37 protein-coding genes (1 of these 37 cut by a window edge) are annotated in these 57,671 nt (G+C 72.0%); 14 read left to right on the forward strand and 23 right to left on the reverse strand.

The genetic code is table 11. The annotated features are described in order from the left end of the window. On the reverse strand, positions 1–1,271 hold a 1,271-nt coding region (locus ACHBTE_RS12700), incomplete at its 3' end, for a hypothetical protein (RefSeq protein WP_394723829.1). Positions 1,272–1,986: 715 nt separating this feature from the next. Further along, complete coding sequence (locus ACHBTE_RS12705; RefSeq protein ID WP_394723831.1) at positions 1,987–2,793, reverse strand: aminoglycoside adenylyltransferase domain-containing protein; 807 nt, start codon at positions 2,791–2,793, stop codon at positions 1,987–1,989. A 337-nt stretch (positions 2,794–3,130) separates the two neighbouring features. Between ACHBTE_RS12705 and ACHBTE_RS12710 the strand changes: the two genes are divergently transcribed. Beyond that, on the forward strand, positions 3,131–3,643 hold the full coding sequence (locus ACHBTE_RS12710; protein WP_394723832.1) for a hypothetical protein: 513 nt from the start codon (positions 3,131–3,133) through the stop codon (positions 3,641–3,643). Positions 3,644–3,785: 142 nt separating this feature from the next. On the opposite strand, the gene ACHBTE_RS12715 is transcribed toward ACHBTE_RS12710, so the two are convergent. Then, positions 3,786–7,160: a pyruvate carboxylase gene (locus tag ACHBTE_RS12715; RefSeq protein WP_394723833.1), complete on the reverse strand. Its 3,375-nt coding sequence runs from the start codon at positions 7,158–7,160 to the stop codon at positions 3,786–3,788. A gap of 140 nt (positions 7,161–7,300) precedes the next feature. On the opposite strand from ACHBTE_RS12715, the gene ACHBTE_RS12720 reads away from it, so the two are divergent. Together ACHBTE_RS12720 and ACHBTE_RS12725 are read left to right on the forward strand one after the other, a co-directional pair. Beyond that, the gene (locus ACHBTE_RS12720; RefSeq protein WP_394723835.1) at positions 7,301–9,376 is read left to right on the forward strand and encodes a SpoIIE family protein phosphatase; all 2,076 of its coding nucleotides are present in this window, start codon (positions 7,301–7,303) and stop codon (positions 9,374–9,376) included. Between the two features lie 173 nt (positions 9,377–9,549). Next, positions 9,550–11,970 (forward strand): SpoIIE family protein phosphatase, encoded by a 2,421-nt coding sequence (locus tag ACHBTE_RS12725; RefSeq protein ID WP_394723837.1) that lies wholly within the window; start codon positions 9,550–9,552, stop codon positions 11,968–11,970. A 55-nt stretch (positions 11,971–12,025) separates the two neighbouring features. On the opposite strand, the gene ACHBTE_RS12730 is transcribed toward ACHBTE_RS12725, so the two are convergent. From ACHBTE_RS12730 to ACHBTE_RS12780, 11 genes are all read right to left on the reverse strand, one after another. Further along, positions 12,026–12,595 carry a flavin reductase family protein gene (locus ACHBTE_RS12730; protein ID WP_394723839.1) on the reverse strand — a complete coding sequence of 190 codons (570 nt, stop codon included), beginning with the start codon at positions 12,593–12,595 and terminating at the stop codon, positions 12,026–12,028. Between the two features lie 160 nt (positions 12,596–12,755). Continuing rightward, positions 12,756–14,267 (reverse strand): PqqD family protein, encoded by a 1,512-nt coding sequence (locus ACHBTE_RS12735; protein WP_394723840.1) that lies wholly within the window; start codon positions 14,265–14,267, stop codon positions 12,756–12,758. Further along, entirely contained in the window at positions 14,257–17,478 is a 3,222-nt protein-coding gene (locus tag ACHBTE_RS12740) for an amino acid adenylation domain-containing protein (RefSeq protein WP_394723843.1), read from the reverse strand. The genes ACHBTE_RS12735 and ACHBTE_RS12740 overlap by 11 nt, the downstream gene beginning before the upstream one ends. Before the next feature lie 55 nt (positions 17,479–17,533). Further along, complete coding sequence (locus ACHBTE_RS12745) at positions 17,534–18,781, reverse strand: MFS transporter (RefSeq protein ID WP_394723845.1); 1,248 nt, start codon at positions 18,779–18,781, stop codon at positions 17,534–17,536. Continuing rightward, a complete protein-coding gene (locus tag ACHBTE_RS12750) occupies positions 18,781–22,875 on the reverse strand; it encodes an amino acid adenylation domain-containing protein (protein WP_394723847.1) in 4,095 nt (1,364 codons plus the stop codon). The genes ACHBTE_RS12745 and ACHBTE_RS12750 overlap by 1 nt, the downstream gene beginning before the upstream one ends. Beyond that, on the reverse strand, positions 22,872–24,092 hold the full coding sequence (locus ACHBTE_RS12755; protein WP_394723849.1) for a MupA/Atu3671 family FMN-dependent luciferase-like monooxygenase: 1,221 nt from the start codon (positions 24,090–24,092) through the stop codon (positions 22,872–22,874). Before ACHBTE_RS12755 ends, ACHBTE_RS12750 begins: the two co-directional genes overlap by 4 nt. Beyond that, positions 24,089–28,720: a beta-ketoacyl synthase N-terminal-like domain-containing protein gene (locus ACHBTE_RS12760; protein WP_394723850.1), complete on the reverse strand. Its 4,632-nt coding sequence runs from the start codon at positions 28,718–28,720 to the stop codon at positions 24,089–24,091. The genes ACHBTE_RS12755 and ACHBTE_RS12760 overlap by 4 nt, the downstream gene beginning before the upstream one ends. Continuing rightward, the gene (locus ACHBTE_RS12765) at positions 28,717–31,176 is read right to left on the reverse strand and encodes an amino acid adenylation domain-containing protein (protein WP_394723851.1); all 2,460 of its coding nucleotides are present in this window, start codon (positions 31,174–31,176) and stop codon (positions 28,717–28,719) included. Before ACHBTE_RS12765 ends, ACHBTE_RS12760 begins: the two co-directional genes overlap by 4 nt. Beyond that, a complete protein-coding gene (locus ACHBTE_RS12770) occupies positions 31,173–38,318 on the reverse strand; it encodes an amino acid adenylation domain-containing protein (protein ID WP_394723852.1) in 7,146 nt (2,381 codons plus the stop codon). Before ACHBTE_RS12770 ends, ACHBTE_RS12765 begins: the two co-directional genes overlap by 4 nt. Continuing rightward, complete coding sequence (glyA, locus tag ACHBTE_RS12775; protein WP_394723853.1) at positions 38,315–39,658, reverse strand: serine hydroxymethyltransferase; 1,344 nt, start codon at positions 39,656–39,658, stop codon at positions 38,315–38,317. The genes ACHBTE_RS12770 and glyA overlap by 4 nt, the downstream gene beginning before the upstream one ends. 572 nt (positions 39,659–40,230) lie before the next feature. Further along, the gene (locus ACHBTE_RS12780; protein ID WP_394723854.1) at positions 40,231–41,235 is read right to left on the reverse strand and encodes an NAD-dependent epimerase/dehydratase family protein; all 1,005 of its coding nucleotides are present in this window, start codon (positions 41,233–41,235) and stop codon (positions 40,231–40,233) included. Between the two features lie 63 nt (positions 41,236–41,298). Here ACHBTE_RS12780 and ACHBTE_RS12785 point away from each other — a divergent pair, with 63 nt between their 5' ends. Beyond that, positions 41,299–41,499: an MbtH family protein gene (locus ACHBTE_RS12785; RefSeq protein WP_394723855.1), complete on the forward strand. Its 201-nt coding sequence runs from the start codon at positions 41,299–41,301 to the stop codon at positions 41,497–41,499. Positions 41,500–41,683: 184 nt separating this feature from the next. Here the strand turns inward: ACHBTE_RS12785 and ACHBTE_RS12790 are convergent, their stop codons facing one another. Both ACHBTE_RS12790 and ACHBTE_RS12795 read right to left on the reverse strand, forming a co-directional pair. Beyond that, on the reverse strand, positions 41,684–42,076 hold the full coding sequence (locus ACHBTE_RS12790) for a hypothetical protein (RefSeq protein ID WP_394723856.1): 393 nt from the start codon (positions 42,074–42,076) through the stop codon (positions 41,684–41,686). 67 nt (positions 42,077–42,143) lie between these two features. Beyond that, positions 42,144–43,124: a L,D-transpeptidase gene (locus ACHBTE_RS12795; protein WP_394723857.1), complete on the reverse strand. Its 981-nt coding sequence runs from the start codon at positions 43,122–43,124 to the stop codon at positions 42,144–42,146. A 140-nt stretch (positions 43,125–43,264) separates the two neighbouring features. On the opposite strand from ACHBTE_RS12795, the gene ACHBTE_RS12800 reads away from it, so the two are divergent. After that, positions 43,265–43,789 carry a SigE family RNA polymerase sigma factor gene (locus ACHBTE_RS12800; RefSeq protein WP_394723858.1) on the forward strand — a complete coding sequence of 175 codons (525 nt, stop codon included), beginning with the start codon at positions 43,265–43,267 and terminating at the stop codon, positions 43,787–43,789. Further along, a complete protein-coding gene (locus ACHBTE_RS12805; RefSeq protein ID WP_394723859.1) occupies positions 43,779–44,423 on the forward strand; it encodes a L,D-transpeptidase in 645 nt (214 codons plus the stop codon). The genes ACHBTE_RS12800 and ACHBTE_RS12805 overlap by 11 nt, the downstream gene beginning before the upstream one ends. Positions 44,424–44,447: 24 nt before the next feature. Here ACHBTE_RS12805 and ACHBTE_RS12810 read toward each other — a convergent pair whose 3' ends face one another. Continuing rightward, entirely contained in the window at positions 44,448–44,726 is a 279-nt protein-coding gene (locus ACHBTE_RS12810; protein ID WP_394723860.1) for a hypothetical protein, read from the reverse strand. Between the two features lie 385 nt (positions 44,727–45,111). Between ACHBTE_RS12810 and ACHBTE_RS12815 the strand changes: the two genes are divergently transcribed. The 3 genes from ACHBTE_RS12815 to ACHBTE_RS12825 all read left to right on the forward strand — a co-directional run bounded on the left by ACHBTE_RS12815 (position 45,112) and on the right by ACHBTE_RS12825 (position 47,961). After that, the gene (locus tag ACHBTE_RS12815) at positions 45,112–45,837 is read left to right on the forward strand and encodes a hypothetical protein (RefSeq protein WP_394723861.1); all 726 of its coding nucleotides are present in this window, start codon (positions 45,112–45,114) and stop codon (positions 45,835–45,837) included. A 100-nt stretch (positions 45,838–45,937) separates the two neighbouring features. Further along, positions 45,938–47,674 carry an FxSxx-COOH system tetratricopeptide repeat protein gene (gene fxsT, locus ACHBTE_RS12820; protein WP_394723862.1) on the forward strand — a complete coding sequence of 579 codons (1,737 nt, stop codon included), beginning with the start codon at positions 45,938–45,940 and terminating at the stop codon, positions 47,672–47,674. After that, a complete protein-coding gene (locus tag ACHBTE_RS12825; protein ID WP_394723940.1) occupies positions 47,608–47,961 on the forward strand; it encodes a tetratricopeptide repeat protein in 354 nt (117 codons plus the stop codon). The genes fxsT and ACHBTE_RS12825 overlap by 67 nt, the downstream gene beginning before the upstream one ends. Before the next feature lie 76 nt (positions 47,962–48,037). Here ACHBTE_RS12825 and ACHBTE_RS12830 read toward each other — a convergent pair whose 3' ends face one another. From ACHBTE_RS12830 to ACHBTE_RS12840, 3 genes are read right to left on the reverse strand one after another with little or no spacing between them, the layout of a single operon-like run. Continuing rightward, positions 48,038–48,730, reverse strand: a complete 693-nt coding sequence (locus ACHBTE_RS12830; RefSeq protein ID WP_394723863.1) for a TetR/AcrR family transcriptional regulator — start codon at positions 48,728–48,730, stop codon at positions 48,038–48,040. Positions 48,731–48,769: 39 nt separating this feature from the next. Further along, complete coding sequence (locus ACHBTE_RS12835; protein WP_394723864.1) at positions 48,770–49,396, reverse strand: HAD family hydrolase; 627 nt, start codon at positions 49,394–49,396, stop codon at positions 48,770–48,772. After that, a complete protein-coding gene (locus ACHBTE_RS12840) occupies positions 49,396–50,595 on the reverse strand; it encodes an acetyl-CoA C-acyltransferase (protein WP_394723865.1) in 1,200 nt (399 codons plus the stop codon). Before ACHBTE_RS12840 ends, ACHBTE_RS12835 begins: the two co-directional genes overlap by 1 nt. 299 nt (positions 50,596–50,894) lie before the next feature. Here ACHBTE_RS12840 and ACHBTE_RS12845 point away from each other — a divergent pair, with 299 nt between their 5' ends. The 5 genes from ACHBTE_RS12845 to ACHBTE_RS12865 all read left to right on the forward strand — a co-directional run bounded on the left by ACHBTE_RS12845 (position 50,895) and on the right by ACHBTE_RS12865 (position 54,465). After that, a complete protein-coding gene (locus ACHBTE_RS12845; protein WP_394723866.1) occupies positions 50,895–51,746 on the forward strand; it encodes an alpha/beta fold hydrolase in 852 nt (283 codons plus the stop codon). A gap of 95 nt (positions 51,747–51,841) precedes the next feature. After that, positions 51,842–52,663: a hypothetical protein gene (locus tag ACHBTE_RS12850; protein ID WP_394723867.1), complete on the forward strand. Its 822-nt coding sequence runs from the start codon at positions 51,842–51,844 to the stop codon at positions 52,661–52,663. A 161-nt stretch (positions 52,664–52,824) separates the two neighbouring features. Then, positions 52,825–52,995 carry a 50S ribosomal protein L32 gene (gene rpmF / locus ACHBTE_RS12855; protein WP_394723868.1) on the forward strand — a complete coding sequence of 57 codons (171 nt, stop codon included), beginning with the start codon at positions 52,825–52,827 and terminating at the stop codon, positions 52,993–52,995. Between the two features lie 8 nt (positions 52,996–53,003). Beyond that, entirely contained in the window at positions 53,004–54,194 is a 1,191-nt protein-coding gene (locus tag ACHBTE_RS12860) for a GTP-binding protein (protein WP_394723869.1), read from the forward strand. A gap of 16 nt (positions 54,195–54,210) precedes the next feature. After that, the gene (locus tag ACHBTE_RS12865; protein ID WP_394723870.1) at positions 54,211–54,465 is read left to right on the forward strand and encodes a hypothetical protein; all 255 of its coding nucleotides are present in this window, start codon (positions 54,211–54,213) and stop codon (positions 54,463–54,465) included. 529 nt (positions 54,466–54,994) lie between these two features. Here ACHBTE_RS12865 and ACHBTE_RS12870 read toward each other — a convergent pair. The 3 genes from ACHBTE_RS12870 to ACHBTE_RS12880 form a co-directional block, all read right to left on the reverse strand. Then, positions 54,995–55,810 carry an ABC transporter ATP-binding protein gene (locus ACHBTE_RS12870; RefSeq protein WP_394723871.1) on the reverse strand — a complete coding sequence of 272 codons (816 nt, stop codon included), beginning with the start codon at positions 55,808–55,810 and terminating at the stop codon, positions 54,995–54,997. Further along, the gene (locus tag ACHBTE_RS12875; protein WP_394723872.1) at positions 55,810–56,838 is read right to left on the reverse strand and encodes a FecCD family ABC transporter permease; all 1,029 of its coding nucleotides are present in this window, start codon (positions 56,836–56,838) and stop codon (positions 55,810–55,812) included. Before ACHBTE_RS12875 ends, ACHBTE_RS12870 begins: the two co-directional genes overlap by 1 nt. An 82-nt stretch (positions 56,839–56,920) precedes the next feature. Continuing rightward, positions 56,921–57,671, reverse strand: partial view of an ABC transporter substrate-binding protein gene (locus tag ACHBTE_RS12880; RefSeq protein ID WP_394723873.1) — the 3' portion only. It continues 251 nt past the right edge of the window; 751 of the gene's 1,002 nt are visible here — the last part of the coding sequence; its start codon lies beyond the right edge, outside the window; it ends in the stop codon at positions 56,921–56,923.

The raw sequence follows: 57,671 nt of genomic DNA on the forward strand, positions 1-57,671 counted from the left end.
CGGGTGACAGGGGCCGTGTCCCGGGTGACAGGGGCCGTGTCCCGGGTGACAGGGGCCGTGTCCCGGGTGACAGGGGCCGTGTCCCGGGTGACAGGGGCGGTGTCCCGGGTGACCGAGGCGGCGACCGGGGGGACTGGGGCGAGGGAGCGGACGGCGCCGTGCAGACGGGCGAAGACCTCGGGGGGCATGCTCTCGACCCGGTCCAGGATCGCCGCGGCCCGGGCGTCGGTGGCGCGCGCCTCGCGCTTCTCCTCGTCGGTCAGCAGCAGCGTGCGCAGGCTGAGGATCTCGTCGATCTCGGCCGCGTCGTGCAGGTCTCCGGGACTCTCCGGGGCCACCTGAGGGTGGTCGGGGAGGATGATCGGGGCGGACAGGAGGACGGCCGCGGTGCCGGGTGTGCCGCAGGCGTCGGCGCCGGGTGTGCCGCCGAGGACCGGGAAGGTGAACTCGTTGCGGCAGGCACGCGCCTGTGCGGCGAGCTCCGCGGGCGGGTCGATCAGCGAGACGAACTCCACGCCGTCACCGCCGATCACGGTGTGGGTGGCGATGAGGGCACCGCGCAGAGCCTCGTCACGCGTGGCGCCGGATTCCGGCGCGGCGCCCGTGTTCGCGGTGCGTACGCGGAGACGGACGAGGTCCGCGTCAAGCGGCTCGGCGGCGACGGTGATGTGCGCCGCCACCTCCTCGCGCCGCCGTTCCACGCGCCCGGCGTGTCCCGGCAGCGGCTCGACGTCCACACCGGCCGCCGCTCCCACCGGTTGGGTACGTTCGCTCCGCGGCAGGTCGGCCAGGGGGACGGTGACCTCGGCCTCGCGGGGCACCGCCTCGTCGAAGGTCAGGTGCACCGTGCCGTCGTCGGTGCGCAACGACTCGACGGCGCGGTGGCCGCCGCCCGGGCCGCTCGCCTCCATCACCTGTTTGCGCTGCATCTGGAGGTACCGAAGCCTCACCCGCACGCACGCGTCGGGGCGCCGGATCCGCAGCAGGCACTCGGTCTGCTGGTACCAGGAGTCGGCGGAGCCGGACAGACCCGGGACGACCGGACCGTCCGCTTCCACCCAGTCCCGGGGGAAGAGCACGCCGAACTGCCAGCGGACGCGGTTCTTGGCCGAGGACCGTCGGTAGGGGTAGAGCAGGTAACCCTCGTAGAGGACGGCGTCGGCCACGGCGCTCACCTGCTCCAGGACGCGCCCCAGTGGGCCCGGCGGCAGATCCGCGTCGCCCCTGGGGGCAGCGCAAGCCGTGCCGCCGTCAGCCAGTCCCTCGGACATCGCGCCTCCTCGCCGCCGTGTGCGCCGATTCCTTCCACCACGGTCACACCGCTCACTCCCCCTCGCCCCTCCGGCGCAGCCCCGCTGAGCCATTCGGGGGGCGGAGGGGACGACGGGTGCGGCCGGCGGGGGGCGGCGGCGTGTCCGGCAGGGCCGGAGTCCGGCGGGCGCCGCGGCCTGCGGTGCGAGGAACCGGGAATCGGAGGCGCCTTCGTGCCCGAGGCCATCGGGGCGCGGGGGACCGCGCGACGAGCGACATCCGACCGGCCCTCGCGCACCGATCTCGCGCCCTGAGACGCGGGCGCCCTGCGGTGCGGGCGAGCCGAGGGGTCGCGGGCGCCCTGCGGTGCGGGCGAGCCGAGGGGTCGCGGGTGCCCTCCCGCGTCGGCGGAACCCAAGGGCCAGGGGCGCCTTGTCGTAGGCGAGTCCGAAGGGATGGAGGGCGCCGCTGCCTGCGGTACGGCCCGTAGGGCGGCAGCCGAACCGCCTCACCGACAAGGCACCGGGAGCCGCGCGTCGGAAGCCGGACGACCCCGCGCTAGGGCCTGTCGTCAAATTCCCGTCGTCCGCCCGCAGGGCGGGCCGCGCGGCGTCAGGTGCGTGCTCTCGGCGTGCCGGGCGCGGACCCTCGTACTGGTTGTACGTGGGTCTGCGACCGGTGCGGCGAGAGTGCGTGCATGGCGTCGCACGGCAGGCGGGAATTTGACGACAGGGCCTAGCCCCCAAGTTCCGCGGCGGCGGTCTCCTCGACGCGTTCGGCCGCCCAGGTCAAGAAGGCCCGCACGGCTGCGGCGGGCAGCGCGGCCGATTCGGTTCGTGAGGGGCGTTCGTAGCTGCGCAGTGCCGCTTCGACGAGTGGTCGGAACCGTTCCTCGGACGCCGCGACCGATTGCGCCGCCCGGCGTTTGGCCGCCCAGCCGCCCGTACGGCAGAAGTGCACGGAGCGGCAGCCGTTGAGGACCCGGTTGTCCGCGAGATGCCCTTCGCCGGCGCTGTGTTCACGGACCGAGGCGCGCAGCGCGGTGAGCAGGTCGGTGCGGGCGGGCTCGGCGATCACCTCCCGTGCCGGCCTGCCGTACAGCACACGTCCCGCCCGATGGGCGACGGAACGGTCGATGACGTACCAGAACGCCGGGGACTCGGCCGGGTCGAGGCTGACCTTGCCGGGCAGCGACGGACCGGTGTTGAGGTCCAGCAGGTACCCGGCCTCGCCGGACGGCCGGGCCGTGAAGCCCGCGTCGTAGACCACCAGTTCCAGCCCCGCCGCGGGGCAGGGCAGTGCGGGGTGAGCGAGGGCGGTGGCCAGGTCGGGCAGTGCCCGGCCGGGGAGTTGCCCGTCCACGACGACCGTGACGTCGGTGTCGCTGCGCCCGTGCCGGTAGTCGCCGAGGGCGACGGAGCCGACGGCGATGACGCTCACCAGGTGTGCTCCGCACACGGAGTGCGTGCGGTGGACGAGTTCCTGGAGGTAGGGGCGGAGTTCGGCCGGCAGGGAGAGCGGGTCCGCGGGAGTCCGGGTCATACCGACAGTGTGGATCCCGTCCGCCCGGAGGCCGGAAATCGCCGAATGCCCGAGAACATCCGCACGGGACACCGTGCCGTCGATCCCGGCGCATGCCGGATCACGCCAATGTCGGCATACGGCACTTCGCGGGCGGCGGGCGCTCGGGCAGCCGCGCGGAGCGCGAGCTTCCGCCCTGTGCCGTGCACGGATGCACCCTGAGCAGCGACTTCACATGGCTGCCACAGCGTCGCCACAATTGGCACACATTCGGCCGAACCGTGGCCCGGCCCCGCCCCGTGGGGCAGACGCCGTACCTGCCGCCTGCCTAGCCTCCCGGGCCATGCGATCACCACGTATGAGACGCCTGGGTCTCTCCACCGTCCTCGGTCTCCTGCTCGCCGTGTTCGGTCTGGCCCCCAGCGCGAGCGCGGCCGATCCCGCACCGGCCGCCCTGACGTTCTCCACCGACGCCGCCACCACGACGCCCGGCGGCACGGTGAAACTCTCGATGACGATCACGAACAACAGGACCTACGACGTCCTGTTCATCTACCAGACGATCGAGCCCACCTGGCTCACCACCCAGCGCCCCGACCTGAAGTACAGCTTCACCGGCTGCACCCTCGCCACGGCCGCCGACAGCACCCCCTGCGCCGGCACCGGGCCCAACAACCTCGGCCCGAACTACGGCGCCACCATCCCGCCCGGACAGAGCCGGACCGTCACGCTGACCCTCCAGGTCGCCGCCGACTCGGGCTGCAACGGCAACATCGGCTTCTACTCGTACTTCTACGCCGAGTTCAACGACGCGACGAACACCAGCGGCGGCCCGGTCTTCACACCGCAGACCCGGGTGCTCTGCGCCTGATCCGCACGGCGCCGCTGCAACTGGCGCTCCATCAGGAAGCGCTTGACACACCCTGCTTGACGCACCGTCAGGACACGGAACACCCCGCGCAGGTCTCTGTCTGCGCGGGGCGTTCGCGTTCAGCCGTGCCGGAGCCGGCGGCTCAGGCGAGTTCGACGAGCAGATCTCCGCCCTCGACCTGCTGGATGGGGTTGATGGCGAGACGGGCCACCTTGCCGGACTTGGCGGCGGTGATCGACGCCTCCATCTTCATCGCCTCGATGGTGGCGACCGTGGCCCCCGCCGCGACCTCGTCGCCCTCGGCGACCGTGAGCGTCACCACGCCCGCGAACGGCGCGGCGACATGGCCGGGGTTCGCCCGGTCGGCCTTCTCGGTGACCGGGACGTCCGAGGCGGCTGCGCGGTCGCGGACCTGGATCGGGCGCAACTGGCCGTTCAGGGACGACATCACGGTGCGCATACCGCGCTCGTCCGCGTCGCCGACGGCCTGCAACTCGATCAGCAGCCGCACCCCGCGTTCCAGGTCGACGCCGTACTCCTTGCCCGGGCGCAGCCCGTAGAAGAAGTCCTTGCTGTCCAGCACGCTGGTGTCGCCGTAGGTGTCGCGGTGCGTCTCGAACTCGCGGGTCGGGCCCGGGAACAGCAGCCGGTTGAGCGTCGCGCGCCGGTCCTTGGCGAGGCCCTCGCGGTCCTCGCCGCCCAGTTCCCGCACCGGCTTGGCCTCGGCGCGGCCCTGGAGCGCCTTGCTGCGGAACGGCTCCGGCCAGCCCCCGGGCGGGGTGCCCAGCTCGCCGCGCAGGAAGCCGATGACGGAGTCGGGGATGTCGAACCGGTCCGGGTCCGCCTCGAAGTCGGCGGGGGACACGCCGGCGCCCACCAGGTGCAGCGCGAGGTCGCCGACCACCTTCGACGAGGGGGTGACCTTCACCAGTCGGCCGAGCATCCGGTCGGCGGCTGCGTACATCGCCTCGATGTCCTCGAAGCGGTCCCCCAGGCCCAGGGCGACGGCCTGGGTCCGCAGGTTGGAGAGCTGGCCACCGGGGATCTCGTGGTGGTAGACGCGGCCGGTCGGCGAGGCCAGACCCGCCTCGAAGGGGGCGTAGACCTTGCGGACGCTCTCCCAGTACGGCTCCAGGTCGCCGACGGCCTGGAGGTCGAGGCCGGTCGGCCGGTCGGAGTGGTCCGTCGCGGCCACGATCGCCGACAGCGACGGCTGCGAGGTCGTCCCGGCCATGGACGCGACCGCCCCGTCCACCGCGTCCGCGCCCGCCTGGATCGCGGCGAGGTAGGTGGCGAGCTGGCCGCCCGCCGTGTCATGGGTGTGGATGTGCACCGGCAGATCGAACTCCCGGCGCAGGGCCGACACCAGCTTCGCGGCGGCCGGAGCGCGCAGCAGACCGGCCATGTCCTTCACGGCCAGGACATGCGCACCCGCGTCGACGATCTGCTCGGCCAGCCGCAGGTAGTAGTCCAGTGTGTACAGCCGCTCCGACGGGTCGGACAGGTCGGAGGTGTAGCACAGGGCCACCTCCGCGACGGCCGTGCCGGTCTCCCGTACGGCCTCGATGGCGGGCCGCATCTGGTCCACGTCGTTGAGGGCGTCGAAGATCCGGAAGATGTCGATGCCGGTGGCGGCGGCCTCCTGCACGAACGCGTCGGTCACCTCGGTCGGATACGGCGTGTAGCCCACGGTGTTGCGGCCCCGCAGCAGCATCTGGAGGCAGATGTTGGGTGCGGCCTCCCGCAGGGCGGCGAGGCGTTCCCACGGGTCCTCGGCGAGGAAGCGCAGGGCGACGTCGTAGGTGGCGCCGCCCCAGCACTCCAGGGACAGCAGCTGGGGCAGGGTGCGCGCCACGACCGGGGCGACGGCGAGCATGTCCTTGGTGCGCACCCGGGTGGCGAGCAGGGACTGGTGGGCGTCGCGGAACGTGGTGTCGGTGATGCCGATGGTCGGCGACGCGCGCAGCCAGCTCGCGAAGCCCTCCGGGCCCAGTTCGGCGAGCCGCTGCCGGGACCCGGGTGCCGGATCGCCGGCCGGGAGCGCGGGCAGCTTGGTCAATGGGTCGATCAGGTCGGGGCGTTCGCCGTGCGGCTTGTTGACGGTGACGTCGGCGAGGTAGGTGAGCAGCTTGGTGCCGCGGTCGGCGGAGTGGCGGGCGGTGAGCAGATGCGGGCGCTGCTCGATGAACGACGTGGTGACCCGGCCGGCCTGGAAGTCGGGGTCGTCCAGCACCGCCTGCAGGAAGGGGATGTTGGTGGCGACGCCGCGGATGCGGAACTCGGCCACGGCGCGCCGGGCCCGGCCGACCGCGGTGTTGAAGTCCCGGCCCCGGCAGCTGAGCTTGACCAGCATGGAGTCGAAGTGGGCGCTGATCTCCGTGCCGGCGTGGGTGGTGCCGCCGTCCAGGCGGATGCCCGAGCCGCCCGGCGAGCGGTAGGCGCTGATGCGGCCGGTGTCCGGGCGGAAGCCGTTGGCCGGGTCCTCGGTGGTGATGCGGCACTGGAGGGCGGCGCCGCGCAGGGTGATCTTCTCCTGGGCGAGCCCGAGGTCGGCGAGGGTCTCGCCGGCGGCGATGCGCAGCTGCGACTGGACCAGGTCGACATCGGTGACCTCCTCGGTCACCGTGTGCTCGACCTGGATGCGCGGGTTCATCTCGATGAAGACGTGATTGCCGTCGCGGTCGAGCAGGAACTCCACGGTGCCGGCGTTGCGGTAGCCGATCTGCCGGGCGAAGCGCACGGCGTCGGCGCAGATGCGGTCGCGCAGCTCCGGGTCGAGGTTCGGGGCGGGGGCGAGCTCGATCACCTTCTGGTGGCGGCGCTGCACCGAGCAGTCCCGCTCGAACAGGTGAATGACGTCGCCCTGCCCGTCGGCGAGGATCTGCACCTCGATGTGGCGGGGCTCGACGACGGCCTTCTCGAGGAAGACGGTGGGGTCGCCGAACGCGGACGCCGCCTCCCGGGAGGCCGCTTCGATGGCCTCGCGCAGCTGGCCGGGCTCCTCGACCCGGCGCATGCCGCGCCCGCCGCCGCCCGCGACCGCCTTGACGAACACGGGGAAACCGATGCCGTCGGCGGCGCGGACCAGCTCGTCCACGTCGTTGGACGGCTGCGAGGATCCCAGCACGGGTACGCCGGCCTCGCGCGCCGCGGCCACGGCACGCGCCTTGTTCCCGGTCAGCTCCAGGATGTCCGCGCTCGGTCCGACGAACGTGATGCCCGCCTGTTCGCAGGCCCGGGCCAGATCGGGGTTCTCGGACAGGAAGCCGTAGCCCGGGTAGACGGCGTCCGCTCCGGCGCGCCGGGCCGCCCGGACGATCTCCTCCACGGAGAGATAGGCGCGCACCGGGTGTCCCTGCTGCCCGATCTCATAGGCCTCGTCGGCCTTCAGCCGGTGCAGGGAGTTGCGGTCCTCGTACGGGAAGACGGCGACGGTGCGTGCACCCAGCTCGTAGCCCGCGCGGAACGCACGAATGGCGATCTCGCCGCGGTTGGCTACCAGCACCTTGCGGAACATCTTGATCCCTTCAGCCTGCCGGTGACGGAGCACCCATGGTGTCGGCGGTACCGCGTTCACGCCATGTGAGCCGGACCACTTGCGGCCTACGCTGTTCCTGAGCCCCATGTGGTCATGGGTGGTGTGAGCGAGGTGCCCTTATGACCAGCGCTAGTCACCGCGGTGCACGTGCCCGCGATGCGGTCGGCGAAACGCCGGACGGGGACACACCCGCGGCCGGGCACGCGGGGGTGTTCCAGGAACTGCTCCCCCTCGCCCTGTGGGTGGTCGACGGCGAGGGGCGCCTGGTGCAGTGGTCGCTGGCCGCACAGGACCTGCTGGGACACACGCCGGAGCAGATGGTGGGCCAGGACGCCACGCGCGTCCTGGTACCGGAGGAGAACCGGGAACTGGCCGAGCAACTGGCCGGGAGGGTGCTCGCGGGTGCGGCGGTGGTCGCCCGGCTTCCGGTCCGGCACCGTGACGGATCCCTCGTCGACATGGAGATGTGGCACTGCCCGATCGCGGACGCCCGGGGGCGCACGGGCATCCTGGCCATCGCGGCGGAAACGTCCGCCGTGGAGCGGATGCGGGACTCGCTGGCCGCGCTGGAGGGGCTCTTCACCCAGTCCCCGATCGGCCTGGCCATGCTCGGCCCCGATCTGCGGTTCCTGCGGGTCAACGAGGCCCTGGCCCGCCTGGACGGCCTCCCGGTGGCCGCGCACATCGGCAGGCGTGTGACCGATGTCGCCCCCGGTGCCGCCGCGCTGGAGACGGTGATCCGGGAGGTCCTGGAGCGGGGCGAGACGGTCGTCGACTTCCGCTACACCTCCGGCACGGGGGACCCGCAACGGCAGCGGACCTGGTCGTGTTCGTACGCCCCGCTGCTCGGTGGGGCCGGTCAGCGGCTGGGGGTGATCGCCTCGCTGATCGACGTCACGGAGGCGCAGCGGGCCCATGTGGAGGCGGAGCGGGCACGGCGGCGGCTGGCGCTGCTGGCGGAGGCGGGGACGCAGATGGGCTCCACCCTGGATCTGACGCAGACGGCGCGCGAGGTCGTCCGGGTGCTGGTGCCCCGGCTCGCCGACTCCGCCGACGTCCAGCTGCTGGAGGAGGCGATGGCCCCGGACGAGACCGCCGCGTCGGCGCACGGCGTGGTCCGCCGGGCCGCGGCGGCCTTCACCGATCCGGACGCGCCGGCCGATCACCTCGCGGTCGGCATGACCCTTCAGGTTCCGCCCGGCTCGGTGTACGAGCAGGTCATGAGCGCGGGGCGGCCCATGAACCTGTATCTGGCCGACATCGGTCCGCTGATCACCACGCCCGGCGCCGACCGGCTGCGCGAGTATCTGCGGGCCCGCGTGGGTGCGGCGCGGCTGATCCCGCTGGTGGCCCGGGGCACCGTGCTGGGCGCGGTGGTGGTCACCCGGACCCGCGACCGGGAGCCCTTCGACGACCAGGACATCCTGCTGATCGACGAGCTGGTGGCCAGGGCCGCGCTGAACATCGACAACGCCCGCATGTACAGCCGCGAACGTGATGCGGCGCTCACCCTCCAGCGCAGCCTGATGAGCACCTCCCTGCCGAGCGCCGGCGGCCTGGAACTCACCGGCCGCTATCTGCCGGCCGGCGATCACGAGGTCGGCGGCGACTGGTTCGACGCCATCACCCTCTCGCGCGGGCGGACCGCCCTGGTGATCGGGGACGTGATGGGGCACGGCATCCACGCCGCGGCGGTCATGGGCCAGCTCCGCACGGCGGTGCGCACCTTGGCGCGCCGGGACACCAGCCCCGACGAGGTGCTGCGCTCGCTGGACGCCACCGTGGCCGACCTCGGCGACAACGAGATGGCCACCTGTCTGTACGCCGTGCACGACCCGTTCGCCGGCCACTGTCTGATCGCCCGGGCGGGCCATCCGCCGCCCGTGGTCGCCGATGACCGGGGCAGGGTCGCCTTCCTCAGCGGACCGGCGGGACCGCCGCTCGGGGTGGGCAAGCAGGACTGGGAGATCCAGCGTCTGGTTCTCGCGCCGCACAGCCTGCTGGTGGCCTACACCGACGGTCTGATCGAGACCCGCGGCACCGACCTCGACCAGGGCATGCACCGTCTGGCCCAGGCCGTGCGCCGTCCCGGCCGTCCGCTCGCCGAGGTCTGCGACGACCTGCTGGCCCATGTCATGCCCGAGGTGGCGGACGACGACGTGGCGGTGCTCCTCGCCCGGGCGCTGCCCCCGTGACCCGGACACCGCCGGGCGCCCCGCGCGTCACTCGGTGCACCGTCCGGTCGCGCCGACGAGCCACCCGGAGCCGATACTGGAGTCAGCCACTGCGAAGACAGTCATGCGGAAGGGCAGGAAGGCCCCGCGGCGCCGTACGACGGGACCCGTGAACTGCGCGAGATGGGTGGGCGATGCACAACACATCCCCGACGTCGCTCAGCGAGAGCCCCGACGATCCGTTCTCGGTCCACCGATCCGCGTCGGCCGTGCTGGACGACGGCGGACGGATCGTCGCGTGGAGCGACCAGGCCACGGCGCTCCTCGGCTACCGGGCCGAGGAGGTGCTGGGCCGGTCGGTGCGCGAGGTCCTGGTGGAGACCGGTGACGAGGCCGTGATCGCCGAGGCCACCGCCGCGTGCATGCGGGAGGGCGGATGGTTCGGGCTGCTGCCGGTCCGCCATCGCGCGGGCCGCCGCGTGCATGTGGGGTTCCGGGCCCGGAAGGTGGACCGGCTGGACTCCACCGTCGAGTGGCTCCTCGTCGGCTCGCTCGCCGAGGACATCGTCCAGTGGGACATCGACCGGGCCGTCCTGGACGGGTTCTTCAGCCGGTCCCCGGTGGGTGTCGCCGTGCTCGGGCCGGATCTGCGGGTCCTGCGGGTGAACCGGGCGATCGCACGGTTCGGCGGCCCGCCGACCGAGGCGTACCGCGGGCGCCGTACCGCCGACTTCCTGGTCGGCCCGGACTCGGAGCTGATCGAGCGCCGTCTCCAGCGGGTTCTGGAGACGGGCGAGCCGATGATCTTCGCCGAGCAGCCCTGCCGGCTGCTGCGGGACCCGCGCCAGGAGCTCATCGTCTCCGTGTCGGCGTTCCGCATGCAGGACCCCTCCGGCAGGGTGCTGGGAATCACCGAGATCGTCGAGGACGTCACCGACCGCCATCGGGCCCGTCGGCGCCTCGCGCTGCTGAACGAGGCCGGCGCGAGCATCGGAAGCACCCTGGACGTGGCCAGGACCGCGCGGGAGCTGGCCGAGGCGGCGGTGCCCGCGCTCGCCGACGCCCTCTCGGTGGACCTGCTGGAACCGGTCACCCGCGGGGAGGAGCCGGCCCCGGAGGCCGTGGGCCCGCTGCGCCGGATGGCGGTACGCAGCATCCGGCCCGACGCGCAGCAGGTGATGTATCCGGTGGGCCATCTGTTCTCCTTCCCCGCGGACACGTCACCGGCGCGCTGCCTGGCCGAGCGCCGGCCGGTCCTGGAGCCGCTCCTGGAGGGCAACCAGGGCTGGTTCACGGCGGACCCGGCGCGGGCCGAGCGGGCGCTGGCGCTGGGGGTCCATTCGCTGTTGGTGGTGCCGCTTGCCGCACGGGGTGTCGTCCTCGGCCTGGTCTGCCTGTGGCGCTCGCAGCGGCCGGAGCCGTTCGAGCAGGACGACCTGACCCTGGCGGTGGAGTTCGCCTCCCGGGCGGCCGTCTGCATCGACAACGCGCGCCGCTACACCCAGCAGCACAACGCCGCCGAGGCGCTCCAGCGCAGCCTGCTGCCCAGTGAGGTCCCCGATCACCCGGCGGTCGAGACGGCGCACCGCTATCTGCCCGCGCGCACCTCCACCGGGGTCGGCGGCGACTGGTTCGACGTCATTCCGCTGTCAGGACTGCGGATCGCCCTGGTCGTGGGCGATGTCGTGGGTCACGGCATGCACGCCTCGGCGACCATGGGCCGGCTGCGGGCCGCCGTGCACACGCTGGCCCATCTGGACATGGCCCCCGAGGAGGTTCTCGCCCGGCTCGACGATCTGGTGGACCAGTTGGCCACCGAGCAGCGGGCGGCGGACGGGAGCACTCCGCGGATCGTGGGCGCGACCTGCCTGTACGCGATCTACGATCCGGTGTCCCGGCACTGTGCCATGGCACGCGCCGGGCACCCGCCGCCGACCGTGGTCGGCCCGGACGGCCGGATGCGCCCGATCGACCTCCCCGCGGGACCACCGCTCGGGGTGGGCGGGCTGCCGTTCGAGACGGCCGAGCTGGAACTGGACGAGGGCAGCCTGATCGCGCTGTACAGCGACGGCCTCCTCCGGGCCGATGACCGCGACGTCGACCAGGGTCTTGCGCTGCTGGGCTCCACGCTGGCCGGTCCGTTCCATTCGCTGGAGCACACCTGCAAGGCGATCGAGGACGCGATGCTGCCCGACCGCCCCGCCGACGACATCACACTGCTGCTGGCCCGCACCCGGGTGCTGGCGGCTCGGAACGTGGCCACCTGGCAGTTGCCGGCCGAGGCCACGGCGGCCGGCCGGGCCCGGTCGCTGGTGCGGGACCGGCTGGCCGAGTGGGGGCTGGAGGACTTCGCCTTCACCACCGAGCTGATCGTGAGCGAACTGGTCACCAACGCCTACCGGTACGCCGGCGGCCCGGTCCTGCTGCGGCTGATCCGGGACGGCCATCTGATCTGCGAGGTCTCCGACACCAGCAGCACCTCACCGCATCTGCGTCAGGCCCGCGGCACCGACGAAGGGGGACGCGGTCTGTTCCTGGTGGCGCAGCTGTCCGAACGGTGGGGCACCCGGTACGGCCGGAACCGGAAGACGATCTGGGCCGAACAACCGCTGTGATCCGGCCCTCTGCACGGGTCACGGCGGCCGGTCCCGGACGGCGGTCGAGCGGCGCTCACCGCTGGTCGTCGGCCGCCAGCCGCCGGAAGCGGCTGCCGTGGAAGACGAGGGGCGGTGCGTCCGGGTCGGTGCGCAGACGGTGGATCCTCAGGAGGGCGATTCTGTGGTCGCCGCCGGGCACCTCGGTGGCCAGGGAGCACTCGAACCAGGCCGAGGCCCCGTCCAGGAACACCGCGCCGTCCGGGGTGGCGCGCCAGGGCACGCCGGCGAACCGGTCCTGTTCCCGGTCGGCCAGGCGGCGGCACGCCGTGCCCTGGTCCTCGGCCAGGACGCTCAGCCCGAGCCGCCGCCGGCCGCGCAGCCTCGGCCATGTCGACGACGAGTCCGCGATGCACACCGACAGCAGCGGCGGCGCGATGGAGACCGAAGTGAAGGCGCTGACGGCCATGCCGACCGGCTCGCCGCCGACCAGACCGCACACGGCCGTCACACCGCTGGGGAAACACCCGAAGGCGTGCCGCAGCGTGCGGGCGTCCAGTTCGGCGGTGTCGAAGTCGACCGCCGGCGAACGGTCTCCCCCCGGCGAAGAGAGGTCAAGTACTGCGCGGGCTGCCGGTTCCGTCATCGTGCTTCCTCTCGACCGACCTGTGTGTGACCGAGGACCGTGGGCGTCGGCGCGGGGCGGCGAGCGGTACCGGCGAAGTGCTCGCGGCGCCGGTCGCCGCCTGCCGCCCGTGCGCCGGGACACGACGAAACGCCGTCGCCGGTCCCGGCGTACGCCTGACTCACCGTCCGGTGGCGAGCTGGATCACCTCCGGGCCGTCCGGGGACAGACGGGTGCGGACCTCCGCCTTGTGCGGGTCGCCCTCGAGGATGGCCGCCATCATGCTGGGGCCGCCCTTCGCCGAGAACTGCACCGCTTCCGCGTGGTAGAGCGTGCGCAGCCGGCTCAGTTCCAGACCGGTGAGCTCGGTCAGCCGCGGCACGAGTTCGGCCTCCGCCGGGTCCATCGGCTCGCCCTCGCCGTCCAGCAGCGAGCGCACGGTGTCCACCTGTCCGGCGAGCTGCGGCTGCTCGGCCTCCAGATAGCGCTCCAGGCGCTCCCCCTTGTCGGTGAACGGCGAGTGCAGCATGCAGACCAGCTGCTCCTCCGTCAGGCCGTACGCCTCCTCGGCGAAACCGCCGGCCACCGCGCGCATCCGGGTCGCCGCGTCGGGGCCGCGATAGCGCTGGCGCATCACCTCGATGAGGTTCTCCGGGAACTCCTTGACCCGCATGAGCGACTCGGCGAAGTCCACGTACTCGGCGAGGCCCTCGGCGTAGGCACGGCCGTGGACGCGCTCGGCCTTCAGAGCCCGCAGATGCGCCATGATCGTCGGGTTGCCGCAGTCGGACTCGGTGAAGCTGAAGGCGATCTCGTCGAACTCGAACTCGAGGAGCTCGGTGAGCAGCGCCCAGTGCTCCCCCGACGAGTAGCGGGTGTCGTCGAAGATGGAGAAGAACCGGATGTCCTCGGAGACCTCGCTGGTCACGGCCCGTTCGCGGATCTCGGCACTCGCGTCCGGTCCGTAGACCTCGGCGAAGTACGCCGACGCGATCATGTCGGTGTCCTGGAGGAAGCCGCGGAAGCCGGGTCCCGTACGGCGCCGCTGGTGCGGGTTCACCTTCCGGCTCAGGCGGCGGATCCACCAGCTGTAGGCGCGCTGTTCCTCCGGCGAGTCCCCGGTGATGATCACGTCGACGCCGGTGCCGTGGGCCGCGGCGGCGCCGAAGGAGTTGACCATGCTCAGGTTGCAGGCGTTGCAGAAGGTGGGTCGGGCCTCGCCGAAGGTGCGGTGCCCGGTCATCAGCAGATCGAGCCGGTTGCGGTCGACGATGGCCGCCGGCAGCGGCTCGTCACCCGCGAACGGTTTCACCACCGGGCCGTCGACCAGCAGCATCTCGCAGTCCGGGTCGCCGGTCATGCCGAGCGCGGTGTAGGCGCGGTCGATGTTGTCCATGACGGCCTGCGGCATGCCGGCATGCCGGTTGGTGGCCGAGCGCAGCTTGAACGTGGTGCCCAGCCGCGCGTACAGACACAACTGGACCGCCCGCACGAACGCCAGCGTGTACGAACTGTCCTTGCCGCCCCCGTACGCCACCATCACGACGTTGTCGGCGACCTGGTCGCGCGGCAGCGCCTCCTGGAGCCGGGTGGCGCACTTCTCCACCCCGGCCACATCGGTGTCGGACAGGGTCGACCGCAGCGCGGCCAGCACCTCCGTGCGGAGCCCGGCCTCCCTCGGTTCAACGGACATTGCGATTCCTCCTCTTCGCCAGCACGCCTCGGGCCTCCTGCCTGGAGCGCCCGAGCCCGGCGATCCCCGTGGTCGGCTCCCCCGGCCCGGTGCCACCGGCGAAGAACTCCGCCATGGCCCGGACGGTGGGATGCCGGAACAGCTCCGTAACGCCGACGTCGTTGTCGAACGCACCGCGCAGCAGTTCGCGCAGCCGGATCAGCAGCAGCGAGTTGCCGCCTGCTTCGAAAAAGTTCGTGGTGGCCCCGACCGGACGGCCCAGGACCTGCTCCCAGGCGTCGGCCACCTTCTGCTCCGCGGCACCGGTCGGCGGCTCGAGGGCCCGGGACTCGGTGTCCGGGGGCCCGGCGGCTGCCGGGCCGCTGAACATGTCCAGCACCTTCTTGCGGTCCAGCTTGCCGCTGACCAGCAGCGGCAGGGACGGGACGACCTTGATGACGGACGGCACCATGTAGCCGGGAAGGCGCTCCTGCAGTCCGGTGCGCAGCTCCTCGGCCTCGACCGTGGCGCCGTTCGCCGGGGAGATTGCCGCCACCAGCCGGTCGCCGCCCTCCCGTACGACCGCCGCGCAGGCCTCGCCCACGCCGGGGTGGGCCAGCAACGCCGCCTCCACCTCGCCGAGTTCGATCCGGGCGCCGCGCAGCTTCACCTGGTGGTCGGCGCGCCCCACGAACAGGATGCGGCCGTCGGGACCGTGCCGGACCAGGTCACCGGTCGCGTACAGGCGCTCCCCGCCCTTGGTGGAGAACGGGTCGGGGACGAAGCGCTCGGCGGTCAGGTCGGGCCGGTTGAGGTATCCCCGGCTGACGCCGGCGCCGCCGAAGTGGAGCTCGCCGACGACCCCGGGCGGCACCGGACGCATCGTCGAGTCCAGGACATAGGCGGTGGTGTTGTGCATGGGCCGGCCGAGCGGGATCGGCTCCCCGGGCCGTACCACGTTGTAGAGCGAGAACGTGGTGGTCTCGGTGGGCGCGCACATGTTGTAGACGACCTCGACGCCCGGGAGGTCGTACAGGTCGCGCAGGACCGACGGCGGCAGTACCTCGCCGTTGGAGAAGACGGTGCGCGCGGTCTCCGGCAGCCCGCCGATCTTGAGCAGTTCGGCCCAGATGGACGGCACGGCCGTGATGACGGTCGCCTTCTCGGCTCCCGGCGTACGGGCCAGGGCGAGCGCGTCCTCGGCGACGACCACCCGGCCGCCGCAGCCGAGCGCCGTGAAGATCTCCCACATGCAGACGTCGAAGGCGAGCGCGCTGATCAGCGGCACCACCTGCCACAGCTCGGTGCCGAGCTCCCGGTGCGCCCAGGTGATGATGTTGATCAGGTTGCGGTGTTCGAGGACGACGCCCTTCGGGCCGCCCGTGGATCCCGAAGTGAACAGGATGTAGGCGGCGTTGGCCGACACCACCGGCGAGGTGACGGGTCCGTCGGGCCGGTCGGCGAGGAGCCGGTCGCGGTCCTCCCGGTCCAGGCCGACCACACGCGCGCCGAGGCCGTCGAAGAGGGTGGTGCTGTCGGGATCGGCGAGCACCAGCGCGACCTCGGCGTCCGTGACCAGGGTGCGCAGCCGCAGCGTCGGCAGGGCTGCGTCCAGGGGGACGTAGACGCCGCCGGCCTTGAAGATGCCGAGCATCACGGCGAGCAGTTCCAGGGAACGCGGCAGATATACGCCGACCCGCACCTCGGGCCCGATGCCGCTGTCCCGCAGGAAGTGCGCGACGCGGTTGGCCTGGCTTTCGAGTTCCCGGTACGTCCAGGTCCGTTCGCCCGCCTGGGCCGCCACGGTGTCGGGGGTGCGCTGCGCCTGCTGCTCGACCAGCTGATGGATGCAGAGGTGGCCGGGGAAGTCGACGGAGGTGCGGTTCCACTCCTCGACGACCAGCTGCCGCTCCCGCGCGCCGGCCTGCACGAGGTGGGAGACCGTGGCCGAGGGGTCGTCGCCGATCCGCTCCAGCAGGATCTCCAGCCGGGCCAGCAGCCGGTCGATCGTCTCCGCGTCGAACAGGTCGGTGCGGTAGCCGAGTTCGGCGAACAGTCCGTCCGCGGTCTCCCGGAGGGTGAACTCGAGTTCCACCTTGGCGGTGGCGAGGTTCGCATAGCCGCCGGTGAACTCCAGTCCGGCCGCGCGGGTGGGCTGCCGGAGCGGCTCGTAGCCGAACAGCACCTGGTACAGCGGGTAGTAGCTGGGGTCGTGTGCGACGCCGAGCTCACGCAGGACGGCCTCGAAGTCCAGGTCGGGGTGGTCGTGCGCGTCGAGGACGTCACCGCGGGTCCGGGCCAGGATCTCGGTGAAGGGCTCGTCCGCGGCGAACTCGGTGCGCAGCACGACCGGTTTGGCCAGATAGCCGACCTGCCGGAGGCTGTCGACGGTGTCCCGGCCCGACAGGGCGGTGCCCATGACGACGTCCGGGGCGCCGTGCTGGTGCAGCAGGGTGGCGCAGGCCGCCTGCAGCACCATGAACATGGTCGTGCCGGTCCGGCGCGCCACGTCCTCCAACGGCGCCATGACGGTGGCGGGGATCGTCCTGGAGCGGCGCGCGGCCATGTGCCCGGTCCGTGCCGGGCGCGGGCCCTTGACCGGCAGCTCCATCACGTCCGGGGCGCCGGTGAGCCGCTTCGTCCAGTACGCCAGTGACTCGGCGGCGTCCTCCTGGGCCGCGGTCACCAGCCGCCGGCAGTGCGCGGCGTAGTCCGGCGGCGCGGGCAGCGGTGAGGGGCGGCCGTCGGCGAACGCCTCGTACAGGGCGGCCAGTTCCTCCTGGAGCACGCCGGCCGAGACCCCGTCGAAGACGCTGTGGTGCGTGTTGACGACGAGCCTGTGGGACTCCATGGCGAGGCGGAACAGCACCGGCCGGAACATGTGGCCGGCCGCCGGATCGAACGGCTCGCACGCGCTGTCGTCGACCAGCCGGGCCGTCTCCCGGGCCCGCTCCTCGTCGGGCAGCTCGGAGAGGTCCACGACGGGCAGCCCGACCGGCTCCGGCGCCCCGACGACCTGGACGAGCTCGCCGTCGACGGACCTCAGGGCCGTGCGCAGGGCGGGGTGCCGGGCGGCGATCTCGTCCAGGGCGCGCTGGAGGACCGCGACGCTCAGCGGTCCGTCGATGTCGATGGTGAACGGAAGGTTGTAGAAGGGGTCCTCAGGGCGCATCTGGGCCAGTACCCACAGGCGGCGCTGGGTGGCGGAGGGGGGAACTATCGCAGAGTCCATGGCAAGGGTGGCCTTCGGTTCGTCGTGATGGTTCGGCCGGGGGTGCGCCCCGGCATCACCGGCTCCTCGAGGGGACGGCGGCCTCCTCGGCGGAGCGCTGCGAGCTACGCAGGAACAGGACCGCGACGGCGCTGAACGCGGCCAGCACCAGTCCGGGCACGATGATCGACCCGGCGATGCCGAACAGGTCGGCCGCGGCGCCGCCGATCAGCACGCCGACGATGGTGAAGTTGACGGTGATCGCGTTGAGCAGGCCGACGCCGCGGCCACGCAGCTCCTCGGGCATGTCGGTGAGCAGGGTGTTGGCGATGGGCACCTGGAACAGCCCGGAGAACAGCCCGGTCAGCAGGCACCACTGGAGCACCGCGCCCCAGCCGGTCTGCTCCCACAGCCACTGGGTCGGCGCCAGTTCGGCCATGGCGAGGCCGAACAGGCCCATGCTGGCCAGCAGCAGCCCACTGGAGCTGCCGAAGCGCTTGATCAGGGCGGGACCGGAGAGCGCGCCGATCGCGGCGCCGCCGGCCAGCATGGCCTGTGCCATGCCGAACTCGAAGCCGGACAGCTTGAACACGTCGACGAACTGGGCGTTGATGTTGGTCGTGAACAGCCCGAAGACGATCGTGGCCGGAATCGCCAGCGTCAGCAGCACCCGCAGCGACGGCACCGCGAGCACACCGCGGACACCCGACCGCAAGGAGGCCCAGTACGACTCCTGGACCTGCCCCGAGGACGGCATCTCCCGCAGGACCGCGATGGAGCCCAGCAGCAGCGCGGAGATCGCGAAGGTGGCGGCGTCGAGCACGAACACCACCGGGATGGAGCCGACGGCGATCAGCAGTCCGGCGACGGCGGGGCCGCACAGGTTGACGGTCTGGTAGGTGCTCTGGAACAGGGCGATCGCGACCGGGATCCGCTTCGGGTCACCGACCACCTTCGGCACTGCGGCGATCCGGGCCGTCTCGAAGAACGCCTTGCCGACGCCCTCGGCGAGCGTCAGCGCGATCAGCGCCCAGACGCTGTTGCGGGCCGGGATCATGGCCAGCACGACGAGGATCCGGGCGATGTCGGAGCCGACCAGCAGGACCCGCTTGGGCACGCGGTCGGCCAGCGGCCCGATGAACGCGGCCAGCACCCCGGAGGGCAGCAGCTGCATCATGACCACGAGCGCGATCATCATGGGGCTGTGCGTCAGCCGCGCGACCAGGTACACCAGGGTGATCCTGGTCATCGCGTCCCCGAGGAAGGAGACGACGACCGCCAGCCAGTAGCGGATGTAGACGCGGTCCTTGAGCAGTTCCAGCATCAGGCGCCCTTCTCGTCATCGCCCAGCAGAGCGCTGATCGTCTCGGCCAGCCGCGTGACGTGCGGCTCGCGCATCATGGTGTAGTGGTTGCCGTCGGCCTTCAGCTCCCGCAGGCCGCAGGCCGCCCAGCCCTGCCAGGCGTCGAACAGCTCGGGGCTCGCGGCGAGTTCGGGGTTCGACTCGGTGGCGCGGATCAGGGTGAGGTCGCCGGACAGCGGCGTCGGCCGGTAGCGCCACATCAGCCGCAGGTTGGCCACCCACAGGTCGACGACCTCGGCGATACGGTCACGGCCGGCCTCCGGCGGCAGGTAGTCGTTGCGCCGGGCCAGCGCGAGCAGATAGTCCAGCTGCTCCTCGTCGCTCATCGCGGCCAGTTCGTCCAGGGACTTGCGCTCGTCGGCGAAGTCCCAGACGAGGTTCAGCGCGAGCGCCTCAACGATCGGTGCCCGGCCGGGCTCGTCGGCGGGGTCGACGTACACCGGCGGATAGGCGTCGATGAGCACGACCGAGGTCTGCTCGCCCTGCTTCTCCAGTTCGCGGGCGATGGCGTAGGCGTTGGTGCCGCCGTAGCACCAGCCGACGAAGGTGTAGGGGCCCTCGGGCTGGGTCTCGCGGACCACGCGCGCGTAGTCGGCGGCGCGTTCCTCGAAGGTGTCGTACGGCAGACTGCCGTCCCGCAGGGCCGGGGCGCTGACGGCGTACAGCGGGCGGTCCAGTGGCTGGAGCAGGTTGGCGAACGGCATGTAGCAGACGACTTCGCTGCCGGCCGGGTGGGCGAAGAAGACCGGCCGTGCCCCGGGGCTGCCGGCCCGGATCTCGGTGAGATGGGCCTCGGTCTGCTCCTGGTAGCCCTCGCGGAGCATCCGCGCGAACCGTTCCACCGTGGCGCCCTGGAAGATGGCGGCCATCGGCAGCCTGCTGCCGAAGTGCCGCTCGATCTCGCCGACGAGCTTGAGCACCAGCAAGGAGTGTCCGCCGAGGTCGAAGAAGCGGTCGTGCAGGCCGACCGGGCGGACGTCGAGCACTTCCTCCCAGATCCGGGCCACTTCGAGCTCGATCCGGTCGCGCGGGGCGACGTAGTCGGCGCGGTCCTGGTCGGCGGACGGTTTCGGCAGGGCCTTGCGGTCGATCTTGCCGCTGGTGGTCAGCGGGAACTCGGCGACCGTGACGAAGGCCGACGGGATCATGTAGTCCGGCAGGGTGGGGCGCAGGTGTTCGCGCAGCCGCTCGGCCTCGGCCGGCTCGCCACGGCTCGCGGTGTAGGCCACCAGGCGCCGGTCCCCGGGCCGGTCCTCGCGGACGACGGCGACGGCGCGGGCCACGTCCGGGTGCTGCTCCAGGCGTGCCTCGATCTCGCCGAGTTCGATGCGGAAGCCGCGCAGCTTCACCTGGCCGTCGTTGCGGCCGAGGAAGACGAGCGAGCCGTCGGACCGGTAGCGCACGACGTCGCCGGTCCGGTACAGCCGGTCGCCGGGTCGGCCGCTGAACGGGTCGGGCACGAAGCGTTCGGCGGTGAGGTCGGGGCGTCCGCGGTAGCCGCGGGCGACGCCGCGTCCGCCGATGTACAGCTCGCCGGGCAGCCCGACGGGGACCGGGTCGAGGTGCTCGTCGAGTACGTACACCTCGGTGTTGGCCAGCGGCCGGCCGATGGAGATCTCCGCCGTGGCGTCGTTCACCGGGCAGGTGGTGGACCAGATGGTGGTCTCGGTCGGTCCGTAGACGTTCCAGGTGCTGCCCGGCGCCTCGGCCAGTGTCGCGGCGAGCGACGCGGGCAGTGCCTCGCCGCCGACGACGACCCGGACTCCGGTGCTGTTGCGCCAGCCCGACTCGGTCAGCAGATGCCAGGTGGCCGGGGTCGCCTGCATCACGGTGGCGCCGACATCGGCGATCAGACCGGCGAGTGCGGGGCCGTCCTGGGCGGTCTCGCGCGGTACGACGACGACGGTCGCACCCTTGACCAGGGGTGCGTAGAGCTCGAGTCCGGCGATGTCGAAGGAGACCGAGGTGACCGACGGCAGCACGTCGCCGGGGCCGATGCCCAGGTCGTCGCCCAGGGCCAGCAGCAGGTTGACGAGGTTGCGGTGGGTGACCTCGACGCCCTTCGGGCGGCCGGTCGAGCCGGAGGTGTAGATGACGTAGGCGAGCCGCTCGCCGGGTACGGCGGGGGTCTGCGTCAACGGCGGCTCGGCCAGGACGGTTTCGCGTATCCGGTCGAGGAACAGCGTCTCGGCGTCGCTGTCGGCCATGCGGTCGGCCAGGGAGCTGTGCGCCAGCACGGTGCGCACACCGGCGTCCGCGGTCATCTCGGCGACGCGCCGAGCCGGGAACTGCGGGTCGAGCGGCAGATAGGCACCGCCGGCCAGGGCCACGCCGAGCAGACCGACCAGCAGGTCGCAGGAGCGTTCCAGGCAGACGCCCACGACGGTTTCCGGGCCGACGCCGCGGTGGGTGAGGTGGGTGGCCAACCGGGCGGCCCGGTCCAGGAGTTCGGCGTATGTCAGGCTCTCGTCGCCGCTGCGTACCGCGATCGCGTCGGGAGTGCGGGCCGCCTGGCGTCGCACCAGGTCGTCCAGGCCGAGGCCGGGTTCGCGCGTGACCTCGGTGCGGTTCCACTCCTGAAGCATCGTCGCCCGCTCGTCCGGCGCGAGCAGGGAGAACGTGTCGACGCGCCGGCCCGGGTCGGCAGCCGCCTGCGTCAGCAGCAGCTCCAGGTGGCGCCACATGCGCGCGATCGTGGACTCGGTGAACAGGTCGGTGTTGTACTCGATCAGCCCGAAGAAATGGTCCGCCAGCACCTCGTCGTCGAAGATGCACAGCATGCACTCGTCCTTGGCCGTGTGGTTGTCGAAGACCAGCGGCTCCAGGCTCAGTCCGGGCATCTCCAGGGCCGATTCGTGGAAGTCCACGAAGAAGAAGGACGCCTGGTAGACGGGGTTGCGGCTGGGATCGCGCTCGATGTCCAGCTCGTCCAGCAGAGTGCCGAAGGGCACGTCGTGGTGGTCCATTGCGCCGACCATCGTGGTGCGCGTCGCACGCAGCAGTTCGCTGAAGGTCATGTCGGGCCGGACCGCCGTGCGCAGCGGCAGCATGGTGAGGAAGTAGCCGATGATCGCCTCGGTCTCGGGCCGGTTGCGCGTGGAGGACGTCGTGCCGACGACGATGTCCTCCTGGCCGGTGTAGCGGTGCAGCAGCAGCTGCCAGGCGGCCAGCAGGGTGACGTAGACGGTCGCACCCTCACGCCGGGACAGCTCGCGGACGGCGGCGGTGAGTTCGGGCGTCATGGCGAACTCGTAGCGCGCACCGTTGAACGTCTGCACCGAGGGGCGCGGGAAGTCGGTCGGCAGCTCCAGCACGAGCGAGGCGTCGGCCAACTGCTTGCGCCAGTACGGCAGTTGCCTGCGGCTCACCTCGTGCGCGAGCCAGTGCGGCTGCCATTCGGCGTAGTCGGCGTACTGGATCGGCAGCTCCGGCAGGGCGGCTTCGCCCCCGGTCACGAACGCCCGGTAGTACTCGGCGGTCTCGCTCTCGAAGATGCCGGCCGACTGCCGGTCCCACACGAGGTGGTCCACGGTGGTGACCATGACGTGCTCGTCGTCGGCGAGGCGGTAGATCACCACCCGCAGCGGCGGCCCCGCCTTGATGTCGAGCGGGACGCTCACCTCGTCGTTGACCAGGCGGAACAGTTCGCTCTCGCGCCGGGCGTCGGGCACTTCGGTGAGGTCCTCGTGCCGGATGGTGATCGGCATCGTGTCGTGGACGATCTGCACCGGCCGCTCGCCGGCCATCTCGAAGGTGGTGCGCAGCGGTTCGTGCCGGGTGATGACGGCGTTGACGGCCCGCTCCATCGCCGGTGCGTCGAGCCGGCCGCGCAGCCGGGCGCCGAAGAAGACGTTGTAGACCGGGCTCGACTCGTCGAACTGGTGGATGAGCCAGATGCGTTCCTGGTCCACGGTGAGCCGGGCCGGTCCCTTGCCCTCCCGGCGCGGGACGGCGCCGAGTTCCGGCGGGGCCGCGGGCCGGCCCGCGAGCCGGGACTGGAGCAGCGCGCGCTGGGCCGGGGTGAGTTTCGCCAGCCGCTGTGCAACCTCGGTCATGCCACGTCCCCGTCCTCGCGCCGGTAGCGGTCCTTCAATTCGGTGAGATGGCCGAGGCTGTCCAGCACGGCCTGCTGGTCGACGCCGAAGTCGACCAGGCAGGCGACCTCGTCGACACCGATGTCCACCAGGTCCTCGATGAGCGTCTCGCACTTGTCCGGGGTGCCGAGCAGCGCGATGGTGTCGTAGTAGCGCTCGAAGGTGGCGGCCAGCATCGCGTCCCGGGCCTCGCCGCTGATCTGCGCGTACTCGCTGCCGAAGCCGTCCTGTTGGGCGAGGAAGGTCTTCAGGTAGTCGATGAGCGGCTGCCGGACGATCTTCTTGACCTCGGCCTCGTCGGCGCCGAGGAAGGTGTGCACCATCACGCTGACCTTGCCGGTGGCCGGGTCGTGGCCGCTGCGGGCGCGGGCCTCGCGGTAGGCGGTGATCTTCTCGCCGAGGTCGGTCAGGCGCTGGGCGACCAGGCCGGTGAGGATGTGGGTGCCGGCCTCGCCGGCCCGGACGAAGGTCTCCACGCTGCCCTGGGAGGAGACCCAGACCGGCAGCTGCGGCTGGATCGGGCGGGGCAGGCTGCGTACCTCCACGGGCTTGTCGAACGGTCCGGGGAAGGCCACGGCCTCGCCGGCCCAGAGCCGCTGGACCGCGGCGAGCTGGTCGAACATCTCCTCCCGGCGGTTCTCGAACCGCTCCGCGCTGGTGTCGGGCGCGAGGACGAAGTCGTCCGGGTGCCAGCCGGAGGCGCAGGAGATCGCGGTCCGCCCGCCGGAGATGTTGTCCACCACCGACCACTCCTCGGCGACCCGCACCGGGTGGTGCAGCGGCAGGACGACGCTGCCGGCGCGCAGCTGGATCCGTTCGGTCACGGCGGCCAGGGCGGCGGCGAGCAGCGACGGGTTCGGGTAGAGCCCGCCGAAGTCGACGAAGTGCCGCTCGGGGACCGAGATCGCGCTGTATCCATTGCGGTCGGCGTAGCGGGCGGCGTCGAACAGGAAGTCGTACTTGCCCGGTCCCTGGGTGGTGCCGTCGCCGGAGAAGAAGAACAGCATGAAGTCCATGACGCTGTCCGCGCGCCGGGCGCGGCGGCGCGGCCCGGCGGCGGAGCTCTGCGGCGCTTCGCCCAGGGCCGGTGCCGTGCGCTGCAACTTCTTCTCCAGCAGCGCTCGTTGCTGCGGTGACAGAGCGGCGAGCCGCCCCGCGATGTCGGGGGTCGTCGTCATCGCAAGTCCTCTCCTTGCAGCCTGGCCTCGGCTTCCTCCGGCGACAGGCTCTCGATCTCGGCGAGCAGGGCGTCCAGTTCCTCGGGGGTGAGCTCGTCCAGCGACCGCGGCCTGCTCGCCCGGATCACCTCGGCCAGTTCTCGTACGGTCGGCGCCTCGAAGATGGCGCTCATGGACAGGTCACCGAACTTCTCCCGCAGCCGGCCGATGACCTGGATGGCGAACAGGGAGTTGCCGCCGAGGCCGAAGAAGTCGTCGTCGGGGCCGAAGCCGCTGACGCCGAGCACCTCGTGCAGGACCTGGGCGACGGTCCGGGCGATCTCGTCGTCCGGCCACAGCAGCCCCGGGTCCCAGCCGTCGTCCGGCGCGGCGCGCAGCGCGTCCGTCTCGCGGGCGTACGCGGTGGTCGTCAGCGTCGCCTGCCCGGCCAGCACGTCCTGGAGGTCGGTGGCCGAGACGACGGTCTGCGGATGGCCCGCGGCCAGCGCGGGCCAGGCCGCGGCCACGCCCCTCTCGGCCGGGATGCCGCAGTCCTCGCGGAACCGGCGCAGCTGCGCGGCCAGTTCGGGGTTGCCGGCCGCGTGCTGCTCCAGCCAGTCGTCCCAGGCCCACTGGCCCCAGTCGACGGCGGTCGTGGGCCGGCCGGCGGCGGTGCGGGCGTGTGCGAAGGCGTCGAGGAAGGCCCCGGCGGCGCAGTTCTCCAGCTGTCCGAAGCCGCCGACGATGCCGGTCGTCGAGGAGACCAGCAGGTTCATGCGCAGCGGTTCGTCGCGCAGCAACTCGTCGAGCAGCAGCACGGACCGCGCTCGGGCGGTGAGGGCGGGCGCGAGCTGCTCGCGGGTCTTCAGTGCGGCCAGCCCGGAGCCGCGGACGTCGAGGGCGTGCACGACGCCGTCGACGGTGCCGAGGTGGGCGCGTGCCGCGTCGACGGCCCCGGCGGCCTGGGCCGGGTCGGCCGGGTCGGCGGTGTGGAAGCCGATCCGTCCGGGGTGGGCGGCGAACAGGTCGGTCAGCCGGCCGGCCCGGGCGCGGACGCGGTCGTCGTGCTCCGCGAGGGCTGCGCTGTCCTGCCGTGGGTCCGGGAAACCGGGTTCGGCGATCAGGAAGAGGCGCGCATCGGTGCCGGCCGCCAGCTGTTCGGCGAAGGCGAGCCCCGCTTCACCGGAGGCGCCGGTGACCATGACGCCGCTGAGCTGCGGTGTCTCGGCCGGGCCGGTCGGCTCCGGGGCGAAGGTGCGCGTCCAGCGCCGGCCGCCGCGCAGCGCCACCAGGTCGGTGGTCGGCTCGCCGGCCAGCTCGGTGAGCATCTGCACGGTGAGCCGGCTCCAGGCCGCCTCGTCGGTGTCGTCGGCGGGCAGGACCACGTCGACGGCACGGCACACCAGCGTCGCGAGCTCCTGGGGCAGGACGGTGACGGCGCCGAGGACGGTGGCCCGCTCGGGCGCCCGTACGTCCTCCCCGCACACGTCCCAGAGCCGGTCGGTGAGGACGTCCACCTGGACGCCTTCCGTCTCGCCGGTCGCGGCGAGCGCCTGGGCGAGCTGGACCACCGAGAGGTAGCCGCGGTCCAGGGCGCTCTCCCAGCGTGCGACGACCCCGCTGTCCTCGCCGCCCACTTCGCCGTCGGCGGCCGTGATGCTCCAGGCGTGCACGACCCGGGTGGGCCGCCGGCCCTCGGCCCGCAACTCCTGGACGATGCGGGAGATGTGCTCACCGTCGCGGGGATCGATCAGGTGAGTGCCGTCCGGTGCCCGCCCGTAGCCCGTGCCGGCGCGGACCGCGGTCACGGTGTGCCCGGCGGCGCGCAGCGCGGCGGTGAGCCGGGCACCGACACCGTGGTCGTCCTCGAACACCAGGTGGTCCACGGGTTCCCGGGTGGCGACGGCCGGGGGCGGCGGGCTCTGCCGCCAGACCGGCAGGTGGTGCCAGCGGGATTCGGGGAGCCGGCCGGCGCCGGTCGCGTCGAGGGCGGGTCCGGGGGGCGGCAGGAGGTGGTTGCGGCGTTCGAACGGGTACGTCGGCAGGGGTACGCGGCGCTCGGTCCCGCTCGCCCGCGCCACCGAAGGCCCGCTGTCCGCGCCCTGCCGCCACAGTCCGGCCAGTCCCTCGGCGAAGGCGCGGCCCTCGGTGAGCTGCTCGGTGCGCGAGCGGCGCATGGTGGTGGCCAGGGCGGGCGGGCGGCCCTCGGGGGTGCGCTGGGCGCGCGCGAGTCCGGCCAGCGCGCTGCCGGGACCGGCCTCGAGCAGCACCGGGTCGTCGGCGAGCAGGGTGGCGAGCCCGGCGGAGAAGAGCACCGGCCGACGGGCGTGGGTGGACCAGTACTGCGGGTCGGTCGCCTGCTCCGCGGTGATCCAGGTGCCGGTCACATTGGACACGAAGGGGATCCGGGGGGCGCGCGGCCGGGCCTCGGCGACGGCCTCCGCGATCTTGTCGAGTACGGGGTCCATCACGGGTGAGTGGAAGGGGTGCGAGGTCTCGAGCCGTACCGGCGTGATGCCGCGGGACTTCAGCAGCTCGGTGATGCGGCCGGTCTCCTGGTCGGTGGCGGCCACGACGCACGAGCCGGGCGCGTTCACGGCGGCGATGGTGCCGAGGTCGCCCAGTGCCTGGCGCAGCTCCGCCTCGCCGAGCGGCACGGCGAGCATGGCGCCGGTCGGCAGTGCCTGCATGAGCCGGGCGCGGACGGCGACGATGCGCAGGGCGTCGTCCAGGGTGAACACGTCGGCCAGGCAGGCCGCGACCAGTTCGCCGAGGCTGTGCCCGAGCATCGCGTCCGGCCGCACCCCGTGCTCGGCGAGGAGCCGGCACATCGCGTAGTCGACGGCGAAGACGGTGGGCTGGGTGTACTCGGTCCGCGCCAGCCGTTCGGCGCCGTCGGGTGCGAACGCGATCTCGCGCACGTCCCATCCGGTGTGCGGGCGCAGCAGTTCGGCGCACTCGTCGAGAGCCGCGCGGAAGGCGGGCTCCCGCTGGTACAACTCCGCGCCCATGCCGGGGTACTGGCTCGCCTGGCCGGGCAGCAGGAACGCGGTCCGGCGCCGTGTGCCGGCCGTGTCCACGGGCGCCTGTCCGCGCCCGGGCGAGGCCAGCGCGGCGACCGCGCCGTCGAGGTCGCGGCAGACGACGGTACGACGGTGCTCGAACTGCGTGCGGCCCGTGCGCAAAGTGTGGGCGACGTCCGCGAGGGCCGTCTTTGGGTGGGCCCGCAGATGGTCGGCCAGGGCCGAGGTGGCGGCGTCGAGCGCCTCGGGCGTCCGGGCCGACAGCGGCAGAACGTGCCAGCGCTCCTCGTCGGCGTCCGGGGCGCGCTCCGGGAGCGCCGGTGCGGCTTCGAGGACGACGTGGGCGTTCGTGCCGCCGAACCCGAACGAGCTGACGCCCGCCCGTGCCTGATGCCCCGTCGCGGGCCATGGCGTCTCCCGCGCGCACACCTGGAACGGCCCCTTGTCCAGGCCGGTCTCCGGGTGGGCGGCGGTGAAGTGCAGCGTCGGCGGGATCACCCGGTGTTCGAGGGCCAGCACCGTCTTGATCAGGCCGGCCACACCGGCGGCGGCGTCCAGATGACCGATGTTGGACTTCACCGCGCCCAGCAGGCAGGGCTCGGCCCCGGCCCGGTCGCCGAACGCCTCGGCCAGGGCCCGCACCTCGATCGGGTCGCCGAGCGGTGTGCCGGTGCCGTGCGCCTCGACGTAGTCCACGGTGGCCGGGTCGACGCCGGCGACCTCGAGGGCCTCGGCGACGACGGCCGTCTGGCCGGCGGCGGACGGCGCGGTGATGCCCATCTTGTCGGCGCCGTCGTTGTTCACGGCCGAGCCGCGGATCACCGCGTGAATGTGGTCGCCGTCGGCGAGCGCGTCCTCCAGGCGCTTGAGGACGACCACGCCGGCGCCGTCGCCCGGCACGGTGCCGTCGGCACGCGCGTCGAACGGGCGGCAGTGTCCGTCCCTCGACAGGATGCCGCCCTCCTCCCAGCGGTAGCCGGAGGGCTCCAGGAAGCGGACCGCGGCGCCGCCGGCCAGGGCCAGGTCGGACTCCTGGGTCAGCAGGCTCTGGCAGGCGAGGTGGACGGCCACGAGCGAGGAGGAGCAGGCGCTCTGCACGGTGATGCCCGGACCGGTGAGGCCGAGTTTGTACGCCACCCTGAGCGCCAGCATGTCGGTGTCGTTGCCGACGGCCACCTGGAGCGGCTGCCCGGCGGTGCCCGCGCCACGCCGGACGGCACGCTCGTAGCGGTAGCCGGTGTTGGCGGCGCCCGCGAAGACGGCGGCCCGCGGCGGCATGCGGCCCGGCACGTATCCGGAGGACTCCAGGGCCTGCCAGGCGCATTCGAGGAACAGCCGGTGCTGCGGGTCGGTCACCTCGGCCTCGGCCGGGGTGAGGCCGAAGAACTCCGCGTCGAACTCGCCCGGTCCGGTGAGCGCTCCGGCGACCGCGACGAACGCGGGATCGCTGCCGGCCTCGACGCCGGCGTCCGCCAGCTCCTCGGCGGTGAAGCGCGTGAGGCCCTCCCGGCCGGAGACCAGCAGGTCCCAGAACTCGTCCAGGTCGCGCGCGCCGGGCAGGCGGCAGCTCATTCCGACGACCGCGACCGCGCCCTCGGTCTCCGGCAGTTGCGTGTTGTCCGTCATCGGACTCCCCCAGTCACTTCGTGCATGTCACGCTCCGCGGCCTTCGCGGCGATCACCGCACCCAGGCCGCGCAACGTCGTCTCCTCGAACATCAACCGCAACGGCACCTTGATGCCGAGGCGTTCGCGCAGCTCGGCCACCACCTGGGTGGCGAGCATCGAGTGGCCGCCGAGCAGGAAGAAGTCGTCGGCCGGTCGGACCGTCTCGACTTCCAGCACGGCGGCCCAGATCTCCGCCAGGACCCGCTCGGTCTCGGTGGCCGGTTCCTGGTCCGGTTCCGCCTCGGCGGTGCCCGTTCCGTCCGGCACCGCCGGGTCCGGCAGCGCGGCCCGGTCGACCTTGCCGTTGGCGGTCAGCGGCAGTCCGGCTAGCGCGGTGAAGGTGCTGGGCACCATGTACGCGGGCAGCTGCGCGCCGAGGTGCTCGCGCAGCTGTGCCGTACCGGCCTCGGTGCCGGCGACGACGTAGTACGCGGCCAGCCGCAGCCCGCCCGAGGCGTCGGGGTGGGCGACGACCGCGGCGTCCTTGACCGCCGGATGGGCGAGCAGGGCCGCCTCCACCTCGGCCGGCTCCACCCGGTGGCCGCGGATCTTCACCTGGCGGTCCTCGCGCCCCAGCAACTCCAGCACGCCGTCCGGGTGGTAGCGCCCGAGGTCGCCGGTGCGGTACAGGCGCTCACCGGTGTCGGGGTGCTGGATGAACCGGTGCGCGGTCTTCTCGGGGTCGCCGAGGTAGCCCATCGCCAGGCCGGCGCCGCCGATGTACAGCTCGCCCACGACACCGTCCGGGCGCGGCCTGAGGTGCTCGTCCAGGACGTGCCAGCTCTGGTTGTCGAGGGGGGTGCCGTACGGGATGCTCGGCCAGTGCGGTGCGACCTCCTCGATGGCGTACCAGATCGACCAGATCGCGGCCTCGGTGGCGCCGCCCAGGCTGATCAGCCGCAGGCCGGGGGCCAGGGCCCGGATCCGGTCGGGCAGCGACAGCGGGATCCAGTCACCGGACATCAGGGCCAGCCGCAGCGAGGCAGCGGCGGCGCCGGTGCCCTCGCTCTCCAAGTGATCGGTGAGCAGCCCGAGTTGGGCCGGGACGGAGTTCCACAGGGTGACGCCGTGGCGGGCCACGAGGTCGGCCCAGTGGGCCGGGTCGGTGCGGCGGGCGGGGTCCGGCAGCACCAGGACACCGCCGACGGCGAGCAGGCCGAAGATGTCGTACACCGACAGGTCGAAGCCGAGCGAGGCCAGGCCGAGCATGCGGTCGTCGGCGCCGACCTGGAACCGTTCGTTGAGGTCCTCGACGGTGTTGAGGGCGGCCCGGTGACTGATCATCACGCCCTTGGGCACACCGGTGGAGCCCGAGGTGTAGATCACGTACGCGAGGTCGTCCGGGTTCGCGGGGGACGCCTCGACCGCGGTCCCGCCGTCCTCCACGCCCTCGTCCACGCCGTCCAGACCGTCGACCGGGACCGCCGTGACCCCCTCGGGCCAGGCTTGCGCTCCGGCGGCGGCGTCCGGCACCAGGACGTGGCGCACCCCGGCGTCGGCGAGGATCCGGTCCCGCCGGGCCGTCGGCTGGGACGGGTCCAGCGGCAGATAGGCGGCGCCCGCCATGAGGATCCCCAGGACGGCGACGATCTGTGCCGCGCTCTTGTCCAGGGTGACCGCGACGATCCGTCCGGGGCCCTCCGGCCGGGCGCGCAAGTGCGCGGCGACGGCGGACGCCCGGGCGTGCAGCTCGGCGTAGGTGAGCGTGGCGTCGGCGGCGACGACGGCCGTGGCCCGAGGGGTGCGCCGGCACTGCGCGGCCACGCCCTCGTGCAGGAGTCCGTCGGGCAGCGGGCGCCGGGTGGCGTTGCGCCGTGCACGGCACTCGGCCTGGGCGGGCGGGAGCGGGATGCCGGCGGTGCTCTCCCATGCCGCCTCGCTGTCGGCGAGGGCGCGCACGCGCTGCTCGAAGGCGTCGAACATGGCGTCGGCCGTGGGGTCGGCGAAGGCCCCTTCACGGACGTGCCATGTCACGCGCAGCGCGCCCTCGGGTGTCTCCTCGGCAGCGCAGCCGATGAGCGGGTCGCCGTCGTCCGCGCGCCGCGCGGTCCCGAAGGCGTAGGCGACGGGGAGCTTTTCACCGGTGGCGTCCGTCCGGCGCGCCGTCGAGGCAAGCCGGGCGCGGAAGGGCGCGGTGGGGTCGGCGTCCGGCACGATCGCACCCCGCGGGGCGTCGTCCCGGCGTACGGCGAATCCGGTGGTCCGGCTCCAGGCGCCGATCACGTCGGTGAAGGCGGTGCACATCGCGTCCGGCCCGCTCCCGCCGAACCGGTCGGCCCGCTCCTTGACGGCGGTCCAGCGGCCGGGGTCCAGGGTCAGACGGCGGTCGCCGCTCCGGGCGGGTCCGGCGTCGGGTGTCCAGGCCCTGAAGACATCGGTGGTGGGCAGTTCCGGCAGCGGCGCTTCGGCTGTCACGAGGTCCTCCTGTCGGCGTCGTGGGGTTCCACGGCGGTCGGGTGGGCGGCGTCCCGCGATCCGTGGGTGTACGGCAGGACGGGCAGGCCTGGTTCGCCTGTGCAGGTGTCGAGGACGTGGATGTACCGGGCGAGCAGGGTGTTCGCCGTTTCCTCGGTGAACAGGTCGGTGGCGTACTGAAGGGTCAGGCGCAGGTCCTCGCCCCGGGCCTCGACGACGAGACCGAGATCGAACATGGCGGTCTCGCCGGTCCAGCCGATCTCACCCTCGGCCCGCAGTCCCGGCCCGAAGTCGGGGTCGGGCGCGGCCGTGACGTGGTTGAACATGACCTGGAAGAGCGGGGAGAGCTGCCGGTCCCGGCCGGTCACCAGCGCCTCGACCATCCGGTCGAGCGGCAGCTCCTCGTGGGCCAGGGCGCCCAGCACGGCCTGCCGCACACGGGCCAGCAGCGCCCGGAAGTCCGGGCGGTCGGCGAGCGAGGTGCGCACCGGCAACATGTTGATCAGACAGCCGACCAGGCGGTCCAGGCCGGGCCGGCCGCGGCCGGCGACCGGGGTGCCGACGGTGACCTCCGGGTCGCCCGCCCAGTCGGCCAGCAGCACCTGGAAGGCGGCGAGCAGCACCATGTACTCGGTGGCGCCCTCGTGGCGGCCGAGCGCCCGCACCCGCCGGGCGAGTTCGGAGTCGATCGAGGTGGTCGCGACCGCTCCGGCGAAGCTGCGCAGCGCCTTCCGTGGCCGGTCGGTCGGCAGTGCCGGCACCTGCGGATCGGTGCCGAGCACGCCCCGCCAGTAGTCGATCAGCTGCTCCAGGGGTTCGCCCTGGAGCCGGCCGCGCTGCCATTCGGCGTAGTCGGCGTAGGCGAGCGCGGGCTCGGGGAGTCCGTGCGGCTCGCCGGCCGCCGTCGCGGCGTACAGGCGGCCCAGCTCGTCGCAGACCAGGGGCAGGGACCAGCCGTCGATGGCGATGTGGTGCAGCACCAGGGAGAGCCGGTGCTCGTCCGGGGCGAGCCGGAGGAGCCGGGCGCGCAGCACGGGGCCGCTCGCCAGGTCGAAGGGTTCGACCGCGTCCTGCCGTACGAGGCGTGCGGCTTCGGCGTGCGCGTCGGGCCGGCCGGTGAGGTCGGTGCAGGGCAGCGCCACCGCGCCGGCCGGGGCGATGTGCTGGCGGGGCCGGCCGCGGGTGGCCGGGTAGGAGGTGCGCAGCACCTCGTGGCGCTGCACGAGGAGGCCCAGGGCCCGTTCCAGCGCCGCCCGGTCCAGGTCGCCGTGCAGGCTCAGGACCAGGGGGACGTTGTAGAGCGAGCTGTCCGGCTCCAACTGGTCCATGAACCACAGGCGTTGCTGGGCGAACGACAGCGGCACCGGATCGTCGGAGCCGGGCTCGCGGCGGCGCGGCACCGGTCCGGCGTCCTCGGCCGGCGCGGTGACCTGCGCGGCGAGGGCCCGCGGGTTCGGGCCGGTCATCAGGGCGCGGATCGACAGGGAGGTTCCCAACGCCTCGTTGACGCGCGCGAGCAGCGGGATGGTGAGCAGTGAGTGACCGCCGAGTTCGAAGAAGTCGTCGTCGACGGCGACGTGTTCGAGGCCGAGTACCTGCGCCCAGATGCCGGTGAGGATGTCCTCGACCGGTGTGCGCGGGGCGGGACCGGATCCCTCCGGCAGTCCGCGATGCCCCTCGGGGACCCGCAGCGCACGCCGGTCGACCTTGCCGTTCGGCGTGATCGGGAGGGTGTCCAGCAGGACGTAGACCGAAGGCACCAGGTAGTCGGGCAGGCTGCGGTGCAGCCAGGCGCGCAGCTCCTCGGCGCTCACCTCGGCGGTCACCGCGGCGCCGGTCGCCGCGGCGGTCTCGATGAACGCGGCCAGCCGCTTGCCGGCGCCGCGCGGTGCGTCGACGACGACGGCGGCGCGGGAGACGGCGGGGTGGGTGCCGAGGGCGGCCTCGATCTCGCCGGGCTCGATCCGGAAGCCGCGGATCTTCACCTGACCGTCGCTGCGGCCGAGGAACTCGATCGCCCCGTCCGCCCGGTGGCGGACGGTGTCACCGGTCCGGTAGAGCCGTTCCCCGGGCCGCTCGGCGAAGGGGTCCGGGACGAACCGCTCGGCGGTCAGGTCGGGGCGGCCGAGATACCCGGCGGCGAGGCCGGGGCCGCCGAGGTACAGCTCGCCGGGCATGCCGACCGGCACCGGCCGCATCCGGGCGTCCAGGACGTAGGCCCGGGTGTTGGCGATCGGACGGCCGATCGGCACGGTCACCGCGTCCTCCGGCACCTCCAGGACCCGGTGCCAGGTGGCGAACGTGGTGGTCTCGGTGGGGCCGTAGACGTGCAGCAGCCGCTGCGGAGCGCCGTGCTCCAGGATGCGGCGCACCGCGCCCGGGTCCACCGCCTCGCCGCCGAAGAGCAGCTCGCGCAGTGTGTGGAACGCGTCGGGACGCCGGTGCGCGACGGCGTTGACGGCGGCCGTGGTCAGGAACAGCGAGGCGATGCCCTGCTCCACGAGGGCCGCGGCCAGCTTGTCGGGGTCCAGGACGACGTCGCGGGGCAGCATCACGACGCATCCGCCGTTGGCCAGCGCGCCCCAGACCTCGAAGGTGGTGGCGTCGAAGGAGGCGTTGGCCGCCTGGGCCACCCGGTCGCCGGCCTGGATGCGGACGTAGTCGCTCTCCCGCACCAGGCGCACGATCGCGCGATGGTCGACGACGACGCCCTTGGGCCGCCCCGTCGAGCCGGAGGTGTAGATGACGTACGCGGCGCTGCGCGGGCAGGCGAACGCCTGCGGCCGCGTGGCGGAATCGGCCGAATCGGCGGATTCGGCGGCGAGGCCGTCCTGGTCGCCGTCGAGGCACAGCCGCACCCGGCCCTCGCCGGGCAGTTCGGCGGCCGTCCCGCCGCGGGTGACGATGACCCGCAGCCCGGCGTCGTCGGCCATCAGGGCCAGCCGCTCGGCGGGGTACTCGGGGTCGAGCGGCACATACGCCGCCCCCGCCTTGAGGATCGCGAGCATCGCGACGACCAGCCCGGGCGAGCGGTCCAGGCAGACCCCGACCCGGTCGCCGGGGCGTACGCCCTCGCGCCGCAGCCGGTGGGCCAGGCGGTTCGCCCGCTGCTCCAGCTCGCGGTAGGTGAGCGTGCTGTTCCCGGCGATCACGGCCGGGAGGTCGCCGGAGGCGTCGGCGTGCTGCTCGAACAGCCGGTGCACGGGCGCCTCGGGAAGGGCGGCGCCGGTCCGGTTCCAGTCGTGCAGGATGCGCTCGCGCTGGTCGGCGTCGAGCAGCCGGAGTTCGGTGAGCCGGGTTCCGGGCTCCCGCGTCACCTGCCGCAGCAGCAGCGTCAACTGCTCGGCGAACCGGGCGGCGTCGGCCCGGTCGAGCACGTCGCCGTTGTACTCGAGGGTGCCGTCGAGGCCGTCGCCGCGGTCCTCCACGATCAGCGTGAGGTCGACCTTGGCGGCACCGGGGTCGGCGGGCCTGGGCTGGAGCCGGTGCTGTTCGAGGCGTACGGCGCGCAGGGGGACGTCGTTGTACTGGACCAGGAACTGCACGACCGGCATCCGGGCCGTGTCCCGCTCCGGCCGCAGCTCCTCGACCAGCCGCTCGAACGGCAGGTCCTGGTGTTCGACGGCACCGAGCACGGCGTCGCGGACCCGGGCGAGGATCTCGTCGAACCCGGGGTCGCCGTCCAGGTCCACCCGCAGCGGCAGGGTGTTGACGAAGAACCCGAGCAGCGGCTCCAGTTCGGGCCGGTTGCGCATGGCGGCCGGTGCGCCGACGACGATGTCTTGCTCGCCGGTGTGCCGGCTGAGCAGCGCGGTGAACGCGGCCAGCAGGATCATGTGCGGTGTGACCCCTTGGCGACGGCCGAGGTCGGCGAGCCGCTCCTTCAGGTCGGGGTCCCAGGTGAACGGGTGCAGTCCGCCGCGGAAGGACTGCTGGGCGGGCCGGACCCGGGCGCTGGGCAGTTCCAGGACCGTGGGCGCCCCGGCGAGGCGCTCCCGCCAGTAGTCCAGATCGACGTCCCAGGCGCCGCTGTCCTGCTGGGCTCGCTGCCAGCGGGCGTAGTCGCGGTGGCCGACCGGCAGTTCGGGCAGCCGCACCGGGGTCCCGTCGCTCTCGGCGGCGTAGAGCTGTTCCAGCTCGGCGAAGAAGACGTCGAGCGACCAGCCGTCGGTGATGATGTGATGCATCGTCAGGACGAGTGCCTGCGGCCCTGCCGCGACCCGGATCAGCCGTGCGCGCAGCAGCGGCCCGGCGGCGAGGTCGAACGGGAGGGCCGCCTCGCGGCGGATCCTCGCGTCGAGGGCGGCGAGCGCCGCCGCCCCGGTCCGATCGCCGTCCGGTACGGCGTCCCCGGCCGATACGGCGGCGGTGTCCGGTACGGCGCCCTTGTCCGGTGCGGCGTCCGCGACCGGTGCGGTGTCCGCGACCGGTACGACGTCCTCGATCGGTACGACGTCCTCGACGGGGAGGTCGATCGGCCAGGGCGCGCCGACCGTCTGCCGTACCGCTCCCCCGGTTTCGGTGAACGAGGTGCGCAGGGCCTCGTGCCGTGCGATGAGCCGGTCCAGGGCGCGCCGCAGCGCCGCCGTGTCGAGGTCGGCGTGCCAGGGCAGGGTGACCGCGACGTTGTACGCCGGGGATCCCGGCATCAGGCGGTCCAGGTACCACAGCCGTTCCTGCGCGAAGGACAGCGGCGCCGGGCCGTCCCCCTCGTCGCCCCCGCCGGTCAACGGCGTTTCGGTGGCGCGGGGTTCGGTGAGTGCGGCGCGCACCTGTGCGGCGAGCGCGGCCAGGTCACGGCTGCCGAGGACCGCTGCCGGTGTCACGGGGGCGTCGAGTGTCCGGCGGATGCGCGAGGCCAGTCGTACGGCCTTGAGCGAATGGCCGCCCAGGGCCACGAAGCCGTCCTCCCGGAACACCTCGGTGACCCCGAGGCTCTCGCGCCACAGTGCGGCGAGCGCGCTCTCCAGCTCGTCGGCGGGTGCGGTGCCCTGGCCGGCGCGGTCCCGTGGCGCGCCGGCCATGCGGATCAGGGCGGCGCGGTCCAGTTTGCCGTTCGGCGTGACCGGCAGTCGGTCCAGCTCGGTGAGGACGGCCGGCACCATGTAGTCGGGGAGCGCCCGGGCCACGCGGGCCCTGAGCTCCTCGGTGTCGAGGGTCTGGCGTGCCTTGTCGCCGGCGACGGCGTAGGCGGCGAGGAACCGATCGCCGGCCCCGTCGGTCCCCACGCACACGACGGCCTCGGCGATCTCCGGCTGAGCCCGCAACAGCGCCTCGATCTCGCCCAGTTCGACGCGCAGTCCGCGGATCTTGGTCTGGAAGTCGATCCGCCCGAGCAGTTCGATGCGGCCGTCGGGCCGGAACCGGGCCAGGTCGCCGGTGCGGTAGACGCGTTCGCCGTGCACCGGGCCGTAGGAGAAGTCGGTGAACTTCTCCGCGGTCAGTTCCGGGCGGCCCAGATACCCCTCGGCGAGTCCGATCCCGGCCAGGTGCAGTTCGCCGGGGACACCGATCGGGACGGGGCGCCGGCGGGCGTCCAGGATGTAGGTGCGCTGGTTGGCCATGGGGCGGCCGTAGGGGACGCTGCTCCAGTCCGGCAGCGGCGATCCGGCTTCGGTGAGGGTGGAGTGGATGGAGGATTCGGTGGCGCCGCCCATCACGATGACGCGAATGCCGGGGGCGAAGGCGCGCAGCCGGTCCGGCAGGGTCGGTGTCACCCAGTCGCCGCCCAGCATGGCGAGGCGCAGGCCGGTGCGTTCGCTGCCGAGTCCTTGCAGGTGTGCGACGTAGAGCTCGGCGAGCGCGGGCGCGGAGTTCCAGACGCTGACCTGGTGGCGCTGGATCAGTTCGTGCCAGTGCGCCGGGTCCTTGGCGCGGCCGGGGTCCGTGATGACGACGGCGCCACCGGCCAGGGTGATGCCGAGGAATTCGTACACCGACATGTCGAAGCTGGTCGAGGACAGCGCCAGGACCTTGTCGCCGGGGCCCACGCCGAAGCGGGTGTTGAGGTCCAGCAGGTTGTTGAGTACGCCGCGGTGGCGGAGCGCGATGCCCTTGGGGCGTCCGGTGGAGCCGGAGGTGTAGATGATGTAGCACAGGTCGTCGGGTCCGGCCGTGGGCTTCGGGCGGTCCGCCGGCTGGGCGGCGAGCCGGTCCGCGTCGTCGTCCAGGAGGACGACCGGGATGCCGGGCTCGGGCAGCCGTCCGAGCAGGTGGGACTGGGTGACAAGGACCTGGCAGTCGGAGTCGCGCTGCATGAACGCGAGCCGCTCGGCCGGGTAGTCCGCGTCCAGCGGCACATACGCGCCGCCCGCCTTGAGCACGCCGAGTACGGCCGTGAGCAGCTCCGGGCCGCGTTCCACGCACAGGGCGACCCGGCTGCGGACGTCGACGCCGAGGCCGCGCAGGTGGTGGGCCAGCCGGTTGGCCGCGGCGTCGATGTCGCGGGCACTGGTGGCCTTGCCGTGCTGGATGACGGCGGGCGCGTCCGGGTCGGCGGCGGCACGGGCGGCGAAGCGTTCGTGCAGGCAGCCCGCGTGGTCGAGAGGTGTCTCGGTGGCGTTCCAGTCGACCAGGACACGCTGCTGCTCGGCGTCGGTGAGGACGGGCAGGGAGGCGACCGGATGCCCGTACGGGTCACAGGCGGCGGCCTCGCTCAGGGCGTGGATGTGCGTCAGGTAGCGGTCGACGGTGTCGGCGTCGAAGACCTCGGCGTCGTACGTGGCCTCGATGACGGCGGCGGCGCCGTCCGTGCCGACGGTGAGGAACAGTTCGGCGTCCGTGGCGGTGTCCTTTGCGTGCCCGAGGACGACGCCGATCCGGCGGTCCGCGTCGGCGGGCCGCGCGGGTGTGTCCTGTACGGCGGTCAGCAGCTGGGCGAAGGTCGGTTCCTCGGCGTCGGCGAGGGCGAGGACGTTGCCGTCGCCGGTGCCGATGGCGGCTGCGGCCTCCCCGGTGTAGCGCGGCTGCACGGCGAGGCAGGCGGCGATCAGGACATGGCGGAGATCGGTGGCGTGGGCCTCGGCGAGGGCCGTCAGGGAGTGGACCAGGGTGTCGTCCAGCCGGAGCGAGGTCCCGGTACGGCGCACGGGGTGGTCGGGCGCGGGTGTGCGGTAGGTGGGCAGTCCGGCCGTGACGTTCACGGCGTGGTCTGCGGGTAGCCCGGTATCGGGAAACATCGACACAGGTCAGCCACTTCGTCGAGGACGCCCTTGCGGACGTCGGGGTCAAGGCGGTACTCGGTGTCGGACACCGGCTCGACGGCGTCCAGGACGCGCACGACGAGCTCGGCGCAGGTCGTCATGTCGGCCGGCTCCATGCCGCGCTGCGCGAGGATGTTGGTGCCCAGGCGCAGTCCGCCGGCCACCAGCGGCGGCCGGGTGTCACCGGGGATCCGGTTGCGGTTGGCGAGGATTCCGCAGTCGCTGAGTGCCAGCTCGGCGATGGCACCGGTCAGACCGCGGCGGCTCACGTCGAGCAGGACCATGTGGTTGTCGGTGCCGCCGGTGAGTACGGGCCAGTCGCGTGCGATGAGGGCGTCGGCCAGCGCGGTGGCGTCGGCCGCGATGCGGTGGGCCGTCGCCTTGAACCCGGGTGTGGCCACCACGTCCAGCGCGCGTGCCTTGGCGGCGATCGCCGCGGCGTTCGGTGTGCCCTGGGTCAGCGGGAAGACCGCGCGGTCGATCAGCGTCGACAGCGGTGTCCGGCCGTCCGGGCCGAGGGTGGCGTGCTCGGCTCCCATGAGGATCAGACCGCCGCGTGGCCCGCCGAGCTGCTTGTAGGTGCTGGTCGTCGTGACATGGGCGATGTCCACCGGGCTGGGCAGGACCCCGGCGGCCACCAGGCCGGCGATGTGCGAGATGTCCGCGAGCAGATACGCGCCCACCTCGTCGGCGATGTCACGGAAGCGCTGGTAGTCGATGCGCCGCGGATGGGCGCTGGCGCCGGCGACGATGAGTCCCGGCCGGTGCGCGCGGGCGAGTTCGGCGGCCCGGTCGTAGTCGATCAGACCGGCGTCGTCGAGCCCGTAGGAGACGGAGTGGAAGGCCCGGCCGGTCACGGAGGCCGGTGCCCCGTGGGTGAGATGGCCGCCCGCGTCGAGGTGCAGGCCGAGCAGGGTGGCGCCGGGCGCGAGCAGGCCGAACTCGACGGCGAGGTTCGCCGCGGTGCACGAGTGCGGCTGGACGTTGGCGTACCGGGCGCCGAAGGCTGCCTGTGCCCGGGAGACGGCGAGCCGCTCGATGGCGTCGAACCACTCCGCGCCCGGGTGGTAGCGGCGCCCCGGGTAGCCCTCCGCGGTGACGTTGGACAGGACCGTGCCGGCGGCTGCCAGGACGGACGGCGGCGCGACGCTGGCGTGCGCGACCATCGCCAGCACGCCGGTCTCGTAGTCCAGTTCCTGGTCCAGCAGGGTGGCGAGCTCGGGGTCCTGATCGGGCAGCTCTCGTGCTCCGGCCAGCTGGATGTCGTACGTCTGCGACATGGATCAACCCGCCGCTCGGAATCGGCGGCGGGGACCGGGAACGCAGTTCCTGCCAGGGGAAATCAATACGGACGACGCAACATCGAATGAAAGGCATGCCAACGAAAGATCTGTCACTGTGCCCCCGTTAATTCCGCGCGCGAAGCCTGGTGTCAGCAGGCGTTTCGACAGCACGGTGTGCTTTTCGCTGATGATGATGAAGATGAAGATTTCCGCACCGTCGGCGGAGCTGCCATGACAGGGCAGCGCGATACAGCCGGAGCCGTGGATGCTCTCCGAAGACGCGGCGCTTCACATCGCGCCGCTGCAACTCCTGCTGATAAAGGCCCCCGTGCCACGACCGCCAGCTCCTCGGCGGCGACCGATGAACCGATCCTTACAGAGCCGCCCCGAACCAGTCAACCGTTATCCATCCGCCTTCTGATCGTTTTGGATCGTCGTTGCACGGGGGTGATTTTGTTGCCAGAAAAACTGTGTACGGATTCAACCTCTCCGCTTTTTGCCGGTCCCGACAGCGGCCCCTCATGCGCGGCGGCGGGATGCGGAGTTCCGTCGGATTCGTCCTGGCAGAACTAGGCCGCGCCCCCGGGCCACGCGTCGATCGCCGCGTCCTCGGCGGCGTAGTCCGGGCGGTCGCCGGGGTGGTCCTCCACCGGCTGATCCAGCTCCCAGGCGGCGGTGCGGGCGATCGCTTCGGCCCGTGGCGTGGGCTCGCTGTAGCCGAGCTCCGTACGGATCCGGCCACTGTCGACGACGAGGTCCTGGCCGAACTCGATGCCCGTGACGAGGTGTTCGGGAAGCCGTTCGGTGGGCAGGTACCGCACCTTTCCGCCCCATCCCGCCGCGGCGCCGATCGCCAGGATCCACTCCTCCTCGGCCCAGGGCTCGGGCTCGCCCACGTTGTACGTACGCCCCGTGGCCCGCGGGTCCACCGTGGCCGACACGATCGCCGCCGCCACGTCCTCCACATAACCGCGGGTCACGCGCCAGTTCCGGAAGCCCTCGTCGAGGAGGACCACTTCCCGGCCGTCGCGCACGGGACGCAGGACCTCGCGTGCGCGGCGCTGGTAGTCGCCCGGTCCGTACACCATCGGCAGGCGGAGCACGGTGGCCGGCAGATCGTCGCACGCCTGGAAGACCTGCTCGGCCAGGAGCTTGTCGTAGGCGTCCGGTGATTCGGCGCGCTGCTCGCGCGGCATCGAGTCCTCGGTGAGCGGCACCGGCACCGGCCCGTCCTTCGCGGCGCCGGTCACCACGGCGAACCCCTGGTACACGTCGACGCTGCTGATCATCACGGCTCGTGCGGCCAGAGCCCGGAACACGTCGACCGTACGCCTCGCGTCCGCCTCGGACATGGCGCCCATGTCCAGCACGGTGTCCGGCTGGAAAGCAGCGAAGTCGGCTGCATGTTCGGACAATACGGCTCGGTCTCCGTGCAGATGACGCACATTCGCGGGCACGTCCGCGCAACCCGTCTCACCTCGGTGAAAAACAAGTAGTTCATGCCCGTCCGCGAGCAGTCCGCGCAACACCCATGGTCCGATGAATCGGGTTCCCCCGAGAACAGCGATTCTCATGGGGGTATGGTAGACGTCGCAATCCCGCACACCAGGGGAATACAAAAAAGGGGGAACTGACAGATGGAATCCGTCGCTTACCGCGTTGTTGTCAACGGCGAGGAGCAGTACTCGATCTGGCCGTCGGATCGCGAACTTGCGCCCGGTTGGTCCGCCACCGGAAAGACGGGGACCAAGGAGGAATGCCTCCGCGACATCAACGACGTATGGACGGACATGCGCCCGCTGTCGCTGCGCCAGCAGATGGAGCGATCGGCTGGATGAGCCGTCCGGAATCGCAATGAATCAGGACAGTGAGCTCCCGGCACAAGCGGAATTCCCTTGCGCATTTCCGCCGCCCAAGTGGCCGGGAGCTTCGCTGTCCGCCGGTCCGGACCCGGCCGTCCCGCCGACGGCATGACGGTGTGCCGCGGTACGCCCGGGCGTACCGCGGCACAGGGTCGGTGCGTCAGGTCCAGCAGGGCTGGGAGACGTCGCCGACCTCGTTGCCCTTGAGCAGGCCGCCCCAGATGTAGTTGCCGTCCGACAGCAGCACCCACTTGTCGTGGTAGATGCCGTTGGCGTTGACGAAGCCGCCCACGAGCCAGCACTCGGCGCTGAGACTCTGGTTCGGTGCGACGGTGTAGGCGATGCGGTAGCCCGTCGACGGCCCGATCCGCACATTGCCGTTGATCCAGGTGGTGACGTTCTGGGCCCGCAAGCTCACGGTCTCGGCGGCGGGCCGGTCGCCCGGCCGGGCCTGCGCGGCGGCGGCCGGAGCTGCCGCGCCGACCGCGACCACGACGGCCGCTGCCGCCGCGGTCAAGAGCCTGGTGGTCTTACGTGACGTGATGCGCTGCATCGTTGTCCCTTTCGTTCGTCGGGCGATCGGTCGGGCGGGTGATCGGTGTGCCGCGCTGCTGCCGGCGCTACGTCAGGGCGCTTCCGGCCCGCCACTGGTCCCAGGAGAGGTTCCAGTCGCCGTAGCCGTTTCCGGGCGCGACGGTCTCCTTGGAGCCGACGACCCGTATCACGTCGCCGGGGATGACCTGTTCGTAGAACCGGCGTGCCGTGCCGTCGGTGGCCAGCCCTATGCATCCGTGGGTGACGTTGCTCCGCCCCGCGTACTGATCCGCCTTGGGGTTCTGGTGCAGATAGGTGCCCGAGGCCGTCAGATGGACCGCGTAGTCGTAGTAGTCCTTGTAGGCATCGCCGTATCCGACCGTCCGGGAGTCCATCAGGACCCGGCGCTGCTTGTCGGAGACGACCATGGTGCCGTTCCAGGTGTCCATGCCCGGTGCCCCCGCGGTGATCGGGATGCGGCGCTCACCGGAGGCGGTGACGACCTTCATCTCGTGCCGGCGGACGTCGACCGTGGCGACCAGTGAGCGTCCGACAGCGACGCTGCGGGTGAGCCGCGAGCCGATGCTGACGGTGATGCGCGTGCCCGGCGCGTGGAACTCGCGGGGCCGGTAGTCGATCCGCTGCCCGTCCAGCAGATTGCGGTCCTTCACCCAACTCCACGCCCCCTCGGCCGCCGGTGCGGAGCGCACCTTCAAGGCCTCTTCGACACGGGCTCGTTCTGCCCGCGGGACCGGCCGGTCGAAGGTGACCGACAGTGGCATGCCCACCCCCACGACCTGTCCCTCGCGGACGTTGAGCCGCGCCCCCTTCAGCGCCTGCGGCTCCGCCTCGCGCCCCTGCTGCGGCGGCTGCCGGGTCGTGTCCCCCGGCTCGGCGCCCCCGGCCGGTGCCGTGGACGCGGTCCCCGGCTTCTCGTCCTGGTGCGCCCGGGTGTCCGTCCCGCCCGGTCCCGCACACGCCGTCACCACCCCCAGAACACAGGCAGTGATCACCGCCCAGACGTACGCGCTGCGGCCGGCCCAACCGCGTCCTGCCCCCCTGGTCACGTGCAACCCTCTCGTTGTGCTTCCATGTACGCCTTCTCTACGCACGGCGCGACAGCCGGGTTGCACAGGAATGCGAACTCTTTTCCGGGGGCCTCCGGACGGGGTTCCGGGCGAGGGCCACGGGGGGGGCGGAGCAGCGCATGACGGAGGAGGAGTTCGACCGCTTCTACGCCTCCGCCTTCCCACGGCTGGTCGGGCAGGTGTACGCCGTGACCGGGGATCTGGCGGAGGCACAGGACGTGGTCCAGGAGGCGTTCGTCCGCGCCTGGGACAAGCGGCGCGAGCTGCTGGCCGACGAGGCGCCGGAGGCGTGGGTACGTACGGTCGCGGTACGACTCGCGGTCAGCCGGTGGCGTCGGGCCCGCCGCTGGCTGGAACTGGTGCGCCACACCCCGCCCGACGAGCACGTCCCGGGACCGGGCCCCGAGCACACCGCGCTGGTGCAGGCACTGCGCCGGCTGCCGCAGGCGCAGCGCACCGCGATCGTTCTGCATCATTTGTGCGACCTGAGTGTGGAACAGGTAGCCTCCGAGACCGGCGCGGCCGTGGGGACGGTGAAGGCGAGGCTCTCACGCGGCAGGGCGGCGCTCGCCGCCCATCTCGACCCGGAGCGGGTCGGCCGGCGGAACGACAGCGGTGAGAAGGAGGGCGATCGTGTCCGATGACCTCACCGATCTGCTGCACGAGGTCGCCGACCGTCATCGCGTCGCGCCGCCGGTGCCGGGACCGGAGATCAGAAGGCTGGCCGAGCGCCGTCGACGACGCCGGCGTGCGGCCGGTGCGGCCGGGGCAGCCGCCGTCGCGCTGGCCCTCGCCGGTGGTCTGGCGGTGACGTTCGCCGACCGTGACGGCACGCGTCCCGCGCCGCCCGCCGTCACCGCGGAGCAGCCACGGCCGACGACGGCTGCGACGGTCGACCTCACGCGACGCGAACTCGTCCTGTCCGGACGCCGGTTGCCCGTCTCCGGCGGCACCGCGGAGCATCCCACCCCGACGGGCAGCATGACGGTGGCCGCCAAGTTCCCCGAACGGCGAATGTCCGGTGGGACCGTCGGGCTGGGCGACGAGTACGACATCGCCATGCGCTGGGTGGTCGAACTGCGCGCCGCCGACGGCACGACCACCTACCTCGTGGCCCTGTCCTACGACGAGGAGGCCCCCGGCCGGCGGGACGTCACACACGGCTGGATCGGGCTGCGGACGGCGGACGCGAAGTGGGCCTACCAGCAGCTGAAACCCGGTGACACCGTCCGCGTCGACATGCCGCCGGGCGGCCAGCCGTCGGCTGACCGCCCGTGACCTGGTGGTCTGGCGGAAGCTCGCCTAGAAGGCGCTGTTGTTGCAGCCCATCTTCGAGCCGAGGTGGGAGCTCTGGCTGCCCGAGTCGCCCTCGCCGTTGAGGGCGTTGCCCAGCGCGCCGTTGAGCAGGCCGACCACGCCGAGGATGCTGATGTTCAGGTCGTGGGACTTGCACTGGGTGCTCTGCTGGACTTGGTAGGCGTTGCCCTGCGGGCCGCCGTCGGCGTGAGCGGTGCCGGCGGTCAGCACTCCGACGGTGCCGAGGGCGGCGACCACGACGGCGGCCTTGCGAAGCTTGTGCATGTCATCTCCGGTGGGATGGGGTGAACACGACTCCCAAGGAGCCGATTCCTTGCAATTAAGGAGTATTAGGTACGGAATGTCCAAATAGCCCTACGGCACGCCCGGTTGTCGCACTTACGGATGCGGCGGAGCAGCAGCGGCCGTTCGGTGTGCAGGGCGGGCCGGTGACCAGCCGGAACCGGCCCGGAACCAGCGGCGGCCGTGTGTGGCGGTACGAGTCTCGAACCGACGTACGGTTTGAGACCGCCGATGTCCACCTCACCTTCCTGGAGGTGGCCTCCACTTCCACCTCCGCACCGCGGCCGGCGCACCCGGCGCGTCCTCGCAAGGCTCGGTGCGACCGGTCGGCGCGAGTGCCGTCCCCGGGTGTGGTGAAGTGGGGATCATGACGACGAGTGACGCGATCGTGGTGCCGGAGCTGTACTCCGGCTACCCAGGCGTGGCCTTCGGCGGCTACGTCGCGGGGGTGCTGGCGGAGCGGTCCGGGGCGCGGACGGTACGGGTGGACTTCCGTGGGCCGGTGCCCGTGGAGGTACCGGTGCGGATCGCCGAAGCCGCGGACGCAAGCGCCGAGTTGGGCGAGTCCGAGCGGCCCCTCGCCACGGCGCGCCCGGCCGAGTCCGTGCTCGACGCGCCGGCTCCGCCCGCCTGGGAAGAGGCAGTGGCGGCGGCCGAGAGGTTCCGCGCGGCGCCGCCGTCGGGTGTGGTCGACTGCTTCGGCTGCGGGCTGCGCGCCCCCGACCGCGGTCTGCGGGTGTACGGCACCCCGGTGCCCGATCGCGGCATGGTCGCGTCAGCCTGGACCCCGTCCCCCGTCTTCGCCGACCCGGACGGCCTCCTTCCGGCCCGGCTGGTCTGGGGCGCCCTGGACTGCCCGGGGCACTGGGCGGGCCGCTTCCTCGGAACCCAGCGCCCGGGTGCGGTCACCGCCTCTCTGACAGGCACGATCCTGCGGCCGGTCGTCACGGGCGAGCCGTACATCTCCTATGCGTGGCTGCTGTCGGAATCCGGCCGCAAGCACGTCATGGGCGTGGCGCTGGCCACGGCCGGGGGCGAACTGTCCGCCGTAGCGGAAGCGTTGTGGATCGACCCCAGACCGGCTGCGAGTTGACCGCGGCGGCGGCAGCCGGAGCGGTCAAGGACCCCTGCGCACAAGCCGCTTCTCGGATACGATCACGGCGGCCGTCGTCGTCGCGACCGGAGAGGAAGCCATGTGGCGCAGGCTGGTCGGCACGGTGGCCGGTCTGCTCGTACTGTTCGTCGGCAGTCTGGCCTTCAACGCCGCCTCCGGGCAGAGCCGCTGGCCCGGCCCCCTCGACTTCGTACGCGTCCACCCCTGGGTGGTGCTCCTCCTCCTGGTTCCGCTCGCGCTGATCGAACTGCGCCGGCAGTCAGGCGGTGAGCGCACCCCGCGCACGACGCCCCCGCCCGCGACCTACCGGCTGCCGCCGCGCAACCCCCACTTCACGGGCCGCGAGGCGGCGCTGCGGGAGCTGCGCCGGAGCCTCACCTCGGCGGGCGATGCCGCGACGCAGGTCGTGCACGGACTGGGTGGCGTGGGCAAGACACAGCTCGCCGTCGAGTACGCGTACCGTCACCTGTCGACGTACCGGTTCGTCGCCTACGTCGACGCGGAGGGCCCCGAACTGGTGGCAGCGCAGTTCACGGTGCTGGCACGGGAGCTGGGGCTGGTGGACACGGGCGCGGAGCAGGCGATCGCAGGGGTGTACGCCACGTTGCGGGACCGCAGGCCCTGGCTGCTCATCTTCGACAACGCGGAGAAGCCGGGCAGTCTCGTGCACGCGTTGCCCTCGGGCGACCGGACCAGGAACGGCCACGTCATCGTCACCACCAGGGTGAGCGGCTGGTCGAGCAGGGCCGATGTGCTGGACCTCCAGGTGTTCAGCAGACAGGAGTCGGTGGACCTGCTGGTCCGCCGGGTGCCCGGCACAGGCGCGGTGACGGCGGACCGTGTCGCGGAGCAACTCGGTGATCTGCCACTGGCGTTGGAGCAGGCCGCCGGCTACATGACCTACAACCAGACGGAGCCGGACGCCTACCTGGAGCTGCTGACCTCGCGGCTGGAGGACATGATCGCGCGGGGCGAACTCGCCGACCGGCCCGCGGTGGTCGTCTCGACTCTCTGGCAGCTCAGTGTGCGCAAGCTACGGACAGAACAGCCGCAGGCGGTGCAGCTGCTGGAGCTGTGCGCCCTGCTGGCGCCGGAGCCGATCCCGCTGACACTGTTCACCGACGGTCCGCACCCGCCGCTCCCCGCGGCGGCCGACCCCCTGTCGTGGGACACGACGGTCGGCGCCCTGGCCGGTCTTGGCCTCGCAAGGCGCGAGAACTCCGCTCTGCTGCTGCACCGGCTGGTCCAGGCGGCGATCAGAGCCACGATGCCTGACGACCGCATCGCCACGGCCCGGGTCCAGCTGTGCGGTGCGCTGCTGGCGGCCGTCCCGCACGACATCCACGGCGACCCGGCCGCACGGCCGCGCTGGCACGGGCTGCTCCCGCATGTGCTGGCCGTGACCAAGGCCGACCCGCCGCCGCAGTGCGCGGCCCAGGCAGGTCAACTCCTGCGACTGGCCGCTGAGTTCCTGCTGTCGATCGGCGACCGCGCAATGGCGCTGCCGCTGTGCGAGCGCGCCCTCGCACTCCACGAGTCCCTCGACGGCCAGGAGGCGCAGATCGGCTTCGACCTGATCACCATGGCGCAGATCCACCGCGACCTCGGCGCACCGGGAACGGCACGCCCCTGGCCGAGCGTGCCCTCCACCTTCACGAGTCCTCGCTGCCGGCCGAGAGCCCCGTCATCGCGACCGACCTGGCGACGCTGGCCAGGACCCTGTGTCTCCTCGGGGAGCACGGGGCGGCGCTGCCGCTCGCTGAGCGGGCGCTGCGGATCGACGAGGCCGCGTACGGGCCGGACGACCCCTATGTGAGTTTCGACCTGGTCGCGCTGGCGACCGTGCACGCGGACCTCGGTGACTACGCCACAGCGGTACCGCTGATCGCGAGAGCGCTGCGCATCCGCGAGGCCCACTACCCGCCGGACCACCTCTACATCGGCTACGCCCTGCTGTTCAAAGCCCAGGCTCTGCACGCCCTGAACGACCCGTCCGCAGGCGAACCGGCTCGCCGCGGCGCGGACATCCTGCACCGCCAGCTCGGCAGGACCCACCCCAAGACCGAAGACGCCTTCGCCCTGGCGGACCGCCTGCGAGGCTGACCGGCTCCCCGCCCGCACATCGTCCGCGCGGCGGCCCCGTCACTGCCGCCCGCACGTCGTCCGCGCGGCGGCCCGGTCAGCGGTGCCCGGGAAACCGCAGGGCGTTCGCCCAGAGCCGGGTGACCGTGGCCACGAGCTCCTCGAAGTCCACCGGCGTGCCTTCATCCTGCCCTTCGCTGAGCACGAAGGCGTTGTACGCCATAACACTGACCATCCCCGACAGCGCACGGGACGCCAGCATCGGATCGACCTCCCGGTCCGCGACACCTCGCGCCTGGAGGTCGGCGATGCCTCGGGCGTTGCGGCGGATGAACGCATCCCCGCGCCGCCTTCGGAACTCGCGGAATTCCGGCTCCACCTGCGCGACCTGCTCGAGCAGCGCCATGAGCTTCGCGTTGCGCTCGTACGCCGCGAGATAGGCGCGATTGCTCGCCTCGAGCACCGCGTAGGGGTCGTCGGCATCCTGCACCCGGGCCATCCCGGGGTGCATCATGTCCTCCTGCGCCTCCAGAAGGACGGCGGCGAGCACCTCTTCCTTGTTGGTGAAGTAGGTGTAGAAGGATCCCGCCGCGCACCGAGCCTCTTTGGTGATGTCGGTCAGGCGGGTGTCGAGGTAGCCGTCACGCTCGAACACCTTCCGCGCGGCCTTCACCAGAGCGGCCCGCGTCCGCGCCCCGCGCTGCGTCGAGGGCGGCTCGCGCAGCTGTGCGAAGGGCGCCACGGGCGGCGGCGACTCACTCTCGGTCTCCTCCGGCACAGTGGTGTCCATCCGCGCAACTGTAGGTGAATCCGACGCCATAGTCAGCGGTCAGATGGTGATACCGAAGCGTTCGGCGAGTTGGCGGCGGGTGTCGGCGGCACTGGTGTGCAGCACCCCCGCGATGCCGATCCGGGCCGCTCCGTCGAGATTCTGCTGAAGGTCGTCGATCATGACTGCCTCCTCCGGGTCGCGGCCGAGACGCTCGCACGCGATGGCGTAGATCCGGCGGGACGGCTTGCGGATCCCGACCTCGCCGGAGATCACGACGACATCGGCGACGGCGGCGAGGTCGACGCCGTCGTAGGTGCCGTTGCCGAACGAGTTGGACACCAGCGCCACCGGATGGCCGTGGGCTCGGACCTCCCCGAGCAGCGCGAGCATGTCCTCGTCGATCGACATGCCCGCCTGCATCCGGGCCGTCAGCCCCTCGGTCGCCACCTCGGCGCCGTGCGCGCGCAGACGTTCGGCGAATCCCCGCTCGAAGGTCTCCGCGTCGATTCGCCCGCACTCGTGGTCGGCCAGGAGGGCGCGTGAGGGCTGGTCCCGGGCGAGGAGACGCAGAGGCAGGCCCGGGTCGCCCCCGAGCGAGGCTCCGAATTCGGTGAAAGCCCTCAGCACACTGGAGGTGATGACCCCGCCGAAGTCCACCAGAAGAGCGGTGCGATCCTGGCCCATCAGGCGACCTCGAACAGCCCGGCGGCACCCATGCCGCCACCGACGCACATCGAGATCACCACATACCTGACCCCGCGGCGCTTGCCCTCGATGAGGGCATGCCCCACCAGACGGGCTCCGGTCATGCCGTACGGATGGCCGACCGAGATCGCGCCCCCGTCGACGTTGCACCGCTCCGGGTCGATGCGCAGTTCATCACGGCAGTACAGCGCCTGGGAGGCGAACGCCTCGTTGATCTCCCACAGGCCGATGTCGTCGACGGTGAGGTTGTGCTGCTTCAGCAGCTTCGGTATCGCCAGCACCGGGCCGATGCCCATCTCCTCCGGTGCGCAGCCCGCGACGGTCATGCCCCGGTAGATGCCCAGCGGCTCCAGTCCCCGGCGCTCGGCTTCCTTCGCCTCCATCAGCACCGACGCCGAAGCCCCGTCCGACAGCTGCGAGGAGTTGCCCGCCGTCACACTGGAGTGCGCGCTCACCTGGCCGTCGGGCAGCACGGGCGCCAGGCCGGCCAGGGCCTCGAGCGTCGTCGACGCACGGTTGCCCTCGTCCCGGGTCAGGGTGACCTCCTCCTCGCGCACCTCCCCGGACTGTTTGTCGAGCACCTTCTTGACGCCGGTCAGCGGGACGATCTCCCGGTCGAACCGGCCGGCTTCCTGGGCCGCCGCGGTGCGCTGCTGTGACACCAGGGCGAACTCGTCCTGTCGCTCCCGGCTCACACCGTGACGTTCGGCGACGATCTCCGCCGTCTGCAACATCGGCAGGTAGATGCTCGGCTTGTGCTCGACCAGCCAAGGGTCCGTCATCCGGTGGGTGTTCATGTGGTCGTTCTGCACCAGCGAGATCGACTCGACGCCGCCGCCCACCGCGATCTGCATACCGTCCGCGACGATCTGCTTGGCTGCCGTAGCCACGGCCATCAGGCCCGACGAGCACTGCCGGTCGACCGTCATTCCTGAGACGGCGTCGGGAAGCCCCGCGCGCAGGACGGCCTGGCGCGCGACGTTGAACCCGGCAGTCCCCTGCGGCACGGCGCACCCCAGCACGACATCCTCGACTTCCCCACCCTCCAGCCCGGCACGCAGTACGGCGTGCGAGAGCGCATGGGCGGCGAGCTCCTGGGCCTGGGTGTCGTTGAACGCGCCGCGATAGGCCTTCCCGATCGGCGTACGCGCCGTCGAAACGATGACTGCTTCCCTCATGTCGCCTCACTGCTTCCTGTCGGTCCGGTTCGTCCGGATACTTCGGGCCGTGACGGCGAACTCCGTCGCGCCGGATTGGGTGTCTGCGGGCAGGAGCCGTACCTCGACCGGGGCCCTGCGGGCGGCTGTCGACCACTTCCTTGACCGACCAACGCACATCGGACGCGGTCGCTGGACGACGAGAGGCTGACTCCCGGTCCGGTTATAATTGAATCCGACGTCAGATTCAAGCACGAACTCTTGACACTCCCGCCCCTCCCCCTGAAGGCTACCGACCAGTTGGTATGAAGGGGTGGGTAGTGACCGGAACCGAGCTGAACATCTCCACTCGTGCGGGCGTCTTCGACGCGATCGCGGCGGGCCCACCGCAGGGCCGGCCGGTGCTGCTGTTGCACGGCTTCCCACAGACGAAACTGGTGTGGCGGCGCCAGATCTCGGCACTGGCCGCGCACGGCTACCGGGTGGTGGCACCCGACCAACGCGGGTACTCCCCCGGCGTCCGGCCCCAGCGGCCCGAGGACTATCGCATGAGCCGGCTCGTGGACGACGTGGTCGCGATCACGGAGGACCTGGGCTGGGCGACGTTCGATCTGGTCGGCCACGACTGGGGAGGAGCGGTGGCCTGGTGGACCGCCCGCGCCCACCCGGGCCGCCTGCGCAGCCTTACGGCTGTCTCCACCCCGCATCCCGGCGCTCTGGCCACGACCCTGCGCACCGACCAGGACCAGCGCGAACGCTCGCAGTACATGCTCGACTGGCGCGAGACACCGGCGACCGAAGAGCGCATGCTCGCCGACGACGCCCGGATGCTGCGCTCCTTCTACGCCGACAAGGTCCCCGCGGAGAGCGCCGAGGCCTACGTACGCCACCTGTCCCGGCCAGGCGCTCTCACCGCCGCGTTGAACTGGTACCGCGCCGGCCGCCCCGACGGCGTGATCGGTGTCGTCGAGGTGCCCACGCTGTACGTCTGGAGCACACAGGACAGCGCGTTCGGCGCGGCGGCGGCGCAGGAGACCGGGCGGTGGGTGACCGGCCCATACCGTTTCGAGACCCTCCAGGGCATCAGCCACTGGATCCCCGAGGAGGCGCCCGACGAGCTGAGCCGCCTGCTGCTCGACCATCTGGGGGCGCACGGGAGCAGCAAGCAGTGATTGGCGATCGGTGATCGGTCATCGGTGACCGGTCATCGGTGATCGGTGAGACGCAGCGAACGCCCCCGTTGATCGACTGCCCGGAGAGGTGATCTATGAAGTCAGCTCGTGCGGCCTGGCGCGGACTTGAGCCCGTGCACGGCATGATCTACTTCGTCCCGGAGGCGAGGCGCCGGTACGCGGACCTCGGACTGAGCGGACACGCCGGGTACTTCGCCTCCCGCAGCGCCGCCTTCGGCCGAGCATCCGCCGAACTGGTCATCTCGACCTTCTACAACTTCAACCCCGAGGTCGTACGGCAGGCGCTCGACGGGGTCTGGGACACCGCGACGCCGCAGCAGGTGCTGGAGGCTCGGTACGCCGCGGCGGGCGAGGCCCTGCGGCGGGCGGGAATCCACGAGCCGTCCGACCGGGACGAGATCCTGGCACTGAGCCGCCGCGCCGCCGAGGCGGCCTGCGATAGTGCGCAAGGCCGTCCGCTGTTCGCCGCCCATGCCGCACTGCCGTGGCCTCAGGAGCCGCTGCTGCAACTGTGGCACGCCCAGACCCTGCTCAGGGAGTTCCGTGGTGACGGCCATGTGGCGTGCCTGCTGAGCGAGGGCGTCGGGGGCTTGGAGGCCCTGATTCTGCACGCCGCCACCGGTGACGTTCCCGCGGGCTTCCTCAAGGTGAGCCGCGCGTGGCCCGAGGACGAATGGGCCGCCGTCGCGGAACGTCTGCGGGAGCGAGGCCTCCTGGACGGCGACTCCCTCAGCTCCGAGGGCGCGGCCCTGCGCCGGCACATCGAGGACCGCACCGATCGCCTGGCGCTCCCCGCCTATTCCGTCCTCGGTGACACCGGCTGCGAGCGTCTCGCCGAACTCGCCCCCTCCTTCGGCCGCGCCGTCGTCGAGGCGGGCCTCCTGAAGTTCGGCTGAGCGCGGGCGCGGCTGCTTCGAAGGCTGCAGCCTTGCCAAGCCGCCGAGTTCGAAGCGCTGAGCCGCGGGTCACGCGAGCCAGCATGGTGGACCGCGTGCGTAATGACATCCATTTTCATGTATCGTTGTCGCGCTCACCCGTCGCACCCGGAGGTGTCCCCATGGCCGTACCCAAACGCAAGATGTCGCGCAGCAACACCCGGCACCGTCGCGCGCAATGGAAGGGCACGACGCCTCAGTTGGTGACGGTGACGGTGGACGGCGTGCCGTACCTCGTCCCCCAGCGGCTGGCGAAGGCGTACGAGCGCGGTCTGCTCCGCCCCGAAGGCTGACCCGCCGCATGACCTACGCCCCTTCGCTACGACTCCCCGTCACCGTCCTCTCGGGATTCCTCGGCGCCGGCAAGACCACCCTGCTCAATCATGTCCTCGGCAACCGTGAGGGCCTGCGCGTCGCCGTCATCGTCAACGACATGAGCGAGGTCAACATCGACGCCGCCCTGGTGCGCGGCGGCGAGGCAGCACTGTCCCGCACCGAGGAACGCCTGGTCGAGATGACCAACGGATGCATCTGCTGCACCCTGCGCGACGACCTGCTGGAGGAGGTGGACCGGCTGGCGCGCGAGGGGCGCTTCGACTACCTCCTCATCGAGTCCTCCGGCATCTCCGAGCCCATGCCGGTCGCCGCCACCTTCGCCTTCGCCCGCGACGACGGCGCCACCCTCGACGACCTGGCCCGGCTCGACACAATGGTCACAGTGGTGGACGCCGCGGGCTTCCTGCCCGAACTGGCCGGCGGGGACGAACTGGCCGAACGGGGCCTGGACCAGTACGAGGACGACGAACGCACGGTCAGCGACCTGCTGATGGATCAGGTCGAGTTCGCCGATGTGATCGTCCTCAACAAGCTGGACCTTGTCGACGCCGCGTCCGCCGAACGCCTACGGGCCACCCTCGCCCGGCTCAACCCGGCCGCCCGCGTCGTGCCGGCCGTGCGGGGCCGTGTACCCGTCGGCGAGGTCCTGGGCACCGCCCGCTTCGACCTGGAGCGGGCGCAGCAGGCCCCGGGCTGGGTCAGGGAACTCAACGGCGACCACGTTCCCGAGACGGAGGAGTACGGCATTTCCTCCACCGTCTTCCGCTCCCGGTCGCCGTTCCACCCTGGGCGGCTGTGGACGTTCGTGACAGAGGGACTCGACAGCGGCGCCTACGGGCAGGTCCTCAGATCCAAGGGCTTCTTCACCCTCGCGAGCCGCCCCCACGTGACGGGACTGTGGTCGCAGGCCGGCTCGGTGGCACGCTTCGAGCCCTCCTCGGCACGGGACACCGACAGCCCCTTCGCCGAGGAACTCGTGTTCATCGGCACCAACTTGCGCGCGGAGCCGCTGCTGGCAGCCCTGGCCGACTGCCTCATGCGGGAAGGCGAGCGACCGCCCGCTTCCGACCCCTTCCCCGCATGGGACACCTACGGCATCGACGAGGCCTGCGCACACGAGCACGATCCCCTAACCGCTGCGACGACGGGGCACTGAGACTCCGGGCCGGACGGTGGTCGCAGCCACGGCACCGTCCGGCCCGGTACGCGACGAGATCGTCGCCTCGACCGACTACAGCTCGGCGCGCTGCGGTGGCCTGAAGCGCCCGGTCGTCGATCTCCGGGCAGACCGTTCCCAGAGCTTTCCGCCGGCCCCCGACACAATTGGGGCCGGCTTCTTCGGCTCCCGGGAACAGCGCGACGTCTTGGACAAGTTCGAGCCTCGCAGCCACGGGTACCGCATCGATCCGGTGCTGGTGCCCGGCTGAACTCCCACTCCGCCATGAGCAGATGGTGCTCGCACACGCACCACGCGGCGGCTCCCACCTCCAACCTCCAACAGCCTCTGGCCGTGCCCCCGCCAAGTCACGGCCAAAGACTCCACCCGCCACGCGAGCGGCACGGCCACCAGGAGGACTTGGTGCCCCCGGGAGGGAAGCCGCGCCCCGCCGGACAACCCGAGGGGGCTGTCGCCGAGGCCGAACAGCGTTACCGAGACGGCGCCGAACGAGGTCCCCTCTGGCGCGCCGAGCAGGTTCGGGTCAGCCGGATGGCTCCCAGATCGGCGAGTGAAGCAGACGGGGCTCCGTCGGCAGCCCGCGGCGGGTGCGGTGCCGCCCGTGTGGGGGACCCCCGACAGGCGGCTGTCCCGGTCGAGAGAGACAGGACCCGGCTGTCGGAGGTAGTCATTCCAGTTTCACACCACTTCGCGGCGCGGACATGGCCCGGATCTTGCTCCGCCGCACCGAACCCGCCGACGTCAGCGCCGAGGTCGTGGTGGTCGGCGGCTGATGAGGCCTATGGGGGATCGAGTTGCATCGCTTTCGTGGGAGTCGTTCGTGTGGCGGTGGCGGCCAGGTAGGTGATGCGGAGGGTGCCGGTGGTGTGTTCGCGGTCGACGAGGACGTTGACGCCGTAGACCGACTTGATCAGGTCCGGGGTCAGCACGGCCTCCGGAGGGCCCGCCGCCGCGACCTGTCCGTGGTCGAGGACGACGATGTGGTCGCAGTACCGGGCGGCGAGGTTGAGGTCGTGCAGGGCGACGACGCAGGTGACGTCCAGTGATGTCAGCAGGTCGAGGAGTTCGAGTTGATGGCGTATGTCGAGGTGGTTGGTGGGTTCGTCGAGCAGGATCTCCTGCGGTTCCTGGGCCAGGGCGCGCGCGAGTTGGGCGCGCTGCTTCTCCCCTCCGGAGAGGGTGTGCCAACTCTGGTACTGCTTGCCGGTGATGTCGGTCCGCTCCAGGGCCGCGTCGACGATCCGCCGATCGTGCTCGGTCAACGCGTCGAAGCGGCCGCGGAACGGTGTGCGGCCGAGTTCCACGACCTGGCGGACGTTGACGTGGTTGTGGGCGGACACGTCCTGTTCGACGACGGCGAGCCGTCGGGCCCGCACCCGGCGGCTGAGGTCGTGCAGGCTGGTGTCGTCGAAGTGGATGGTTCCGGTGTCGGGGCGGCGCAGTCCGGCGAGCAGACGCAACAGGGTCGACTTGCCCGAGCCGTTGGGGCCGAGGAGGCCGACGATCTTCCCGTCGTGGGCCGCCATCTCGATGCTGTCCAGCAGCCGGTGGCCCTTGACCGACCAGGAGAGTTGGGTGGTGGTGATGCGGCCCATCAGGACTCCAGACGCTTCAGGACCAGCGCGAAGGCGGGCGCGCCGAGAAGCGCGGTGATGACGCCGGCGGGCAGTTCGTGGGGCGAGAACGCCGTCCGCGCGAATACGTCCACCCAGATGAGGAAGATGGCGCCGACGATCGCGGACAGGGGTAGCAGGGAGCGGTGTGTCGGGCCCGCGAGGATGCGGACGGCGTGCGGGATGAGCAGCCCGATGAAGCCGATCGCGCCGGAGGCCGCCACGGCGGCCGCGGTCATGACCGAGGTCAGCACCATCAGCCAGACGCGGGCAGCGGTGACGTTGATCCCCAGGGCTTCGGCGGAGTCCCACCCGAACGTGAAGGCGTCGAGGGCGGGCGCGAAGAACTGGACGGCGATGACCCCGATCAGGATGATCACGACGGTGACGGTCACCCCCTCCCACCGGGCGCCGCCGAGGGTGCCGAGCAGCCAGTAGGTGAACCCGCGGGTGGAGTTCGCATCGCCGCTGACCATGAGGATGACCGAGGTGACCGCCGCGAAGAACTGCGACACGAGCACACCGGTGAGCACCACTCGGGAAGGGCTTGCGACGCGCCCCCCGCCGAGGAGGACCAGCAGCAGGGCGAAGGAGACCAGCCCGCCGGCGAACGCTCCGGTCGACAGGGAGATGCTTCCGCCGATGCCCAGCAGGAGCACGGCGACCGCGCCCGTGGAGGCGCCGGAGGAGACTCCCAGCAGGTAGGGGTCGGCCAGGGGGTTCCTGGTGACCGCCTGCAGGACCGCGCCCGAGACGGCCAGGGCCATGCCGACGGCGCAGGCCAGCAGCACCCGCGGGAAGCGCGACTCCCAGATCAGGGCGTCCAGCAGCCCCGGCAGTGGCGGGGTGGGGGCGATACCGTCCAGGCCGATGTGCCTGAGGATCGTGGAGACGACGTCCAGGGGCTGGATGTTCGCGCTCCCGAAGAGCGATGCGGCGACGACCGACACCAGCAGCCCGGACACGGCCAGGAAGAAGAGCGCCACCGTCGAGGCGCGCCGCGCGCCCACCGGAACCTTCTCAGGGCTGGTGACCGAAGTCCCGGGGGGCGCGGGAGACGTTTGTGAGCTCGTGGTCATGGCGGTTGACAGCTCAGCCAAGCTTGTTCAAGCCGTCGACCAGCGTGGGGACCGCGGACGCGCTGCCGTAGCTGGGGTCCATGTGGGTGCCGGGGATGGTGACGAACCGGTCACCCTTCACAGCGCCCAGCTTGCGGGTGAGGGGGTCCTTCTTGAGCAGCTCGATCTTCTCCTTGGCCGTGTCGTTGGGTTCGCCTCGGTTCAGGTCGGCCAGGATGATGACGTCGGGATTCCGGGCGGCGACCTCGTCCCAGCTCACCTCCGCCCACTTGGTCTTCGCGTCCTCGAAGATGTTTTCGACCCCGACGCGCTCGGAGATGTGCTGCGGCAGACCACCGGGGCCCGCGGCCCACGGGGTGCCGTCGTAGGTGGAGTAGAACCACATCACCTTCAGCGGCTTGTCCGGCTTCTTGTAGCCGCTCAGCGCCTTGTCCACCACGGCCTTCTGCTCGGTCGCCAGCTTCTCGCCGGCGTCGGGCACGCCCATGATCCTGCCCAGGCGGCGGTACTCCTGGTACAGCATCTCGAAGTCCGCGTCGGCCACGCTCTCGTGGTACGAGCAGTCGAACTCGGTCAGGTAGGTCGGCACGCCCAGGTCGTGCAGGTCCTTGCGGTCACCGGCCTCCTCCTTGGTGAGGAAGCTCGCGAAAGAGCTGTAGACGAAGTCCGGCTGTGCTTCCAGCAGCTTCTCGTGCTTGATCGTCTCGCCGTCCCCGGACAGGATCGGAATCTTCTTGTACTGCGCGGCGACCGCGTCCGGCGTC

This window comes from Streptomyces sp. M41, from assembly GCF_043673425.1.
Classification (GTDB): Bacteria; Actinomycetota; Actinomycetes; order Streptomycetales; family Streptomycetaceae; genus Streptomyces.

Coding starts and splice junctions, on each gene's coding strand:
- ACHBTE_RS12735 (WP_394723840.1), bottom strand. CDS start 14,267: ATGTCCGTTGAACCGAGGGAGGCCGGGCTCCGCACGGAGGTGCTGGCC.
- ACHBTE_RS12800 (WP_394723858.1), top strand. CDS start 43,265: ATGACGGAGGAGGAGTTCGACCGCTTCTACGCCTCCGCCTTCCCACGG.
- ACHBTE_RS12740 (WP_394723843.1), bottom strand. CDS start 17,478: ATGGACTCTGCGATAGTTCCCCCCTCCGCCACCCAGCGCCGCCTGTGG.
- ACHBTE_RS12780 (WP_394723854.1), bottom strand. CDS start 41,235: ATGAGAATCGCTGTTCTCGGGGGAACCCGATTCATCGGACCATGGGTG.
- rpmF (WP_394723868.1), top strand. CDS start 52,825: ATGGCCGTACCCAAACGCAAGATGTCGCGCAGCAACACCCGGCACCGT.
- ACHBTE_RS12755 (WP_394723849.1), bottom strand. CDS start 24,092: ATGACGACGACCCCCGACATCGCGGGGCGGCTCGCCGCTCTGTCACCG.
- glyA (WP_394723853.1), bottom strand. CDS start 39,658: ATGTCGCAGACGTACGACATCCAGCTGGCCGGAGCACGAGAGCTGCCC.
- ACHBTE_RS12745 (WP_394723845.1), bottom strand. CDS start 18,781: ATGCTGGAACTGCTCAAGGACCGCGTCTACATCCGCTACTGGCTGGCG.
- ACHBTE_RS12730 (WP_394723839.1), bottom strand. CDS start 12,595: ATGACGGAACCGGCAGCCCGCGCAGTACTTGACCTCTCTTCGCCGGGG.
- ACHBTE_RS12860 (WP_394723869.1), top strand. CDS start 53,004: ATGACCTACGCCCCTTCGCTACGACTCCCCGTCACCGTCCTCTCGGGA.
- ACHBTE_RS12710 (WP_394723832.1), top strand. CDS start 3,131: ATGAGACGCCTGGGTCTCTCCACCGTCCTCGGTCTCCTGCTCGCCGTG.
- ACHBTE_RS12850 (WP_394723867.1), top strand. CDS start 51,842: ATGAAGTCAGCTCGTGCGGCCTGGCGCGGACTTGAGCCCGTGCACGGC.
- ACHBTE_RS12720 (WP_394723835.1), top strand. CDS start 7,301: ATGACCAGCGCTAGTCACCGCGGTGCACGTGCCCGCGATGCGGTCGGC.
- ACHBTE_RS12760 (WP_394723850.1), bottom strand. CDS start 28,720: ATGACGGACAACACGCAACTGCCGGAGACCGAGGGCGCGGTCGCGGTC.
- ACHBTE_RS12815 (WP_394723861.1), top strand. CDS start 45,112: ATGACGACGAGTGACGCGATCGTGGTGCCGGAGCTGTACTCCGGCTAC.
- ACHBTE_RS12705 (WP_394723831.1), bottom strand. CDS start 2,793: ATGACCCGGACTCCCGCGGACCCGCTCTCCCTGCCGGCCGAACTCCGC.
- ACHBTE_RS12810 (WP_394723860.1), bottom strand. CDS start 44,726: ATGCACAAGCTTCGCAAGGCCGCCGTCGTGGTCGCCGCCCTCGGCACC.
- ACHBTE_RS12750 (WP_394723847.1), bottom strand. CDS start 22,875: ATGACCGAGGTTGCACAGCGGCTGGCGAAACTCACCCCGGCCCAGCGC.
- ACHBTE_RS12790 (WP_394723856.1), bottom strand. CDS start 42,076: ATGCAGCGCATCACGTCACGTAAGACCACCAGGCTCTTGACCGCGGCG.
- ACHBTE_RS12840 (WP_394723865.1), bottom strand. CDS start 50,595: ATGAGGGAAGCAGTCATCGTTTCGACGGCGCGTACGCCGATCGGGAAG.
- ACHBTE_RS12870 (WP_394723871.1), bottom strand. CDS start 55,810: ATGGGCCGCATCACCACCACCCAACTCTCCTGGTCGGTCAAGGGCCAC.
- ACHBTE_RS12785 (WP_394723855.1), top strand. CDS start 41,299: ATGGAATCCGTCGCTTACCGCGTTGTTGTCAACGGCGAGGAGCAGTAC.
- ACHBTE_RS12715 (WP_394723833.1), bottom strand. CDS start 7,160: ATGTTCCGCAAGGTGCTGGTAGCCAACCGCGGCGAGATCGCCATTCGT.
- fxsT (WP_394723862.1), top strand. CDS start 45,938: ATGTGGCGCAGGCTGGTCGGCACGGTGGCCGGTCTGCTCGTACTGTTC.
- ACHBTE_RS12725 (WP_394723837.1), top strand. CDS start 9,550: ATGCACAACACATCCCCGACGTCGCTCAGCGAGAGCCCCGACGATCCG.
- ACHBTE_RS12835 (WP_394723864.1), bottom strand. CDS start 49,396: ATGGGCCAGGATCGCACCGCTCTTCTGGTGGACTTCGGCGGGGTCATC.
- ACHBTE_RS12830 (WP_394723863.1), bottom strand. CDS start 48,730: ATGGACACCACTGTGCCGGAGGAGACCGAGAGTGAGTCGCCGCCGCCC.